The sequence below is a fragment of the Lentzea sp. NPDC059081 genome, from assembly GCF_042738015.1.
In the GTDB taxonomy this organism is placed as follows: domain Bacteria; phylum Actinomycetota; class Actinomycetes; order Mycobacteriales; family Pseudonocardiaceae; genus Lentzea.
In genome coordinates this window covers 113,716-157,333 of the sequence record NZ_JBHYGW010000019.1, presented here as the reverse complement: position 1 = coordinate 157,333, position 43,618 = coordinate 113,716, and the positions used below count along the sequence as shown (strand labels likewise).

Here is a 43,618-nt window from a genome sequence, read left to right as displayed (position 1 = left end):
GTCAAGCGGGCACGCTTTTCGCCCGCTTGACACCCCTCTTCGCGTGTGGCCAGCTCTTGGTGCGGCTCGTGACGGGACCCCACCGCAACGCAACCACGAACGAAACAGGCAGCCGCCCAACACAAACAGGCGTGCCATCAACCTGCCGGTGGCGCTGGGCCCCCGATCAGATTGCCGGGGGTTCGGGGGCAGAGCCCCTGAGGGGAAGCACGCAACAGAACCCGCCGCCCGCAACAGGGGAACGCAACAGGGGAACGCGACAAAGGCCCGCCGAACAGCGAAAACCCGCCAACAAAACAGGGGGACGCATGCTGACGCAGGCGTCCCCCCGAAACGAGACCCCCTGATCAACCCGACATTACCCAGGGGGTCTGACAAGATCGAAAACTCAGAGGTTCGGGAACCAGATCTTGATCTCGCGCTCAGCCGACTCGGCCGAGTCCGACCCGTGCACCAGGTTGAACTGGACCTCGGTCCCGAAGTCCCCGCGAATCGTGCCCGGCGTCGCCTTCTCGACGGGGTCGGTCCCACCGGCGAGCTGACGGAAAGCCGGGATGGCGCGCACACCCTCCACCACGATGGCGACCAACGGCCCACCGGTGATGAAGTCGACCAGGTCGGCGTAGAACGACTTGCCGTCGTGCTCCGCGTAGTGCTGCTCGGCGGTGGCGCGGTCCGCCGTCCGCAGCTCCAGGGCGGCGAGCTTCAGGCCCTTGCGCTCGATGCGGGCGATCACCTCGCCAACGAGACCACGCTCAACGCCATCGGGCTTAACGAGAACCAGGGTGCGCTCGGACACGACGGTACGACTCCTCGAAGAACAGGTACGGGATGTGCGGACAGGGTAGCGAACACCACAGCTGACATAGTGCGCAGCGTGAGCGCAAAGCACACCGGATCCGCACTGACCGGCGCAGCAGTCCTCTTCGTCCTGCTCAGACTCCTCGCGGTGTCCCACTACGACTGGCACACGGCGTTCGCGCTGCTACACACCCTCGAACTGGACGACGCACCTGGCCTGTTCCTCGGCACCTTCATGGCCGACGACCGCATCAGCACGGTCCTGCTGATGATCGTCACCCCGGTGACGTTCTTCTACTTCATCCGCACCCGGAAAGAACCGGACAACGCCCACGCGACGCCGCTGCTGGCGTTGATCGTGCTCGCGGCGCTGATGGTGTCCCACACGCTGACCTACCACCGCTGGTGGCTCGCGCCGGGGGCAGTGGCGATCGGCACGGTGATGGTGCTGGCCATCCACAACGCGCGGTGGCTGCTCAGGTGGTTCGCCTGGATCCTCGCGGGGACGGCGCTCACCGTCGCCGCCGTCGTCAGCACGCCGTGGGTTCCCAAGGAACGCATCAACGACAAGGACGAGGTCTACGTCTTCGAGACCAGTCCCGGCTTCCTGAAGGTCCTCAAAGCGCAGGACCGCGAGTTCGCGATCCTGCGCACCGAGGAGGTCCTGAAGCGCGAGGAGCTCAAGGACCACTAGTGCACGAGCACCGGCTGGGCCTCGCGGTCGACGGCGACCTGCCGCAGCACGAACACCGCCAGCCCCAGTGCCACCGCCACCAGCACCGCGGAGATCCAGAACGCCAGGTGGAACCCGGAGGTCAACGCCTCCAGCCGGCCCACCCCCGAGGCCAGCAACGACGACGTGTACGTGGTCGAGGTGGTGGCCAGGACGGCGAGGCCGAGAGCGCCACCCACCTGCGCGGTCGTGTTGACCAGCCCGGAGGCGAGCCCGGCCTCGTCGTGCGAGGCGCCTGACATGGCCAGCGACATCAGGGCCGGGAACGACAACCCGAGGCCGATCCCGAGCGGTGCCACCGCGGGCAGGATGTGGGCGACGTACGAGCCGTCGACCGGGACCTGGGCGAACACGACCATGCCGGTCAGCATGAACAGCAGGCCGACGATCAGCATGGTGCGCTCGCCGAACCGCGAGTTCAGGCGCGCGGACAGCGACACCGAGAACACCGCGATCGCGCCGGCCACCGGCATGAACGCCAGGCCGATCTGCAGCGGCGTGTACTGCAGCACGAGCTGCATGTAGAGCGTGCCGAGGAAGAACAGGCCGAACATGCCGGCCACCATCGAGATCTGCACGAGGTTCGCGCCGGTCACGTTGCGGGAGCGGAACACCCGCAGCGGCAGCAACGGCTTGGCGGCGGTCCGTTGGCGAAGCACGAACCCGGCCAGCAGTGCGAGTGCCGCGAAGCCCAGGCCCAGCGTGTGCAGGGAGCCGAAGCCGTAGTGCTCGGCCTTCACGATCGTGTACACCCCGAGCATCACCGCGGCCACGATCAGGACCGCGCCGAGCACGTCAGCACCCTCGCGCAGGCCCAGGCCCTCCGAGTCCGGCACCAGGCGCACGGCGGCGACCGCGGCGACCAGGCCGATCGGGATGTTCACGAAGAAGATCCAGTGCCACGACATGGCGTCGGTGAGCACGCCGCCCAGCAACAACCCCAACGAGGCACCGGCGGCGGCCACGAAGCTGAACACGCCGATAGCGCGCCTCTGCTCGTTCGGCTCCGGGAACATCGTCACGACCATGCCCAGCGTCACGGACGTGGCCAGCGCACCGCCCGCACCCTGCACGAACCGGGACACGATCAGCATCTCGGCGCTGAACGACAGCCCGCACAGCAGCGACGCCACCGTGAAGACGCCGAGGCCGATCAGGAACACCCTCTTGTGCCCGATCAGGTCACCGAGGCGACCCGCGAGCAGCAGCAGACCGCCGTAGGCGATCAGGTACGCGTTCACGACCCAGGCCAGCCCGGCCTGGCCGAACTTGAGGTCCTCCTCGATCGCGGGCAGCGCGACGTTCACGATCGTCTGGTCCAGCACGATCATCAACATCCCCGCGCACAGCACGATCAGCGCGAGCCAGCGCGCGTCGGTCTTCGATCCCCCTGATGTCATGAGAGGAACCGTAACAGATAGTTTTGTACGGGACTATCTTCTACCCAATCGCATGACGCAGAGCACGCTTGCGCGGGGGCTTCTCGCACGGCATCGGGGTGCTCAGCCGGCCTTCCACCAGCCTCGTCAGGCCGTTGACCATGCCGGTGCGCTCGTCGTCCGGCAGCGAGCCCAGCACGCTCCCGACGACGTCGGAGTACAGGTCGTCGGCCTTCGCCACGATCTCGCGCCCCAGATCGGTCACCACGACGACGCGCGCACGGCGGTCCGTCGGCGACGGCTTGCGCTCGGCGTACCCGGCGGACTCGAGCACGTCCATCGTCACGACCATGGTCGTCTTGTCGATGCTGACCCTGTCGGCGATCTCGGTCTGCGTCAGGTCCGCGTCCAAGGCGCTGGAGAGAACGCAGCGGGCTCGCGGAGTCAGTCCGATCTCCGCGAGCCTCGCCGTCAGCTCGGTCTCCAGCGCGTGCCCCGTCCGATGCAGCAGCATCATCAGGTCAGTACACCCCGTCGTGCCCATGACCTCACGGTAGCAAACTAATCCAGAACCAAACTATTTCTCAGCGGAACTATCGCTCCAGCACGACCACCGACCGTGCCGCACCGGGCTTCTTCTCCCTGGTCAGCGGCTTCCAGTCGCCTGCGGGCAGCGTGACGGCCTGGTCCGTCGGGTACGGGTTGATCACCACGACCACTCCGCGCCGCTTGCTGTCGACGTCGGGCCCAACCGTGTCGTCGACGTGCATGACGATCACGCCGGACTCGGCGGCCGGGAATGACACCTTCTGCTGGACCAGGTCCGCCGACCCGAGCGAGAACAGCGGCGACGACTGCCTGATCCGCAGCAGTTCCAGGGTCGCGTCCAACGACGCCTTCATGTCGGCGGAGGACGGCTTCGGCCCCGCCAGCAACGGCTTCGCGTACGGCCACTTCGACTCGTTGTCGGCCTTGGGCGGCAGACCGCGGCCGAAACCGTTGTCGCGCAACGACGGGTCGTAGGAGTTGAACCAGTCACCCGAGTCGTAGCTGTTGCGGTCCAACGACTTCGAGCGCAGGAACTCGGTGCCCGCGTGCACGAACGGCCGCCCCTGCCCCAGCAGCACCGGTGCCAGCGCCACCGTCTGCATCTTCACGCGGTCGGCGGCGGAAGTCTCGGGCTTCAGCTTGTACGTCAACGCGTCGAACAACGTCTCGTTGTCGTGCGCGTCGACGTACGTGACCGCCTCCAACGGCTGCCCGGTGTACCCGGCCGCCGACCCGTTGTACTTCACGTCCCGGCCGGACACCACCGGTCCCGCGGTCGAACGGAACTGGTACGACGCCATGTTGCCGGCCATGCCGAGCTTCACGAGGTCGCTGTAGTTCTCCAGCCGTGCGGCCACGTCACCGTTCGCGGGCGAGGAGTTCACGTCCCCGGCCAGACCGGAACCGAGACCCTGCACGCGCGGGTCGTCGTCGAACGGGCCGCCACCGCGCACGGCATCGCGGAGCCGGTCGCTGAACGTGCCGATGCCCGTGCCCGCCAGGTTCGCCTGGGTGGCCTGCTCGAACCGGGCGTTGCCGGCGACCTCGCCGAAGTCCCAGCCCTCGCCGTAGACGCCGATCTTGCGCCCGTCGACACCGTCACGTTCGACGGTCAACGCGTCCAGCGCCGCCCGCACCGCGAGGATGTTCGCCTTCGGGTGGTGGCCCATCAGGTCGAACCGGAACCCGTCGACCTTGTAGTTGCGGGCCCAGCGGACGACCGAGTCGACGACGAGCTTGCCCATCATGGCGTTCTCGGTCGCGGTGTTCGCGCAGCACGTGGAGTTCGCGACCGAACCGTCGAGGTTGAGCCGCTGGTAGTAGCCGGGCACGACCTTGTCGAGCACGGACGTCGGTGCGTCGCCGGAGGCCGCCGTGTGGTTGTAGACGACGTCCACCACCACGCGGTTGCCGTTGTCATGCAACGACTTCACCATCTCGCGGTGCTGCTTCGAGCGCGCCCAGCCGTTCTGCGCGTCCGCCGTGGCGTAAGAGCCCTCGGGAACGTCGTAGTGGAACGGGTCGTAACCCCAGTTGAAGCCGTCCTTCCCCGCGGCCGCGCCCACACAGGCCTGCTGCTGGTCGGAGTCGGCGGGCAGCGACTTCAGGTCGCACGCGGACGTGGCCTGGTCGGAGCGCTTCTCGGGGATCGTGGCGATGTCGAACGTCGGCAGCAGGTGCACGGTGTCCATACCGGCCGCGGCCAGCGTCTTGAGGTGCTGCATGCCGACCGAGTCGCGGTGCGTGAACGCCTTGTACGTGCCGCGATCCGCTGCCGGGACGGACTGGTCGTTGATCGAGAAGTCGCGCACGTGCAGTTCGGTGATCGCGCCGCCCATGCCCTTCGCGACGTCCTTCTGCCACCCGGACGGCATCGACTTGGCGTCCTTGAGGTCCGCGAACTGCGAGTGCGTCGAGTTCACCGACAGCGCCACGGAATACGGGTCGGTGACGACGACCGTGCGCTCCCAGTTGGTGACCTCGAACTGGTAGTACCTGTTCTTCCAGTTGCCCTCGCCGGACCACGAGCCCGAGGCGGCGTCGCGCTGGAGCTGCACGATCTTCTTCGGTTCGCCGGAGGGCTCGTCGAACAGCCGCAGCTTCACGTTCGTCGCGGTCGGTGCCCACAGCCGGATCGACGCGCGGTCGCGGTCGAACGTCGGCCCGAACGTCAGTTTCGTGGCCGCGGTGGCATAGCGGTCGTCGAGCACGCCCGCGATCTGCACGCTCGTGCGGTGCCGGATCGCGCCGCCCGCGTCAACGTGCACGGCGGACAACTTGTCCCGCAAAGCCTCGTCGACGAACCCGCGCACGGCGAACACCGGCAGCCCCTTGAGGTGCGGGAACTGCGCCGGAACGGCCTCGGTCGTCGGTGAGAGCCGCAGCACCTTGGAGCCGTACTCGAGCCGGTAGCCGTCGGACTGCACGGACGGGACGTCCCAGACGACCTTGTCCTTCGAGATCCAGATCGCCTTGGCCTTGGTCAGGTCGTCATCGGCGGCCGGACCGGCGTTCGGCGGCAGCAGGTAGGTCTCGTTCCCCTGCAGCTGCCACACCTCGTTCCCCTTCTGACCCAGGTCGAGGAACTGGTCGGGACCGGGGTCCTTCGTGTCGCCGCGGTGGAGGAGGTAGCTCAGGCCCGCCGCACCGGCCGCGAGCGGCACCGACCAGTAGACGCCGAACTGGTCGCGGCCGTCCGGAACCCGTGACTGGGTCCAGCCCGGCGACGGCTCCGCGGAACCCGTCCAGTGGTACATCGTCCAGTCGGTGTAGTCGCCGTCGGCGCGGTTGTAGTGGATCACCGCACGGTTCTCGGCGGCGGCCTTCGAGGCGTGCACCTTGCCACCGGCGACCCACGCGTGGCCGCTGGTGAACTTGCCGGAAGCCTCGACGGTCGTGCCGCGCACGACCGAGAAGTCGGTGGTGGGAGGCAGTTCCGCGACACCACCCGTGAACGGCACGTCAGTCCGTCCGGCAACGCGCACGACGGCTCCCGTGGCGTCACCGACGTAGTGCACGACCGCCTTGCCCGTGGCCGCCTGCTCCGACGGGTGGACGGTGGCGTCGCCCTGCTTCAGCCAGATCTCCGGCGTCACGCTCGGGTCGACGAACCGGTCGACCGAGGTGTCCTTCTCGTCGCCCTTGTGCGCGATGAGCCCGACGGACTTGGCGCCCGGCTTCAGCTTCGCCCAGGCGAAGCGCCCGTAGGCGTCCTCACCCGCGAACGGCGCCGGCGCGCCCCACTCGGTCGGCGTCTCGACATCGCCCCATGCGTGCAGGCCCCAGCCGTCATAGTTGTCGCGGGCGTAGTGCACGACCAGCCAGTCCGGGTTCTTCGTGCCGGGGTCCTGGACCGGCGGCGCGGCGACGAGCGACACGAACGCGCCGTCCGCACCGATCTCGCCCGACTTCGCGACCACGCGCAGTTCGACGCGCTTGCCGACCGCCGCGCCGGGAAGCGCCGACAGGTCGGCGAAGACGCGGTAGGGAGCGGCGTCGTCGGTGCCGAGCACGGTCCAGTCGCGGGTGCCCTCGACGCGAGCGGCGAACGTGGCGGCCGCGTTGGGCGCGCTGATGCCGTCCGCGCGGAGCTCGACCCGCTTGTCCAGCACCGTTCCGGCGGCCGGAGCGACCAGGGTCGGGGCGGGCTTCGACTTGGCGACGTCGCTGGTTCCCTTGAGCACCACCGACGACAGCGCGGGCACGGTCACCGTGACGCGACCGTTCTGGACCTGCGCGTTCTCGAAGCCCGCGGAGGACACGGGCACCGTGACGGTCGCGGGCGACGTGCCGGCGTTTGCGACGACGAGGTGCTCACGGCCGAGGATGCGGCTGAACGCGAACACGTCGCCGTCGGCGTACCTCAGGACCTGGTTGCCGTCCCGCCACACCGGGTCCTTGTCGACCTGGGCGGCCAGTGCCTTGAGCTGCTGGTACAGCGGGTGGGAGGTGGTGAAGTTGTCCACGGCACCCGTGCGGTCGGAGCCGACCAGTTTCTCCGCCATGTACTCCGGCGTCTTGGACGCGAACATGTCCTGACGTGCGAGCTTGTCGCCGCCAGTGCCCGCGAAGCCCTGCTCGTCGCCGTAGTAGACGACCGGGTTGCCGCGCCACAGGTACATCAGCTGGTTGCCGAGCTTGAGGCGTTCGAGCAGCTCGGCGTCCGACATGCCGGGGCGGTCGTTGCGGATCATCCACGCGATGCGGCCCATGTCGTGGTTGCCGAGGAACGTGGGCAGCGACGAGGCGTTGGAGTCGGCGTCGGTGTAGCGGTCGTCGTCGAGCAGCACCTCGCCCAGGCGCTGGGACCCCTTGCCGGACAGGAAGGCCTGCGCGCTGCTCTGGAACGGGAAGTCCAGGGTGGCCTGCATCTTGCCGGTGGTCGTGTACTTCGAGGTGTTCTCGGCGGAGGAGTCGAAGACCTCGCCGAAGACGAAGAAGTCCTTCTTGCCCTTGCGGTTCGCGTACTGCTTCACGTGCGGCGCGAGGGCCTGCCAGAACTCGATGTTGACGTGCTTGACGGTGTCGACGCGATAGCCGTCGATGTCGAGCGTGTCGATCCAGCTGGTGAAGATGTCTTTCATGCCGTTGACCACGCGCGGGTGTTCGGTCATCAGGTCGTCGAGGCCGGAGAAGTCGCCCTGCTCGCTCGACTCGCCGGAGAACGTCGAGTCGCCGCGGTTGTGGTAGAGCGTGGAGTCGTTGAGCCACAACGGAAACTTCGTCGGGCCGTCCTTGATCGGCGTGTACGGGAAGGACTTCTTCGCGTCGAGCTTCGGGAACGTGGATTTGCCCGCGTAGTCGGCGAGGTTGAACGGCTTGCCGTCCGCGTCCAGGTACGGCTGCGCGCCGGTGCTGACGTAGGAGTTCTTGCCCTCGGCGTACTTGATGACGTCGGCGGTGTGGTTCGCGACGATGTCGAAGAAGACCTTGATACCGCGGCGGTGCGCGTCGCGGATCAGGTCGCGCATCTCCTGCGTGGTGCCGAAGTGCGGGTCGAGCTTGGTGAAGTCGACGGTCCAGTAGCCGTGGTAGCCGGCCGACTGGTCTTTTCCAGGGTCTCCCTGCACCCAGCGGTTCAGGAACATCGGCGTCATCCAGATCGCCGTGATGCCCATGCCGTCGAGGTAGTCGAGCTTCTGGCGCAGGCCCTTGAGGTCGCCGCCGTGGTAGAAGCCCTTGTCGGCGGGGTTGAAGCCGTTCTCGGCGGCGTTGCTGCGACCCCGGTCGTTGGACGTGTCGCCGTTCGCGAACCGGTCGGGCATGACGAAGTAGAAGCGCTCACCTCGCAGGTCGTCGCGCTTGGGCGGCAAGGCGAGCCTCGCGTCCCCGTCGCGCACACCGGGCGCGATGTCCACCACCTCGCCGACGGCCAGGCGTTGCGGTGGAGCGGCAACGGCCTGGACCGGTGTGAGGGGGAGCAGAACCAGTGCAGCGAGCGCGGCGACGACCCGACGCATCGCGACCTCCTTGTCGCAACTTCTTGCAGGGTTGCTGCACGAAACCACGACAAACACCGGGAAACAATACGTCGGGCCTTGCAAATGTTTGCGGTCAGCCTGCCGGACGTCGGTAGGTGATCGCCAGACGGAGCGGGTGGGTGCGCCATTCGTTGACCGCCATGCCCGCCACGACCCCGATGCCCTCGACGGACTCGGTCGTCGCCGGGGCGCTGCGGCTCGGCGAGCCGGCCAGCGGTCCCTCGCTCGGCGGCGGGGAGAACTGGGCGATGACGACGTGCTGGCCCTCGTGCGGCTGGACGGCGAGCAGGACGTGCGGGTCCCGTTGCTCGTCCTGGTGCTCGATCGGCTCCAGGGAGAGGTGCTCGCCGCGTTCCGCCGCCACGCCCGCCATGCGCCCCGCCCACTTGAACGCGGTGACGACGTCGTCGTCGGACAGCTCGGCGTCCGCTTCCTGGAGGCTGACCTGCTCCAGGCGCGTGCCGTGCGCGGTCACGTTGCCATCGGTGGTGAAGCGGTCCGGGATCATCGCTTCGCCGGTCTCGACGTCGATCATGAGCATGTCGCGGAACCGGGTGTCCGCGAGCGGTGACCGGCCCATCAGGCCGCGGCCGAGCATCTCCTTCAGCTTCGGGTCGGTCGTGCGCCAGTACGTCGTCTCGTCGCCGATCAGCAGGCCGACGAAGTCCTTGACGGGCAGGCTGGGCAGGGCCGTGACCAGCGTCTGGCCGGGTTCGACCGGTGCCTTCGACTGGACCTGGAACGGTGGGAGCGCGGCGAACGGCGGGTCGACCCGTGCCGTGCGGACGACGTGGTGCGCCCACGCCCGCACGCGCGACAACGGGTGATCGGGGAACCTCGCGTCGTACTGCGGGTGGTCGCCGGAGTGGAACGGCAGGACGCCCTGCAGTTCGGGCGCGTACGGGTGCGGCTGGACCCAGTTCTCCAACCCGATCTCGGCCGCCAGCACGGCCTCCCGCGCGCCCGTCATGCCGCGTTCGAGCGCGCCGAGCTGCAGCACGGCGCTGCAGCTCGTCTTGGGGATCGTGAAGGAGCAGACGAAGGCCTGCCCGTTCGGCCGGTCCGGCAGCGGCACCTTGATGATCCGCAGCAGCGCCGGGACCCCGTCGAGCTGGACGACGTGCGCCTCGATCAGGCAGCCGGTCTCGCCGTGGAAGAGCGCGAGGTCGTGCCGGAGCTTGGGCAGGTCGACCAGCCCGGCGGGCAGGTCGGGCACCTGGTCGTAGTAGGTCAGGACCGCCTGGTCACCACTCGGGTGCTGCCAGAGGAACCGGTCGAGCTGGCGGAAACCGGTGGCGTCGAACGAGATGGGCACGCACCGACACTACGTCGGCGGTCAGGCCGCCCTGAGCGTTTTGGACCAGAGCGAGGCGCCGGTCGCGTCGCGCAGCCAGACCGTGAGCTCGTGCCGGCTCGCCTCGACCTCGCCGAAGTGCTGGAACCCGTCGAGCGGGCTGGTGTTGGCGGCGGGCGGAGCGTGCACGAACACGGCCTGGGGGCCGAAGGTCGGGTCGAGCGTGTTCGGGCCGAACGCGCCGGAGTGCAGCGGGCCGGACACGAACTCCCAGAACGGGTCGAAGTCGCCGACGGCCGCGCGGTCGGGCGAGTAGTGGTGCGCGGCGGTGTAGTGGACGTCGGCGGTGAGCCACACGGTGTTCTTGACCTTGCGCTTCTTGAGCTCCCTGAGCACCCACGCGATCTCGTGCTCACGGCCGTTGGGAGCGCCGGGCAGGCCGTTCGCCACGCCTTCGATGTCGGTGCCGTCCGGTACGGTCAAGCCGATGGGCAGGTCCGCCGCGATGATCTTCCACGTGGCGGTGCTGCGGCTCAGGCCGTCCACGAGCCACTTCGCTTGCCGGGCACCGAGAATCACGCCCGGCTGGTCCTTCGGGGAGGTGTTCTTGTCCTTGTAGGTGCGCATGTCGAGCACGAAGATCTCGACGTTGCGGCCGTAGGAGAACTTGCGGTGCACGCGACCGTCCACGGCGCGGGTCTGGTCGATCGGCATCCACTCGTGGAACGCCTGGAAAGCACGCTGGGCCAACACGTCGACGCGCTTCTCGGTGTACTGCGGGAGGTCCAGACATCCGGGGCTACTGAAGTTTTAGTAGGCGGCCCCGCCAGGTGCGCGAACACCTTGGCAGGACCTCGACACGGACACTGGAGGTCCGCGCCGTGCGCAACATCCTGCCCTACAACAGTTCCCCGGTGGTGCTCCGGTGAGCGCTACCCCCTCGATGGCCCGCATGTGGCACGTCCGCGGTGAACGCTGGGAGTCGATCCCCCACCGCGTGCTGCGCGACCAGCGCCTGACGTTCCGTGTGGCCTGCTGTGTTACCTGCTCTCCCTGCCCGACGACTGGACCACCAGCGTGCAGCGGCTGCGCGATCTCACCCCGGCGAAGGAACCCGGCAAGCCGTACGAGGGCCGCGAGGCCCTGGAGTCGGCCGTGCACGAGCTGGAGCGCTGCGGCTACCTCTACCGCTGGCCACGCCGTAACGAGCGCGGCCACGCGGCCGGTTTCGTGTGGGCGTACTCCGCCGACGCCGAGGCCCTGCGGGTGACGCTGGAGGAGGTCGCGCCCGAGGTCGTGCAGCGTGCGACCGCTTCCGGCTCAGCCGTAAACGGTTCACCCGGCAACGGCTCCGAGCAGCCGAAACAGGCCGAACCCGCAGGTCGGACCGTTTCCGGGTCAACCGGTTACGGCTCACACGCAAGCATAAGAAGAACTGTTTTCACGAAGAACGAAAAGAAGAACCCGCCGAGCGCGCCCACGGGGCGCCCGGCGCTTCCGCCCGTGTGCGGCTCGTGCGACGCACGCCCCAGCGACCCGGTCTCGGCCCGCGTGATCTGGCTCGACGACGACCGCACCCGGTCCACTCCGTGCCCCAACTGCTCCCCGGCGGTGTCCCGATGATCTCCCAGCGTGCCGCGCACCTGATCCCCGCTGTCCACCCGAAGACGCCGGAGTGGGCAGAGCGCACCATCAACCTCGACCGTGCCGGGGAGCTGCTCGCCCACATCGCCGAGATCGGCCGTGTCCCGCTGCTCGCGGACGGCACTGATCACCTCGTCGTGCGTGTGGTGCAGCGCCTGCACGCGGGCCTGGGCGAGGAGTCGATCGTCTTCGTGCCGTCCGTGGCGGCGGTCGACGTCCGTCGGGTCAACGACGCCAAGAACGCCGAGCCGGGCCTGATGACCGCCAAGCGTGCTGCCGAGTTGGCCGCGCTGCTGGTCACGGCCGCCGAGCTGGCCGCACAGGTCGGGAGTGGCCGATGAACACGACCCCGATGCCCGAGCCCAGCGACGACGAGGTGGAGCACGCCGTGGCGGAGCTGGAGAAGTTCGTGGCCGACCAGGCCCCGGCCACGCCTGTGGCGCCCATCCAGTCCGCGGAGTCGAAGCGCGTCCGCGAGCTGCGTGCCGAGGTCGCCGAGGCGCACGCCCTGCTCGACCTCCAGGCCGACGCCGCGCCCCTACTGGTCGACAGCGACCGCGTCCGCCGCTCCCGCAAGCGCGCCGCCGAGGCCGCCCGTCTGCACGCGCTGGCGCAGGATCCGGCCGCTCGTGCCTGGCAGGCCGCCCGCGTGCGCCTGGTCCTCACCGCCGTGGCGCTGACGGCACTCGTCGGGGCGCTCGCCTGGTCCACGACCGGCGCGCACGGGACGCTGACGCGCGGCATGGTCGAGCGGGACGCCGCGTGGTGGGGCGCGTGGCTCGTGGAGCCGGTCGTGTCCGCCGTGCTGCTCGTCGTGGTCGGCGCGAAGGCCTACCTCGCGGCACGCGGCATGGTGCTGCGGCACCGGCACCTCACGGTCGTGGAGGCCGCCGCGCTCGTCGTGACGCTCACGCTGAACGTGTGGCACCACCTGCCGGGTGTGGCCGAGAAGTTCGAGCCGATGGCCCTACTGGCGCACGCGGTAGGGCCGCTCGTGGCGGTCGGCGCGGTGACCGTACTGCCGGTGATCTGGTCGGCGTTCGCGGACCTCGACCACGGCCTGTCGGTAGGCCCTACTGCTGGCCCTACTGCCGGAAAGTACAGCGGAAACGTCCCCGTCGAGGACACCGCGCAGGACGCCCCTACCGCCCGTCCGACCGCCCTACTGGCGGCCCGTGCCCGGCAGATGATCGCCTCCGGCGCGCTCCCCGCCGACCCGTCCGCGACCCGGCTCCGCGAGGCGCTCGGCTGCGGCACCGACGCCGCCCGTGAGGTCCGCGACGCCCTGCGCGGAGGTGCCGCGTGAGCGCGCCGAGGAAGGACACCGACATGGGCGGCGAGGTCATCCCGTTCCCGAGCGCGACCACCGACGTGCCGGAGCCGGTCCCCCCGACTCCGGCCGCCGAGGTCGAGCCCGCCGGGCCGGTGCTGGACGCGGAGCTGCTCACCGACGAGGAGTACCGCCAGTCCAGGGCCCGGCAGCTCGCGGAGTCGGCTGTCTCGCGGCTCCCCGCCCAGTGGCAGACCCGAGAGTCCGCGCGGCAGGCCGGGGCCGACCTGGCGGGTCGTGCCGTCCTGGCACCCGTGCAGTTCCCGGCCGCTGTCGGCCGAGGCATGGCGGTCTCCGCACGTGCCTGGTGGGCCTGGGTGCGGGTCACCGACTTCTACGACGCGTCCAAGGCGGCGGAGAAGCTCGCCGACCGGTGGCAGGAGATCGCGGTGATCCGGCGCCGACGTGGCGTGATCACCCTCGCGGCCAGCGGCGCGACCGCGCTCGGTGGCCTGATCACCGAGCTGACCGCCGGGTCCCTGCCACTGATCGTCACCGGCGGCGCGGTCTCCACCGCGCTGGCCGTGGCCGGCCGACGCAAGGATGGTGCCGGTGGCCGCTCCACGCAGCTCGGCTCGCGGTCGCTGGCGTGGCTGATGAACGGCGACCACCTCGTGGTCGCGTTCCGCGACGCGAAGCTGATCGGCAAGGACGAGCGCCTGATGCTGGTCAAGGCGCCCCGGCACGACGGCACCGGCTGGGCACTGACGATCGACCTGCCGCCGTCGCGCAAAGCCTCCGACGTGATCAGCAAGCGCGAGTCGCTCGCGTCCGCGCTCGCGGTGGACGAAGTGCGGCTGATCGTCGAGCGCGTGCGCGGCGACGAGGGCCACGCCGGACGGCTCGCGCTCTGGGTCGGCGACGCGGACCCGTACGCGGCGGCCCCGATCGCGAGCCCACTCGGCACGGCCCCGTCCTGGGACCTGTGGCAGCCCGTGCCGTTCGGGACCACGGCCCGGGGCACGGACGTGCGCCTGCCGGTGGTGTGGACGTCGCTGCTGATCGGCGCAATCCCGCGCCAGGGCAAGACGTTCGTCGCGCGCCTGCCGCTCACCGCCGCCGCGCTGGACCCGCACGTGCGAGTCATCATCGCCGACGGCAAGGGCGGCAAGGACTTCCGGCCGTTCGAGCAGGTGGCGCACCGGTTCATCCGGGGCGCGCGGGAGAGCGACGCGCGTCGACTCATCCGCGTGCTGGAGGAGTGCGCGGCCGATGTCGCCGACCGGTTCGACCGGCTCTCGGAGATGGACGACGAGCTGTGCCCCGAGTCGAAGGTGACGCCGGAGATCACGCGCGACCCCGCGCACGGCATGCCGCTCACGGTCATCGGCATCGACGAGGTCCAGAACTTCTTGGGGATGGAGCTGCCGCTCGACGAGGACGAGCCCAAGGGCAAGAAGATCGGCACGCGCATCTGCGAGCTGCTGACCTACATCGCGAAGACCGGCCCCGCCGCCGGGTACTCGCTCGTGCTCGCCACGCAGAAGCCCGACGCCAAGGTGATCCCCGACGGGCTGCGCGGGCAGCTCGGCACCCGCTTCGCGCTGAAGGTCATGACGTACCAAGCGTCGGAGACGATCCTCGGCGCGGGCACCTACAAGGCGGGCATGGACGCCTCGCGGCTGCTCACCAGTCACAAGGGCATGGGACTGCTGCTCGGCGCGGACGGGGAGACGGAGCTGGACGCGGGCACGGCCACGACCGTGCGCACGCACCTGCTCCACATCCGCGAGATCCGGCAGGCCTGCGAGCGCGGCCGGGCGCTGCGCGAGCAGGCCGGGACGCTCACCGGCGACGCGGCCGGGCAGCGCGAGCTGTCCGAGATGGACGTGGAGATGGCCGCGCGCTTGGCGGACGAGGTCACCGTCACGCGCGACGAGAACGAGCCCGTGGACGCGGAGGTCGTCGAGCTGCCGGAGGTGCTCGCGCTGCTCGTCGAGGTGATCAGGGAGCACGAGCACGGGGTGATCGCGACGGCCGAGCTGGCGGACCGCGTCGGGTGGGACGTGAAGCGGCTCGGCGAGGAGCTGCGCCGGGCCAAGGTGCCCGCGCCGACGCCCGCCCGGCAGCGGGTCGGCGGCTCGGTCCACGCGATCAGCGTCACTGACCTGGACGCGATCCGGGAGGCCGTGGTGGAGGTGTACGGCGGCTAGGAGGTCCGCACACGGGGCGAGCGGGGTCCGCACATGGTGTGCGGACCCCGCTTGCGTGTTTGTGCGGACCTGACAGCGGCTCTGAGCTGCGCAGAGAGGGTGCCGCGGCTTCCGTGCTGACCGGCTCGCGACGGTGCCCACAGGCCAGCACTCCAGTGACCGGCCAGCGCGTTACACGAGGATCGGCAACGGCCGAACGGGCTCGTCGGCACGCCACCAGCGGCGGTATCGCCAGATCAGGGAGAGGTGCCCTTCTGCTTCATCTTCTTCTTGGTGACGCCTCGACTCCGCAGCCATGCGTTGGGGTGGAGGTCGAGGGTGCCGGGCGTTCGAAGGACGCGTGCGATGCGGCGGAGCGCCTGGCGGTGGGGACGGTCTCGGTCGAGCATGTCCGCAGCCCGTGAGGCCCACATGCACCCGGCGCACAACGTCCACAACCAGGCGGCCACCGGCAGTGGCTTCTCGGGGTCGATGCGGATGCTGATCGTGTCACCAGGAATCAGGTATGAGTCCACGATGTGGTGTCCGGCGTGGGTGTAGCCGGACAGCGAGCGATAGACCAGGTACAGGCTGGAGCCCAACGGGGCGAAGTCCTCGCAGAGCTGCTCGAAGTTCTTGGCGGGAGCATCACCGGTCGACGGAACCACCACGGACTTCTCGATGATCTCGGTGACCTCGTCCACCTCACCCCAGCCGACCCCCAACATGGCCTCGCCCATGGCTCGACGCCGACGCTGCTGCGCGTTGACGAAACCCGCCAAGGCCTCTGCGTCGTTGTGCAGCATCCACTGGGCAGTCAGCCCGTGCTCCAGTGTTCCTCTGACCAGAGGCATCGCCTCCAAGTCCATGCCCGCCTTGTGCAAGTGAACGGCTGCCCGCGCCAAGCGGTGGGTGTGGGACGCGAGCCCCAACACGACTGCCAGGCGCGGAAGCTCCATCTGCCGTCCGCGACTGACCGCCGTCTTCTCCGGACGGTCGTCCCAGATCATCAGCAGCTCGTCGAGGGTGCTCCACAGCTCCTCGACGCGTTCGGCTTCGACGCGTTCAGGCATCGGCAGACCATACGCCCGAATGGGTGCAGAAGCTGCTGATTAACCCCGCCACCAAGCGCATGAGCTGCGACGATCTTGCTGCGCCATGTCGGCCGGCAACCGCCGCGTTCGCGATGCGCTCGAACTGTCGGTGCACGGCCGTAGCCTGCTCGCCAACGCAGAAGTGCACCGAGTCAGCTCGGTGAGGCAAGGAGCAGGAGTGGAAGTCGGAGACGTTGCAGCCTGGTTCGCGGCCGGGATCGCGATCATCGCGGCGGTCATCGCGATGAGCAACGCGAACTCGGCCAAGACGCAGGCGGGGGCGGCACTCAAGCAGGCGGCCGAGGCACAGAAAGCGCGTGAGGCCGCCGAGGCCCAGGTGAGGGTTGCTGAGGCCAGCGTCGACCAGGCCAAGCGGAGCGCCGAGGCAGCGGAGGCGAGCGCGGACGAGGCACGGAAAGCCAACGACTTCGAACGCGAGAAGTACGAACGTGAACGCGCAGATCAAGACGCGAAGGCCATCACCGAGGCTGGAAGAGTGCGGGCACATGCTGATCTCACAGGCGGGGTTCTCTGGGTGTTTATCGCCAACCACGCCAGCGAGACCATCCTTGACCTCGACGTGGAGTCGGTGATCGCTACCGGCGGCGCATGGCGTTGGCAGATCGACGAAAAGGTGCAGTTGGCACCCGGCTACCTGCAAGCCATCTCACCAGGAGCCAGGGTCCAACTCTGCATGAGGCTGTCCGATGGCTACTCCATGGTGGGAGACAGCTGGAGCTTCGCGAAGTACGACATCGCGTTCAGCTTCACTGACAGCAACGGACAACGATGGAGGCGGGTCAACGACGGCGCTCCAGAGCGGGTGGTCTGACAGCATGTCGATCTGGCCGAACATCATCACCGGCGTCTGCACGCTGCTCGCGGGGCTCGGCGGTGTCTGGATCACGCAGCGCGGCACCGCCTCCCGCACGGCCGAGGAGTGGCGTGACAAGCATCGGATCGACCAGCGCCAAGCCGTCGTGGACGTACTGCACCTAGGACGCCAGTGGTCGTACAGCCTCGGTCTGTTGCGCTCCACTATCGCCCTATCGGGGGATAACCAGGACGTCGAATTTCTCGTTAACCACAAGAAGTTCTCCTACGTCGATGACTACACGGCGTTTCAGCGCGCGCTGACCACTGCACGCATCATCGTCGACGTTGAGGATGTGGCGGTTCACCTCCGTGAGCTGACCAAGCTGGGCAATCCGCTGCTGTTTGAGTCTGAGAAGTTGTACGTCACCAATGAACCGGACAAGGACAAGCGCTTGGAGGCGGCAACCTCACCAACCAGCGCAGCAGACAAGACACTCCGTCGGCTGGAGCACGCGGCGACCCGCCACCTAGGAGCTCCCGTAGTAGCGGTCAAGCGTCCGCCACGGATCCGGCGGTTCGTTGCTCGTCGCCGACGTTCCATGGGCAGTTGAGAGCCGAGCCGAAAGCACAGCGTCGTGCCACCATGCACGCATGTGGAGCAACGTGGTGACAGGCTTGTTCACACTGACCGGCCTCGCGGTCGGCGTCGCGCTGGAGCCGCTGAAGACCCTGTTCGCCGCGAAGGCACGCAACCGTCAGCAGCGAGCCGAGCAAGCCGCCAAGGTCATCCAGGCCGCCTCGGACGCCCAGCACATCGGACTTCAGTTGAATGCCGCATACCGGCACAGGGCAGCGGGATTCAGGGTCTCCGGTGACCAGGAGACCGAATACATCACCACCTACAACGCCGCCCGCGACGACCTGCGCAAGGCCGTGGCGATGCTCCGGCTCCACGGACCCGACGCGCTTGCGGACGAGGCGGACAAGCTCCGGGACGCGGACGACGCGATGTTCGCCTTGCTACAAGAGCCGGACGATGGTGAGCACAACCTCGACACCGCGCCGAAGCGTCTGAAGCAGGCCACTGAGGTCGCAGCCGCCGCGGTTCAACGCTTCGCGAAGCTCGCCCGCAAGCACACAGCGTGACGAAAGCCCGGCCTGTATCGCCGAGTTCGCGGCGCTCTCAAATTGTCGGTGGTCGTCCGTACCCTGTTCGCCAACGCAGGAGATGCGCCGAGCTGGCTCGGCGAGACAAGGACGACCATGCAGGGACCGGAAAACGCCAAGCCTCTGTTCGACGCGGGCGATTGGATCGCGCTCGGGGCTGCGGTCGTCGCACTCGTCGCGATGAGCATCGCCATCTGGCAGGCGTACGAGGCGCGGAAGTCGCGCAAGGCGACACGGGACCAAGCCGGCACCGCAAAGAAAGCCCTGGACGAGACGAAGAAGCAGAGTGCAGCTTCCGAGAAGTCCGCCGCGGCAGCGATGCTGTCGCTCGGGTCCGCAGAGCGAGCAGCGGGCGCGGCCGAGGAACAGGCAGTCCACGCACGTCACGCGGTCCAAGCAGCCATGGATCAAGTCTCTGAGGCCCGTGCCGCCGCACAGGCAGCGGTGGATCAGGTCGAGATCATGCGCCAGGCCCTCAACGCAGAGAACGTCGAACGTCACGAGCGAAGCGGTCCTGAGTTCTCAGTTGTCGAAGGCAAAGGCAAGAGGAACAGCAGGACCGTCACGGTCACAATGTTGTCCGGTCCAGCGGTCGTCCGCGTGACGCCCAGTTGGACTGCTGACTCGTCAGTCCCCCAAACGGACGGCGAGGACGTGGGCGGTATCCAGGCTGGTGAGTACGAGGCCCAGCGGGTCGTTCGGAACACCAGCTTCGACATCGAGGTGGGCAAGGGACCGACGGGCAGAACCCCAATCGTGATCGAGGTCTACTTGCACTGTGTCGACGATCACGACAACACACGGGTCTGGGACCGCGTTCACTCAGTGACTTTGGCTCCACCAGTCCGTGTGTCGACGGTGCGCTACAGCTAGGAGCAAGAGTGGAAGCAGGTGACGCCGCCGCCTGGTTTGCCGTGGCGGTCGCGCTGATCGCGGCGTTCATCGCGCTCGGCAATGCCAACTCGGCAAAGCGGCAAGCCCGTGCGGCGGAAGCGGCTATCGGCCATGCGAAACGCAGTGCCAAGGCCGCTGAGGATCAGGCCGAAGCGGCGCGTGAGCAGGTTGCGCTGATGCGTCAGCAGTTGGATCTTGAAGAGGGAGACCGGCGAGAGCTGGACACTCCCAAGTTCGAGGTTGAGTGGTGTCGGGATGACGGTGACGGTTGGGGAGCCGTTAAGGACTTCACCCTCAAGTACCTCAGGGGTCCTGCGTTTCTTGACCAGGTAGAGCTGACCTTGTTGCCCGATGCCGACATCACAGGATTCGTCGTGCGAGAGGAACTCGAAGATGTTGGCCGGTTTTTCCCGGTTGTGAAGGACCGGGAGTTCGCTCCGGTCCTGCGTTTTGAGAAGGTCAGCAGAGGAACCGTCAGAACCTTCAAAGCAGAGATTGCTCGCGGCTCCACCTCGGTCGTCGTCGGCATCAGCTCGTCCGCAGGCGCGGAGTCCTGGCCCACCGTGCCTGCGAAGATGGTCGACATCAGGCAGCGGGCCAGGCAGGAGGCTCAGCGGAACCTAGACGCGCTTGATCAGCGCTGGTGAGGACCACGACCTCGTGCCCGTCTGGGCGCCAACCGGTCGTCGGGCGTCGGCAACAACAGCAGCTCGTTCACGACTGCCGCCAACGAGTCCGTAACTTCCCAGACGATCATGCCGTCGCGATCGACACGGATGCCGAGCGCGTCGCCCTCATCGTGGAAGCGGATCGAGTCGACCCACCCGCCCGGCCAGCGGTGGAAACCGTCCAAGAACGCCTGCCCCTCCTGATACGGCAAGAACGTCCACCCGCCACCCTTCAAGTCGAGCAACGGCCTCAGCACCGGGAACAGCTCGACGGCGGCGGCCTCCGGCGAGCCCGGCACGAGCGCGGTCACGCCACACGCTCCGAGGTGGAACCGCGCCCAGCGGCCGGGTCGGGGGCGCCAACCGCCGGGCGCGGAGACGGGAACAGCGGCATCAAGTCCGCGCCGCAACGCTCGCGCAGCTCGGCCACCGTGCTTCGGCCGGCCAGCGCCGCGCGGACGCGCTCGACCTGACGGCGGCGCAGCACCTCGCGGCGGACATGGTGTGCAACCCACAGCGCTGTGCCCACCGCCACGCTTGCCAGCAACCCGAGGATGACAACGGCTCCCATGCCTCAAGGTTCGGCAGTCCACCACCCCGTCCGCAGGGCAGAAGCCAGGGCAGGGCGGGGCATCCCGGGACAGAACAGGTCCACGAGTCTCCGGCGCACCACGGCTAGTCTCTTAAGCGTTCCGGCCGAGGGAGGTGGCGCATGACCGAGCCCAACAATCTGCTGCGCGCCGCCCGTGAACGCACCCCGTCCCGCGTGGCTCCCGGCGAGCCGATGTCACGCCGGGAGCTGGCCGAAGCCGTCAACCGGTGGTTGTGGGTCACCACCGCCGAGCGCTACGAACTCGACGCACACAGCATCGGCCGCTGGGAACGCGGCGCGGTCCGCTGGCCGGGTGCCCACTACCGCGCGGCTCTGCGCAGCGTGCTGAGCGCGGAGACAGACGCCGACCTCGGCTTCCGGCCGGCCGGTGCGGTCGCCGCCGGGCAAGCGCTCACTCCGGCTCCGGTCACCAGGACCGAGCCGTGGACGATCGCGGACACCCTGACTCGCGCGAGCATCGACGGCGTCGCCCTCGACCACATGGCGCGGGCCGTCTACGGCCTGGCCGAGCGGTACCCCTCCACACCACCGCAGGAACTGTGGCCCACCGTCTCCGGTCTGCTCACGCGGCTGAACGACGCTCTCGGTCACCCGCAACCCCAGCGGGTCCGCCGTCAGGCCGTCATCCTGCTGGGAGTCCTCTCCGGAATCGCCGGGAGCCTGTGGGTCGACTTCAGCCGGCGTGACCAGGCCGCCGCGTACTTCGACGTCGCCGAGCTCGCCGCACGCGAAGCCGAGTCCCCGGACCTCGCCGCGTGGGCGCTCGCCACCCGCTCCGTGGACGCGTTCGCGGCGGGCGACACCCGGTCCGCGGTGACCCTCCTGGCGCGCGCCGAGCACGAGGCCACCGGCTCCGGTCCTCGGCGGAGGGCGTGGGTGAGCGCGATGCGCGCTCGTGCCGCAGCCGCACACGGAGATCCGGTGACCAGTGCCCGCGCGCTGGAGGCCGCCTACCGCCACGTCGAAGCGATCACCGAGCCGCCGGGCGGGACGGAGTTCTTCGACCTGCCCCGGCTCGACGGAGTCGCCGGGACGACATACCTGCTGCTGCGCGACACCGCGCGGGCACGGCCGCTGCTGACCGGTGCGCTGCAACGACGCGCACCCGAGGACGTCAAGGGGCGCGCCCTGCTGGGGCTGGACCTGGCGGAGTGCGCCCTGGTCGAGGGCGATCCGGTGGAAGCCGGTCAAGTCGCCATCGCCGCGCTCGATCAGGTGGGAAACGCGCTGGTCGAACCGATCGTCGTTCGTGCGCGAGCGCTCAGTGCGAGCGTGAACCACGTTGCCGGAGCCCGTGCCGTACTGAAACTCGATGCCCGACTGCTGGAGGCAACCCGTGCCCGTTGACCCGACGGAATGGACGGTCCACGGGACCCGGCGGGCGTACGAGTCGCCCTGGGTGAACGTCGACCTGGACGACGTCGAGATCCCCGGCGGGCCACGCTTCGAGCACCACGTCCTGCGGTTCCCCCGCGCCTCTACAGGCGCGGTCGTCATCGACGGCGACCGGGTCCTGTTGCTGTGGCGCAACCGCTTCACCACCGGCGTGTGGGGGTGGGAGATCCCGGCGGGCTGGTCCGACGACGGCGAGGATCCCGCTGACGCCGTCGCTCGCGAGATCCGCGAGGAGACCGGCTACCACGCGGCCACGATCACGCCGTTGATCAGCTACAGCCCCATGACAGGCATCAGCGACCAGTGGTATCGCGTCTTCCTCGCCACCGACGTCCGGCACGAGGGCGAACCCGAAGCGGCCGAAGCGAGCCGCGTCGAGTGGCTGCCCGTCGGCGACCTGCCGAAGCTGATCGCCAGCGGCCAGATCACGGACGGGCCGTCGTTAACCGCGCTGGCCGTCTACCTCTCCTCACCGCGCTGACGCTGGCGTAGTGGAGGGCGTCGTCGACTGGCTGAAGTACGCGGTAACGCACGCCCCCTCTGGAGACTGCCGACAATCTGGACAGGCTCGTTGTGGCGGCCTGGATCAACTTGGTGAGTTAGCTACTGGCCCCTGCTGGTTGAGGGTGGCGGGCCAGGTGGTCCTGGAGTTCACGGTGGCGGAACTGGTAGCCGATGCCTGCCTGCCGGATCAGCCCGACGTGGTAGCACCAGTGCAAAAATCGTCCGAGTCGCCAAGGCAGTGTCGGTGCCCCGAACCACCCGCGTGTGCATAGGAGAAGTGCTACGTAACGAATGCCGACCCGCCCGATCGTGATCCCGATCGTGATCCCGATCGCGAACGCCACCACGAGAATGGAAGCGAGCCCCACTGCGAGCTCATCCAGCAATACGAGCACGAAAGAGAACACGAATACCAACACGAGTGCCGCGCTAGCCACGAGGTCGTTCTTGACGATCTCTCGGGGATCCCACCTCATAGACACCCCATTGTGCTCATGCGGGTTCTTGACCACGTCACTGAGCCCAATAAAAATACCGATCGTGATTCCGATCGTGATTCCGATCGTGTTCGTGACCGCAAATAATAGAGCCACCCCAAGTCCAAATATGACCCCAAAGAAAAGGGACAACAAAAACGATCGAATTCCCTTTGAAGTGCGGAGTTGGCGCACATTGACATGAATCGGCTCAGGCCAAATTCTGGCCCAAGCAAGATAAGTCATAAGGGAGATACCAACCGCAGGCACGGCGAATCCGACTACTTGGGTGGGAGTGAATCCGATCCCAAAGTAATTCAGCAACACAAGGGCCGCGATAAGCCAAATCAGGGCAGTTGCCAACACAATAGTGCCACGAACGCGATTGACGCCGCCAAGCGGCCACAATTGGTGAAGTACGAGGTCAGTTCCAGACAAAGGAACGCCATCGAGGATACGTCCGGTGGTGGCGTTGTGGTCCAGATACCTAGCTAAGACCCCGAGCCACTGCAGGGTCTGGTCTGCGGTGTAGGGCGACTGCTTGTCGAACTGTGTGGCGTGCGCGGCAGTGGTAGCTGCGATGAAGTGGGTAAGCAGATGCTCGCGCACAGCGTGATTGCTGGTAGCGGCCACGCGGATCAGGTCAGCGGGGTTGCGGCTATAGCTGTTGTCGGAGTTGCGCTGCTCGTAGACGGTGGCGGCCAGCGACAGCCGCCACGGCGTGGACAGCCCCACCGCGAGCGGACCGCCGGGGTGATCGTCGATGGTGGACAGGACCGTCTGCCACCGAGCAGGGTTGTCCACCCGTGACTGGATGAACTGCCGGGCCTTGGCGGAGTCGACCGCGTCGATGGTGACCAGGGCTGCGTCGTGGGTCCACACCTCGGCCTTGGTGAGCGCTTGGTAGTGGCCGGTGCGACAGGTCAGAACCAGCGGTGCCGCGTGCCGCCCGTGCTGGTATGCGTTCAGAGCCCGCACCACGTCCGCGGCGCGAGAGGTGTGGCCGGGGGTGTCATCAGCATCCACCTCGTCGAGGCCGTCGATGACGGGAAGGATCAAGCCAGCGTCGACGAGGGCTTGTGCGGTGCGCAGGTCCTGTTGGTAGGCAGTCACCAGGTGCTGGACGAGCCAGCCGCTTAGCGGGTGACTGGTGTCCCAGATGGTGGCCGGAATCCGCACCGGCACCGGCTGCCCAGGGTCGGGGTTCTCCAGCAGTCCCAGTAGCAACTCAAGCGCGAGCACTGTCTTGCCCGCTCCTGGAGCCCCGGTGATCACCAGACGTTGCGGCTGCAGATCCCGGTAGTAGTCCACTACTTCCGTGAGCTGGCCTTTCGCCCTGGCGTGCTGTGTGGGGTGGGCGGGAGCCGGGCGGAACGCGAAGTCGACATCGATCGTGCGGTTCTTCTGCCCCAACAGCTGTGTCCGAGCCCGACCTTCCCTTGACCGCACTTCGTCCGCCAACCGGGCAGCCATCTCCGCCACCGGCACTGGTGCCATCCGCGTCACCCGCAACGCCTGGCGTCCGGACCACAAACCCGCCGCCAGCGCCAACAGGGCCACCACCGCCGACACTGGGTCTACCTCGCCAAGTTTCGCCTGCGGCACCAGCCACAGCCCCAGCACGACCGCCACGGACCCGCACGCCACAGCGCCAAGCCCGTATGTCCAGCCTGACCTGTCGCCCTTGGTCATAGTTCTTCCACCCACGCCACCCCTTGAGCCATGAACATCAGTTGATCGGCTCTCGTAGCTGCGACATTGCACCGGCTTCGCACATGCACCCGATCTGCCTAACGGCTACGCGTCCACCCATCGCCGCCCACAAGCCATCAGCTGGACAAGACAGCTCTCTAGTGACCAAGTCGATCTTGCACAGCCGGGCCAGGCGCTACAGCCCGATGCCGGCCACCGCGTTGTCCGCCCACTGGTCCACGGTGCGCATGTAGTCGTAGAGCACCGGGGAGTTGGGGGCGTGGCCGGTGTGCTGGCTGATCGTCTTGGCGTCGTGCCCTGCCCGCCGCGCCTCGGTGGCCAGGCCCGCGCGGGCGGAGTGGCCGGTGAACCGCACGGTGACGCCCGCCCGCTCTCCCGCCGTGGTGATGATGGTCCCGACGGACTGGGCAGCCAGGCCGCCGAGGATGCGCCCGTGCCGGTCGATGCGCCGGAAGGCCGGACCCTCGGTGATGCCGGACGCCGCAAGCCAAGCGCGCCAAGCCCGGACAGGACAGGTGCTCTCGTGCGAGCCGTGTGGGACGGCCACAGTGCGCCCGCCGGTCTTGCCGGACCGGATGGTGACCACTAGCCCCTCCGCGGCTTCCTCCATGTCGGAGACGAGCAGGGCGGCGACCTCGGAGCGGCGGCCCGCGATGGAGAACGCAATCAGCACCACGGCGCGGTCCCGGATGCCGGTGAGGGTCTCGGGGCACGCGGCGGAGATGGCGCGCAGGTGCTTGATCTCCATCGCCGGGGCCTTCCCTCGACCGCGTTTCTCCCCCGCCTCGGCGAGGCGACGCCGGTAGCCGTTCAGGGCTGCCCTGGCGGCCTCTGTGGCGACCTTGGGCGGCTCTGCGCCCCTCTGACGTAGGCCGACGACGGCACCGGCCAGGCGGCGGTCCACGGTCGCAGGAGCGGCCTCCTGGCGCTCCAGCCACACGACGAAGCCGACGAGAGCCCCGGCAGTCGCGGAGTCCTCCGGGATGCTCAGCTCGGTGACGTACCGCGTCCAGACCTTCCAGTCGCCCTCGTAGGCGCGCTGGGTGTTCGCGGGCCGCTGGGTGCGGACGTACTCCTGGGCCGCCGTGTCGAGCGCGGCGAGGCGCTCCTCTGGGGTGGCGGGGAGGGCGGCAACGGGGGCGACCTGAACCAGATCCTGACTCACGATATGGCAACTTATCATGAGTCACACCCGGATGGGCGCATGTCCGCCCGCCCGCGTAGGAGGACGATGAAACGCGAACACTCCGGGTTGCGATCTTTCGTGGGTGTCCGGAGTTCGCCGCAGAAGACCCGTTCGCCCCGCCAGGCGGCTTGCGAGCAGGCCCAGCCGTCCCTCACTCGCTTCCGGCAGAAAGGCCAAGAAGCCACGCAACTGGCAGGCGACGAACGCCTATTGGCAGGCGGCCATCGCAGGGTTCACAGCGCTAGCGGCACTAGGCGCGGTCGTCTTCTCTGCCATGACCGTGAACGCGAGCCAACAAGGGCAGTACACCGACCGTTTCAACAAGGCGATCGAGCAACTTGACAAGTCAGGTGCGGACCACCTGCAAGCCCGCCTCGGCGGGATCTACGCACTGGAGCGGCTAGGCAAGGACTCTGCTCGCGATCAGCCTGTCGTCACCGAAGTCCTATCCGCCTTCATCCGCTCGACCACCTCAACTCGATCAGCGGACTGGCCCTCGACGGCCGCAAAGTGTCCCGATAAGCCGGTGTCTACCGACGTTCAGGCGGCCCTCACCGTCCTAGGCCGGCGGGATGCTCGCAATTACGAGAACGACGTACGCCCCGACCTCAACGGCGCGTGCCTTCGACAGGCGTCCCTCCAAGGTGCGTACCTGACGGGAGCCAATCTCTCCAAGGCCGACCTCGGTGGTTCGGACCTCTCTGGTGCTGTGCTGGCTTTGGCCGACCTCAGACATACGGAGTTCTCCTCCGAGAATTCTCCGCACACGCTCCTTCTCCACACGATCATGTACGGGGCGGACTTGCGGGGCACGAAGTTCACGGGTGCCTACCTGGGAGGTGCTGACTTGACCAAGTCCAAACATGACGCCGAGACCTCCGTAAGGGGCGCCATAACCTCGCAAGACACTAAGGGAGAGTGGTGGTAGCAGTCCTCCCGCATGCCGACCCCCGCCATAGGCACTTTCTCCGGCACACGCTGCACCGCCCCTTGCCTCGCTGCTTGGCCTGCCGGGCGGTCACGCTCTTGACTGGGTTCAGCTCGCGCCCGTACTTGATGAAGCTGCGCACGGCCTGCTGGGAAGCTCGGCACTGCCCCCTGACGCCCCGCCTGCCAGCCCGCTCCCGATCACCGCGTCGGGAACAGCGTCGGCGGTCGCGAGAGGCTCTGCCACCAGTAGCACGGCGCACCCGGCCCGTTGTCGCGCGCACGCGGATTGGTCAGGCATGGGTCCGGTTCTCGCGGTGCGTTGGCCTCGGCCTCGGCGCTCCCGGTCGCGTAGCCCTCGTCGAAGCCCTCGTCGTAGCCGAGCTGGTACGCAGTCCTCACGTCTTGCTCGTTGAACGTGCGGGAGATACTCGTGACGGGCGGAGCAGGTGGCGAGGTGCGCACGAGAGGCTCGGCGTCCCGCATCGCCACGCTAGTGATCCACCCAAGTGCCGTGCCCGCTATCAGCGCGGCGGCAACGGCTGCCAGCACGGGCAGTCGGTCTCGCCGTGCGGTGGGGCGCCGCTGGCCAGCGCCTTCATCAGCAGCCGGCGTCTCGTCCATGACAACTCGTCGCAGGCCGGGTGACCGCCGTTACGGCTCCTCATGGCACATGGTCAGGGAGTCCAGCGAGCCAACCACGCCTCGACTTCCGTGAGTCCGATCGCCACCGGCTGGCCGCGCCAGTGGGCCACGAACGCGTCCCGGATGTCCCGGTCGCTCTCGTCGACCTTTCCCTTGGGGCTCTTCTTGACCTCCGGCAACCGCGACTCGTCTGATATCCAGCGCAGGATCGGGGCGACGAGGCTTCCTCCAAGCGGGACCATCCCCCGCGCGCCGATCGTGCCGACATGATCGACCTGGGCGAGTTCAATGAGCAGGTGCAGGCCCTTGTTCGCCGCCCACCTCGCCGCTTTGATCCCTACGGGCAACTGACCCCTGTCCGGATAGCCGGGGATCGGCGGGATGCCGTCAGAGCCTCGCGCCGCATCGTCGAACGCCCGCGCCCAAAGCAGCACCTCGACCGCGGTGGCATGCGCTTGGTCGAGCACCTCGGCCGCCTGCACCGGGTCGAGCGGAAACATCCGGCCCTGATTCATCACCGGCAACAGTCGCCACCGAAGTAGTGCCCGTTCGAAGGCGGCCTTCGCCCTGGCGTGCTGCTCTGTCACGCTGCCGCTCCGGCGAAGCACTCGCGGCAGATCAGGGACCGGCCGCGCCCCAACTCCTCGGAGTTCGAGCCCGACTCCCGGCCGCAGATCCTGCACAACTTGTCCTCGACGATCTCCGCGAGCGCCTCGTGCCACGCCTCCTCCGGCGAGAGGATCGACTTGCCCTCGCGGATGCGCTGCACACAGTTCGAGCACGCGACTCTGCTCATGTTGACGTTGTAGCCGGCCTCCGGCTGGCCGCACGCAGAACACCTCCACACTCTCCAGCGCGGATCGGCTGCAGTCTCACGGGTCACGCGCGCGGCCACGGCGTCCGACACGTGGACGACCAACGTCTTTAGGTCCTTCGTCTCGATCTTCACTTCGCTTCTCCTGCCCACTCGAACTCGGTCTGAGGCCCCGCCAGCAGGAGCCCGGTGGCGTCCGGCCCGAACAGCTCGGCCGGGGCCGCATCGGTCGGCAGGCCGTCGGCCGGAAGCCAGTTCAGGCCGCCATCCGCGTCTCCAACCTGGAATCCGTTCACAGCCTCGATGATCACCCGCTCCGAGCAGCCCGCCCGTCCGCCACGCCGCATATCGCCGCAGCTCAAGCGGTAACAGACGGTGGCCTTGCTGCGACTTCAGAACATGGCCAGAAACCGCGTGGTCGAACTGGCACAGTCGGCCACCTCGCTCATCGCCACCATGGCGGTGATCGCGGCCGTGATCTGGTTCCTCGGCTGGCGGGATGCGGACGAACCCCGATCCAGGCCGATCGATGCCAATACCTCCGGGTACGAGCAACGCCAGCGCGACAGTTACCAGCAGTACCTGATTGACGAGGGCCACAGGCGCGAGCAGGACCGCCAGCAGGAGCTGGAAGACGCGCGCGACGAGGGCTACTCGGATGGCTACGACGAGGGGTTCGAGGACAGCGACATGGGCGACTACTCGCCGGATGGCCCGTAGGGCACCCCATCATCCAGCTCGCGCAGTGCGTCTCGCAGCAGCGCATCAGCGGCAAGCTGATCGCGAACTCGACGTCGACCGGCGCGAGCCGCAGCACGCACGAGTTGTCGGCCGGCCAACTCCGCCAGCTCGGCGTCGGAAGGCGACAGCTCGGGCCACAGCTCCCGCAGCCTCACGCCGCGTCGCGCGGCCACGTGTCCTCCAGCATCGACAACAGCACCGACGCGAACGGGTCGGCCTCGGTCACCGGCAACTCGCGAGCAGCCCGCAGATCAGCGGCCAGCCGATCACGTCGGCGCATCGGCGTGGTGCTGAACTCGCGCAAGCTCTCCCCGGCCGCCAAGCGGAACCGCATGTCCAACGCGACGATCGTCCGCAGGTCGCAGCCCTCGCGCAGGGCGCGCGCCAGCTTCCACGTCATCGACGTGGACGGGCGCTGACGGCCCTTCTCCAGCCTGTAGACCGAAGCCGCGGTGATCCTCGCCGCTTCCGCAAGCCGGACCTGAGTCCAGCGCTTTGCGGCGCGCTCAACGCACAGGACGGCACCGAAGGTCGCCTCAAGTCGAGCACGCTCGTCACCGTAGGCGCGGCCCCGGTGTCTGGACCCCGGTCCGTCCGCAGTGGACCCAGCGTGCGAGCGCGGTGGGTTGATCTGGCTCATGCCGTCCAGCCTGCGCCCCAACGACTCTGGCTCGGCCGAGGCACGCCGGACGGCGCGAATCAGTCAAGCTCGTCGCGCCACTCATCGCCCGGCTCGGCCGGTGGCCGGCCACAGACCTGACAGTTCTCGTGCCGGATGAGCCACCTGCGCGAGATCTGTCCGAAGTTGGACCCTGGCGGCAACTCCAGCCACTCGACGTCGTCCTTCGTGCGCTCGTGCCCCTTCTTGCACGGGCCGGGCTCGTAGGCGGCTTTCTCTTCGTCGGTGAACTCCTTGTCGATGTTGGTCACTTGAGCACCTCCAGGACCTCAACACACGGTTCACTAGGATGCGCCTGCTGTTTCCGCCCCGCACGCGACGACTCCCGGCGACACCTCATGACATGGACTTCCGCGCCAGTGCAGTGAACTTGCGGATCTCGTTCTCCATCGCGGTGGCGTAATCACGTACCCCTGGTGGCAGGTCACTCCTGTCAAGGACCCCGGAGTCCTCGACGATCCACTGCTTCCGCCGGAACTGCCGATCCGCCTCGCGCACTGCGAACGCCTGATGTGCCAGTTCGTCAGGCCCGTATAGGTCGATCAACCCAGCAACTTGGCGTAGCTCGTTCCGCGCCGTGTAATACGCGGTCTCCAGGGCAAGGATCTCATCGGCCGAGACCTCCTCGCCTCCTACTTTCACTCGGCGATGGGCAACGTTCAGACGGATCACCCCCGACCTGGACGAGGTTGCCGCCTCAACGAAGCGAGCACATCGCTCACCATGTTCTTGTCGTGCACGTGCCCGCCGTGCAGCACTCAGCTTCAGCGGTTCGACAAGCGCACCCACAGTCACGCCGCCAAGGGCGGCGACCGCGGCGATCAGGGCCGGCCACAGGGTGTTCACGACGAAGAAGTCCGCAGGGTCGTCGTCGGCGTTACTCCAGCGCTTTCATGCCATGCCAATAGGAATCTTCGATTGACGCGGTGATCGGATGTAGCACCGCCAGTCGAGCAGAACGCCGTCGCCGAGTAACTCGTCGATGATGGGGCTCATGACCGCAAACGAAGACCAACAGCGGCTGGCTCGCCAACGCGCGGCCCGCGAGATGTTGGCGGCCGACGTCTACGCCGGTGCGCTCACGAACACCTTCCGCGGAACCCGGCACGAAGCAGAGGCAGTCAGGCTCGCACGATTGGTCGCCGACTCTGCCGTGGACGCTGCCATTCTTCGTCGGGGGGCTCATCGAAGCCCAAGTGCGACGAGGGCCGCCGACGAGGCCCGGCAGGTTGCGCGGCTGGAGCGGCAACGCGCCGATGAAGCCGTTGAGCGCTGGTTTGCCGAGACCCATTCAGCTGGCTGACCGGTTGTCATCCGGCCGGTTGCTGGTGACCATTGGCTCCAGCCGGGCGACCACCAAGGTATTGCGTGAAGTCCGATGTCTTCAGCCGACGCGGCGGCATGTTAGGTCGGTGGTTAGGTTGCCGTCCTGGGCTGGTTAGGTTGGATGTTAGGTTGCCGCAGCGCTCTGACCTGCGAAGGTTAGGTTGGTTAGGTTGCCGGGCCGGTTCAGGCCGCCCTATGCCCGTGCTGCGTGCGTCCACACGAATGCGTACGGGATGCGCACGGCATGTGCGCCCCACCCAGCCTCTTCTTTTCCTCACCCGCGTAGGGATCGAAAATCAACCTAACTGACCTAACATCCGCAGGTCAGGGGCGGTTTGGCAACCTAACATCCAACCTAACCTCGCCTGGTCGGCAACCTAACCGGCAACCTAACATCGCCCTTCCGCCAGGCCCCAGACGCGCGACAGCCCCCGGACCATGAGACCGGGGGCTGTCGCGCGCGGGTGAATGGCTCAGGCGGCGGGGGCCTTGATGGTGACCCCGCCCTCCTCGAACTGGCCGCTGCCGTCGTCGTGGATCTGAAAGTGGGCCACGTTGCGGGGCTTGGTGGTGCTGAACGTGTACGGGCCGACCGGCGCCCCGATCACCTTCGCGCGCAGCCACTTGCCGAACCGCGAGCGCCGGTCGGTGCCTTGCGGGCCGATCTGCTCCGGCAACTCGATCCTGTAGGCGTCCACCAACGCCAGCAGCTCGTCCACGCGGACGGGCCGGTTGGCGCAGGACTCCCGGCCCGGCTTGACGATCTCGCCGTCCGCCTTCACCGGTCCCTCGCCTGGGTCGTTGGCCCAGGTCGTGCAGAACGTCGAGATCAGCTCGGTTTCGACGTCGATCGCGGAGGCGGCGGCGCTGCGGTTGGCTAGGAAGCCTTCCAGGCCAACGTGTGCGGCGATGGAGCCGACGACGTTCACCCACTTCTCGAACGAGCCCATGCGGGGGAGGTCTGCGGCGACGGGCTTTCCGGCCGCCACCCATGACTGGATCATGGTCAGCACGGCCCACACGAGCTGGCCTGAGTTCTCCTCGGACCAGCCGATGAGGTCCTCGTGCTTGAACCCGGTGCGCTCCTCCGGGGTTTCCGTCCCGGCATCTATGCGGATGCGCACGATCCTGCGGGCCAGCTCGGAGGACGCCACGACGTTGTTGCCCGTGCCGATCCACAGTCCCGGTGTCGGCAGAGTGATCTCCTCGTGGGTGCCCATCAGCCGGTTGCGCACCATCGGCCACTCGGTGATCGCGGCGGCCAGTGCGGCGGAGTTCAGCGCGGCGTCGATGTTGTCGAAGCCGAGCACCGGCCTCCCGGTGCGCATGGAAGCGACGAGGCTCTTGGGCCACTCGGTTTCGTCGCGGGGCGCGAGTACGAAAGCGAAGTCCGGTGCGAACGGGCGGACCAGGACGGTCGTCAGCTTGCCTTTGCCGGTGCCGCGCCGTGGGGTGTCGACCAGGAACATCGGAGTTGCCCCGGTGATCATCTCGCGGGCCAGGAGCGTGATGGGCATGGCCATGGCGGCGGTGCGGTCGGCGGTCGTGTCGAACGGGAAGTCGGTCAGCAGGTCATCGGTGAAGATCGCGACGGCCGCGCGGACCTCCTCCACGCTGGGTACGGCGGAGACCTGTGGGATCTGCGGGGTGCCGGGCGTCTGGATGCGGTACACACCCGTTTTGGGGTTGTATCCCAGCGCCGTGATCAGCTCGCCGTCCTGGGTGAAGTACGGCAGCGTGGTGATCCGCTTCAGCTCCGGCAAGCGCAGCAGCGAGGCCCCGGAGTACAAGGCCGCGACCACATCGCCGGGGATCTTCGAGGTGTGCACCATCGTGATCGCGCCGGTCTCGAAGTCCCGGAGCCGGTCGCGGAAGTTCATGCGCTGCGAGAGCAGCACGGCCAGTCGGTCGCGGTCGATGCGCAGCAGCTTGCCGGTGATCGGGTGCAGCTCGACCAGCTCACCATCCCCGTAGATGAAGACGTGCGGATCCTCGGCCTCCGCCGCCGCGAAGAACTTCGCGGCGTCAGTGGAGGTGTCACGCAGCGGGCGGCCGGTCATGACCACGTCGGGCAAGCCCGCATCCTGCTCGTGCGCCTCGTCGGCCTCCTTGTGGCGGCGCGGCTTCTTGGCCTTGGGCACGATGCCGTTCGCCTGCGACGGGATGGTGTTCGCGTCGTGCGAGATGTCGTTCTCGAACAGCGGCGCGGCGTAGGTGTCCCACAGGTCGTCGCCAATGACGTCGCGGAACATCTCTACCGTGCCGAGGTCGAGGTACTCGCCTTGGCCGTACGTCGCGACGATGCTCAGTACCGTTCCCCTGTCGAGCTTCTGCTCGGTCGGAGTGAACGCCTCGCCGTTCGGCTGCCACGGCCGCCCCAGGCCCGAGAGGAACCCGCTGTCCAGGGTGCCCCGGGCCTCCGCCTCACCGTCCTGGGCGACGTACCCGTTGGCCACGGCCGCACCCCAGAGCGCGTCGCGCGCCTCCTGCTCGCTGATGCCGTTGGCGGGGTCGGCGACGAGCCCGGCGACGCTGTGCGCGGCGTTGTAGAGGGCCTTGTTCCGTCCACTGTGGGTGGTACGCAGCTTGTCGATGAGGCGGTCGAACTTGTGGCGGCCGGTCCCATATCCGTTGCTGCGCAAGGCACTGCTGGAGCGCAGCGGGATGACCTGGGCGCGCGGCTGCTTGTCGATGCGGTCGAGCACCCAGCCGGGCGGCTGCGCGAGCGGCGCCATCGTCGCGACCGTGTAGGCGCCCTTGGCGGTCTCGCTCGGTGGCAGCACGACGTATCCGCCCGCCGCGCGGACATCGACGCCGGTGGCGATCTTGTCCTCCGTGGAGGCCGCACCGACCCCGTTGGCCCACGGCTTGCCGTCCGCGCGGGCCCGCGCGGGCCATGCGAACAGGTAGTGCGGGCCGCCTCCACCACTGATGTTCTGCCAGGTGACGGGCCATTCGCTCCCGTGGCCGGCAATTGCTGCGGCGAGGGTCTCCCGGCCGTCGATGACGGTGTCCCCGACCTGCTTGGCCACGTCGGCTTCGATGAGCAGCGTGCCCGTGGCGTTGCCGTCGTATGGGCCGGTGACGCCGCCGATGTTGGCGGCGGGGTACCGCGTCCACCACTCGATGATCAGCTCGACGTCGGTGGTGGCGCCCAGGAGGCCATGACAGAGCCGGTGCCCGCACTGGGCGAAGCAAGCCCGCCCAGTGAGGCTGTCGCGCTGTTTCGCGGCCTTGCAGCGCCCACAGGCGCCACGGGGGCGCTTGGACCAGTCGGCCTGCCCAGCGGCGATCTGGCCCGGCTTACGGCGGTCGTTGAGCGGGAACACGGGGATCCCGAAGTCGACCGCCCAGAACACGGCCCAGTCGATCAGGGGCCCGTCAGCGGCCGGGGGCTCGAACATGCGCTGATCGGCGCCGACAGGCAGGGTCGCGGTCACTTGGTCACCGCCGAGACGAACGCCGCGCGCAGCCGGTGACCGGGCGCGAGCTGCGTGACCCTCACACGGGCGGTGCGGGCCACCTCGGGCGGGATCCCGGACACGATCAGCGCCGAGCGCTCGACCCACGTCGCGGCCCTCCAGAACACGGTGGTGTGCGGGTGGCTGACGAAGAATTCTGCGTCGCTCTGCTGGGTCGCGGTGGCGGCGGCGAACGTCGGACACGTCGGTGCACATGTCAACACGGGACCGTGCTCGGTGAGGTGCGGTTCCGCCCCACAGTCGGGGCAGATGTATTCCTGCTGTTCGGGGCCTTGCGTTACCATGAAAACTCTCAATTCCCGGACACCCCACGCTTTTACTAGCCGAACTACGTCGGCTAGCATCGAAGCGAAGGTGTTCCGTCCATACGCTGGTTGACCTTCAGACCCCGCTCCCCCGGTGCGACCAACACCGGGACCCGGAGCGGGGTTCTTGCGTTAAGCGGCGCTGCCGCCATTCGCAGCCGCCTCGTATTCGGCCAGCAGGCGACGCGCGAGAGCCGCACGCGCCTGGGCAGCGCGGCTTGCCTTGGTTGCCGCTTCTCGCCGCTGCTCGGCGGTAGTACCGACCCAGCGGGCGCGTCCCGCCTTCGCGCGCTTCGCACGCAGCTCGTCGCGATCCATTGGATTCTCCGTTCACGCAGTGGATGACAGAAATCTAGATCGAAATCTGCTGGGAGTCGAGCATATCCAGCAATGTTCGGTGGTCAGGTTTAATCGGTTCGTCAAGTCCACAGAAATCCGCAGATCAAAAGAATCGAACCGAATTAACTCGGCTATTCAAATAGGTGTGCCCCGTCCAGAACCGGCCGGGGCACACCCTCATCAGCTCCGCCGCCAGCGCCTCGGCGGCGGCGCAGGCACCGAACGCTCGATCACGACAGGCACCTCATCACCGTCGAGTGCGGCGAGTTGCCGAAGAAGATCCGCCCGACGCTGCGCGAGATCCGCATCTCGCGCGCGAACTCGACGGTCGTCATCGGCGCGAGCCTCGTCCGCGACGGCCCGGCGCTCGTGCTCGGCGCGACCGCGTCGGTTCAGCTCCGCGGCGGCCTGCTGGAACGCGACCGGCATCGGCCAGCGGCCCCAGAGTTTCGGCCCGTTGGCCTCGCCGAACCAGCGCGCCATGACCTCGCCCGTCAGCTCGTCGGTGACCGGGCCGCTGATTGCGAGATCACCGAGCAGACGGCCGTCAGGGGTTATCCGGAAGCGGACGTTGTCGCGAGCCATGTCAACGAGCAGGGCTTCGTCGGGCACGTGCGTCGCGACACCGACGGCCGCGCGCAGCATGTCGACGTCGGGACGGTCGGGGAAGGAGGCGACGTCGAAGGCGCTCACGCGGCCACCTCCGAGCCATCCGCAGCGATTACGGCCGGCCGCAGGATCTGCGACAGCCGATCGCGCTGCTCAAGGCTGAGCGGCGGAGCCGCAGCGACGGATGCGGCGACGGCGGCGAGGTATCGCTCGCTGCGCCATTCCCCTTGCGCAGTAAGGGTGTCGGGGTGGTCGGGGCCGAGTTCGCGAGTACGAGCGGCGTACCGCGCCTGCGCTTTCCGGGCCTCTGAAGTGAGGAGCTTGCGGGTCATCGGGTCCTCCAGGACAGCCGACTGCGCCGCCCGAAGGAGCGATTCGCTCGTGGGACGGATTCTCGGTGGTCAGCAGCCACCGGCCCGCTTCCAGCGCATGAGCGCTGGTCAACAACTGAAACCTATCAGAACTTAGATCCGTTGTGCGCCAGCACGTTCAGCGTGTTGAGCTCGATCCGGTCCAGGTTGTTCGTCTCCAACGTGTCGAACGTGGACGAGATGAGCGCGGACAAGACGCGCGAGTTGATCCCGCAGGCGGGGCACTCGAACCGGAAGCCGCTCCGCGTCTGCTCCACGCCGCCCCGCTGCCGTGCGTGGCCTAGAACGGCGTTGCCGATGCCGCCGTGGACGTGGGCGTACCAGATCCCGTCCACACGTGAGAACCACTCGATCAGCTTCGAGCTGTGCCGGGTAGTGCCTGTGCCCTCGCAGTGCACAGAAATCCACAGGTCGTCACTCATCGCCGCCATCCGACCGTGGTGCGCTCGATCACCGCGAGCAGCCGCTCTTCCTTGCTCGCCCACCGGCTCAGCCTCCGCGCCGACGGACCGACCTCGATCGTTTCGAACAAGGTCTTGATGACCGATCGGCGTCCCGCCAGCGGCAATGCCTCCCACCGGGGCGCACTCACACCGGACGTGAACGCGCCGCCGTCGAGCAGCGCCAGCCCGGCGGCACAGGTCGCGAGGTCGTCCAGCCGCTTCAACGCGGCGTCGAGCTGCGGCTGGAGCGCTCGTTCGAGTCCCGCGAGCGCGGTGGCGGAAATGCCGTCAGCCTGCGCGAACGACTGCCGTGCCTCCTCCAAGCGGGCCTGTAGCCGCGTGATGTCCGCCTGCGCCGCCGCCGTCTCCTCGTCCGGCGGCATGAACAGTGTCCGGGCGTCCGGGCGTGCCAAACGCTTCTGGGTCATTGTGGTGATCACTTCGTCGAGGTCATCGGCGCGCACCGAGGTGCAGCCGTCGTGGACGCACCGGTATCTGGAAGGCCGATGCTCACTCGCGGGCTCCGCGTTCAGCGGGCCACCGCAGGGCGCCGCGCTGATGTAGCTCAGGAGGTACTTTTTCGCTGCGGGCGGGGCCAGCCTGCGGTCCGGGGCGGTCAGCACAGCCACCGCGCGGCGGTACAGGTCCTGATCGACGAGCGGCTCCCACGTGGCTGGGTGAAGCTCACCCTTGTGCGAGCGCAGGGCGATGTAGCGAGGGTGCGTCGCGAGCGTCTTGACGACCCGTGCGGTCCACTTGCCGCCCTTGGGGCTGGGAACGCCACGTGCGTTCAGGTCGTCGACGATGTGCTTGAGGGGCTCCTCCCTTGCGGCGCGGCCGATGATCTCTTGCACGATCACAGCGCGCTCGTCCGGCACGTCGCGGAAGATCTTCCGGTTGTGCGCGTCGTACATACGGGTGTAGCCGTAGGCCGTCGGGCCGTGAGACTTGCCCGCGAGCGCCGCGCCAGCAGTCCCCCTCCTGACATCCTCGGACTTCCTTTCTGAGTCATGCGCAGCATCCACGCCGTCGTCGAGCAGCGATTTCCAGTCGCGTGCCACGCGCGGATCGTAGGTACGTCGGTGCTGTACGGCGTGAATCAGCACTCCCTGATCACGACACAGGTCCACAAAAGCGGCCCAAGTTTTGACGGTGCGGTCACCTCGGGACGAGTCCCACATGATCACGACATCGAGGTGTCCAGCCCGCACGTCCGTGACCAGCTGCGCCCAGTTGTCGCGGGACTTTTTGCCAAACCGGCTGGCCGACACGAGGTCGGAGTACCGCGAGACTTCCTGCCAGCCATGTCCGGTGCACACAGCCTCGCTGGCTCGCTGCTGGTCGGCTACGGAGGCCGCGTTCCCTACTGATTGCCGCGCGTATGAGCCAGCGCGAAGCGGTGCAGAGACTGACATGGGTGCTACTGTAACCGCAGAAAACAGTAGTCCAGGATCTCGCCGGGGTACCAGTTGTTCGTGACCTCGTGGTCGTCCCACTGCGCGATGATCGGCACCTTCGCGGCGAAGCGCTTCACGTTCTCGTCGAGGAAGTTGTAGACGAACTGGCCGCGGTACTCGTCGAGCGTCTCGGCGACCTTCGACTTCTCCGGGGTGACGAGGTTGCGCCAGATCCGGCCGTCCGGGAGCGTCACGGTGGGCTGCATGGGGTTGTCGGAGTAGACGCTGTCGCCGCTGTGCAGGAAGAAGTCAGGCCTGCGGTCGGCCATGGCCTTGAAGATCGGCATGCCGCCGAGGTCGGGGTTGATGCCCCAGCCCTGGCCCGCGACGTCACCGGACCACACGAACCGCACGTCCTCGCGGCCGATCGGAGCGGTGGTGAAGCTGCCCGTGACGGCCTCGCTGCGGGTGCGGCCGTCGAGGTCCTCGGCCGTGACGCGGTAGTAGGCGGTGCGGCCGGGCAGCAGGTGGCTGACGCGAACCTGGCCCGTGCCCCCGGTCTCCGGCGTGAGCAACGGGCCGCAGACGCGCCGGGAGAGGCGGAACTGCGGGTCGTTGGACACCTCGACGAGCATCCGGGACGGGCGGTCGGCGCGCGTCCACACGATGCCGCCGTCCCAGGTGACGTCGCCGGACTGCACGCCGTGCGTGAGAGTCGGGCGACCGGTTCTCGCGAGGCTGACGCCACTCGGGAGGAGCGCGGCGGCCGTGCCGAGTGCGCCTGCCTTGAACAACGTGCGACGGTCGAAGGTCATGCGCGGTTTCTAGTCGCCGGGTCTGGCCGGCGGTGAAACCGCGGATGAACTTCGACCGTCGTCGCTCAGGTCAGGCGCTTGAGCCAGTCGGTGATGATCTGGCGCGACGCGGGAGTGGCGTGCACCCACGTCTGGTGGTTCTGGTCGGTGTACTTGACCACGAGCCAGCGGCCGTCCTCGAAGTCGATCGTGGTGAGGAAGGTCTTGGCCCGCTGCCTGCCGTCCGCGCCGCGCTTGGCCGCGTAGAGCTTCGCCGTCCCCCTGCGGGGCTGGGCGAGCAGCTTGCGCAGCGCGATCGACGGCGTCGCCCGGCCGGGCTGGTGGGTGTTGAGCTCCGACTCGTGCACGTTGATCGACTGGCCCTTGCCGGCCTGGACGTCCGGCAGCTGCATCGCGAGGACCTCCGGTGCGTTCTCCGGCCGGATCGGGTGCAGCTGCACGAACCCGTTGTCGTGCACGGCGAGGACACCGTGCTGCGAGTTCGCCGCCACCACCACGGGCCTGGTCTCGCTCGGCGTGACGGCGATCCACGCCGAGTAGTCCGCGTCGGCCTTGGCGATCAGGTGCAGGGTGCCCCGCACGTCCGGGTGGTCGAGCCCGACCTTGCGCAGCTCACCGATGACGTCGCGCTCGATGACGGCGCGTTCGTCCTCGGTCTCGCCGGGCGAGTCGACGGAGAGCGCGGGGTGGTACTCCCCGAGCTTCTCCTGCTTCCACAGGACGTCGAACGCGAGGTCGGACAGCTGGATGGACGACCGCAGCACGTCACCCCCCGATCGTCGGCGGCGCGACCATCGGCATGTCACCGATGATCTCGTTGGTGTTCTCCTCGTTGACGAGGTAGTCGGCCGACTTGTGCTCCAGGTCGTCCTCCCCCTCGCCCTTCTGGCCGTGGCCGCCCATGCCACCGGCACCGGCCGCACCGGCCCTGCCCGCCGCACCGGCGGCGCCACCGCGCCCACCGGCGTTCGGGCCGTGCTCACCCATGGAGCCGAACACGCCGGACTTGCCACCGGGCTGCTGCCCCGCCGCCGTGCCGCTCGCGTTGCCGCTGCCGGTCCCGAGGCCACCGCCGCCGAACCGGCCGGAGCCGGATCCCGTGCCGCCACCGCCACCGAGCTTGCCGCCACCGGACCCACCGGGCCCGCCGCCGAACTTGCCACCGCCGGAGCCGCCACCGCGACCGGGCCCCGTTCCGCCGGGACCACCGATGCCGGGCCCGACGGGCATGCCGATGGGCGGAATGCCCGTGTTCGGCGGCCGCTCGATCACACCGCCGACGATCGGCCTGCCGCCACCGGTCAGGTCACCGGGCCTGGTGATGGTGCCGGTGTCGCCACCGCCGCCGACGCCGCTGGTCGTGGTCTGGTCGCCGCCGTTGAGGTGGCTCACCCCCGTCCAGCTGCCACCGCTCGTGCCGTCCGGCGACCCCGTGGAGCTCGGAAACGTCCCGGTGTTGCCGGTGGGCCGCCCCGCGTTGCCGACGTTGGTGGTCTTGTCCTGCCCGTTGTCGCCACCGGTGTCGGTGATCTCGACGTTCAGGTTGTCGGCCGTGACGCCGGGGAACTCCTTGGGGAGATCACCGCGGTTGGTGTTGCTGGCGCTCTGGAACTCGCTGTAGACCTTGCGGTTGTGCGCCTCGTCGCTGTTGTAGCCGTTGACGGCGTCCTCGGCGTCGGTGTCCCACGGCGTCACGTCGTCCCAGAAACCCGTGTCGGGCTTGCTGGCCGGCATGTCCTTGAGCTGCGCCTTGTTGTAGTTGAACTGGTAGACCTGGTTGGACAGCGAGGAGTCGGCCTGACGCAGCGAGTCCTGCATCTGGATCATGGCCTGGTTGATGGGGTTGCCGGCGGCCTGGGCGGCGTCCGCGCTGGCCCCGGTCCACGCCTCGCCGAGGGTCTCGCCGACCCGCTTGAGCCGCGACTCGACGGTCGCGTAGCTGGTCTCGAGCGAGGAGGCGGTGTTCGCCGCCTGCTGCGCTGAACCAGTGCCGGGACCGCCGGTCATCTGGGCATAGATCTCATGCCCGGAGAAGCCGTCGGCTCTGGAGTTGTCCTGTGTGAAGCAGCTGGGCGCGGGCCGGGTCATTTCGCACCTGCCTTGATCGTGGTGATGGCGAGAGTGGCGAACTCGGTGGCGGCGCCACACGGGTCGGCGAACTTCGGACTGCCCTCATCGCTCTGGAAGGTGAAGAGGATCGCCTTCGCGTCCGAGACCCCGGTGAGGACCGAGCAGTTGCCTTCCTTGCGCTGGTCGACGGAGAGCGCGACGTACGACGGGTATCCCTGGATGTCGGGCAACGACTCGAACACCTGGTACGTGGTGTCCTTCTTGGGAAGGATGGTGGACAGGTTCGTGCCTTCGGGGAGGATTCCCACACTGGGCGCCATCTTCGCCGGAGTGCTCGAACCCAGCCAGTTGCAGGCGGGCCCGGGAGCCGTCGTGTTGACCTTTCCAGTGACACCGGGCAGCCCGAAGGACTGAACCTGCGCCGGGGTTACCGTGCTGCACGGATCGGCTTCGAACGCCGCGAGGTTCAGCGGGTTCTGGATCTTGGGCGCGCCCCCGCTGTCAGTGCCGCTGGTCGGCTGCGAGGCGCTCGTCGGGGTACCTGTGGTGCCACCACCACTGGTGTCGCAACCTGCGAGCAGTGCGAGCGCGGCGGTACCGGCGACGATGGTTCGGATGCGCAACAGCTCAGTCCTTCGGCTTGAGGTTTGCCTGGTTGCCCTGCTCGGTCTGTTCGTACTGGGCGAGCGTGGCCTTGAGGTTGTCGATCCGAGTCGTGAGCGCCTTCTGCAGCTGCTTGTTGGACGCCTGGTGCGCCTGCCCCGCGGTACGCGCCCAGTTCGCGTACACCTGGCTCGGCATGTCCTTGCCAGCCCCCTCGACGCTGGTCAACATGTCCCCCGAGGTGTACGCCTGCACCAGCTCGTCGCGGATCGACTCGTACTCCTTGATCGCGGCGCGAAGTGTCTCAAGATCGACCTTGGTCCCGCTCATCCCCAGTGCCCTCCTTGCAGATTCGTGCGTCCAGCAGCATAGCGCCAGGCCACAGGCCTCGTCCCGGTTTCAAAGCACGATCGGGTGAACACGGCGAAGTGGCACCTTCGCATTGCGACGGCCGAGGGTACGAAGTGCGACATGATTCGTTCTTCGGTGCTTTTCGTCAGCGCCGCATTGCTGCTCGTCGCCTGCTCCACGCCCACTCCCGTCGCCGTTCCCAAGATCAAGCCACCGACACCGGCGGCCGGTCCGCAGGCGGACTGCGCCGAGGTCATCGGCATGACCGACGATCGCTGCGTGGCTTGGACGGCGCCCGAGCCGCACTCGTTCCTCGACGTCCGGCGGATCAACAGCGAGGACGCGGGCACGGGCAAGGCCCTCGAGTGGGGTCCCTTTTACTGGTGCGCGGCATTTGAGGACGACGTCCTCGAGAAGGTATTGGGATCGACGGATGTCGTGCGCGTGGTGACCGACAGGTTCTACTGCCAAATAGCGGTGCGCGGGCACAAGGCGAGCGGAATGTACAACAGTCTTTACGTTTACCTCTCCCCTTACGAACCGGGCAACCCCAGCTTCGACTGGTTCGCCGAACCGAACCCGCTGGGCGAGGTCACCGAGTACCGCGGCCGGAAGGTCACCCGCAGCACCAAGCTGAGCACCTCGACCGACGAGCGCGTCCAGTACTCCGTCGAGGTCCCCGGACTCGGCTCCGCGTGGAACTTCGAGCTCAGCCGCCGCCAGTACCACCCGCGGGTGCCGTTCAAGGCCGACGTCGCGGACGCGGAGCGGCGCACGCGGCTGGCGGTTGACGCCTTGATGGCCTGCGACCAGGCCTGAGCTGTCTAGGGTGGCGGCGTGCGCGCACTCGCTTTCGGACTCGCCGCCGTCCTCGCCCTCCTGGCCATGGCCACGACGATCCGCACCACGGACGTCCTGCTCGGCGACGTCGACGCCGTGCGGGTCGGCGTCGCCACGCCCACCGCCTGTTCTGAGCGCGGGCCGGTGGGCAGGTGGGGGGTCGGCACGAGTTACGGGTGCACGGCGGACGTGCGGTGGGACGACAAGACGACCCAGCACGTGCGGTTCCAGCCGGGGCAACTCACGCCAGGGCAGAAGGATGTCCCGGTGTTCGTGTCCACCAGGGCTGCCGGGGTCAACGACAGTGCGCGGTGGTTCCTGGCCGGGCCGCTGGCCGTGGTGGCGCTCGGGTTGCTGGCGTTGTGGATGGCCGGGGCGGCTGTGTTGTCGGTGGTGCCGGGCAAGAAGAGTGCAAAGCCGGAAGAGAAGTGGGCGGTGAGCAAGGAAGACGTCAAAGCCACGCCGGTCACGCGGCGGGTTCGGCGGCTGCGGTTGTACGCGTGGCTCGGGCTTGCGGCCGCTGCGGCGGAAGGGGTGGCGTCGATGCCGTTCTTCGACGCGCCGCGCAGGGTCGGAGGGTTCGTGTCGCCCTGGCCCGAGCTGGAGGACGCCTGGCTGGTCGACCTGCCGTCGGGGGTGCTCGCGGGGTTTGCCGTGCTGGTGGCGGCGATGGTCGGGTTGGTCGCGGAGAGCGTACACAAGGACGCCGCACGGGTGGTCCGTTATGGACAGTCCTATCTGGACACCAAGAAGTCATTGCCAGAAAAAACAACCTGGGTTCCGACGGCGGTTATCGCGGCGCTCGTCGTCGTATCCATCGTCAAAGCAAGCATCGCGCTTCCCTCGCACGCACCGGTGGTGGTGTGGCTGGCCGGCGGGAGAGATGCGGCGATTCTCGCGGCGTTGCTGGTGATCACCGTCAGCACACGGCAGTCCGTGAGGGACATGCTCGGCCGGCTCGTGCGGAACTGACGGGAACCGGAAAGCCGGTCA

General features: G+C 68.1%; 46 protein-coding genes and 2 pseudogenes. 17 read left to right on the top strand and 31 right to left on the bottom strand.

Annotated elements, in window-relative coordinates; genetic code table 11:
• Nucleotides 1–388 precede the first annotated feature (388 nt).
• Nucleotides 389–799 carry a nucleoside-diphosphate kinase gene (ndk, locus tag ACFWV3_RS32815; protein WP_382417012.1) on the bottom strand — a complete coding sequence of 137 codons (411 nt, stop codon included), beginning with the start codon at nucleotides 797–799 and terminating at the stop codon, nucleotides 389–391.
• A 78-nt stretch (nucleotides 800–877) separates the two neighbouring features.
• Between ndk and ACFWV3_RS32810 the strand changes: the two genes are divergently transcribed.
• Entirely contained in the window at nucleotides 878–1,495 is a 618-nt protein-coding gene (locus ACFWV3_RS32810) for a hypothetical protein (RefSeq protein ID WP_382417010.1), read from the top strand.
• Here the strand turns inward: ACFWV3_RS32810 and ACFWV3_RS32805 are convergent.
• The 5 genes and pseudogenes from ACFWV3_RS32805 to ACFWV3_RS32785 all read right to left on the bottom strand — a co-directional run.
• A complete protein-coding gene (locus ACFWV3_RS32805; protein ID WP_382417009.1) occupies nucleotides 1,492–2,934 on the bottom strand; it encodes an MFS transporter in 1,443 nt (480 codons plus the stop codon). The two genes, ACFWV3_RS32810 and ACFWV3_RS32805, sit on opposite strands and share 4 nt — an antisense overlap.
• Before the next feature lie 40 nt (nucleotides 2,935–2,974).
• On the bottom strand, nucleotides 2,975–3,457 hold the full coding sequence (locus ACFWV3_RS32800) for a MarR family winged helix-turn-helix transcriptional regulator (protein ID WP_382417007.1): 483 nt from the start codon (nucleotides 3,455–3,457) through the stop codon (nucleotides 2,975–2,977).
• Nucleotides 3,458–3,506: 49 nt separating this feature from the next.
• Complete coding sequence (pulA, locus tag ACFWV3_RS32795; protein WP_382417005.1) at nucleotides 3,507–8,921, bottom strand: pullulanase-type alpha-1,6-glucosidase; 5,415 nt, start codon at nucleotides 8,919–8,921, stop codon at nucleotides 3,507–3,509.
• Between the two features lie 94 nt (nucleotides 8,922–9,015).
• The gene (locus ACFWV3_RS32790) at nucleotides 9,016–10,257 is read right to left on the bottom strand and encodes a hypothetical protein (RefSeq protein WP_382417003.1); all 1,242 of its coding nucleotides are present in this window, start codon (nucleotides 10,255–10,257) and stop codon (nucleotides 9,016–9,018) included.
• A gap of 21 nt (nucleotides 10,258–10,278) precedes the next feature.
• Nucleotides 10,279–11,025, bottom strand: a pseudogene (locus ACFWV3_RS32785) (alkaline phosphatase D family protein); the annotation flags it as partial.
• 288 nt (nucleotides 11,026–11,313) lie between these two features.
• Here ACFWV3_RS32785 and ACFWV3_RS32780 point away from each other — a divergent pair.
• From ACFWV3_RS32780 to ACFWV3_RS32765, 4 genes are read left to right on the top strand one after another with little or no spacing between them, the layout of a single operon-like run.
• Nucleotides 11,314–11,859, top strand: a complete 546-nt coding sequence (locus tag ACFWV3_RS32780) for a hypothetical protein (protein WP_382417001.1) — start codon at nucleotides 11,314–11,316, stop codon at nucleotides 11,857–11,859.
• Nucleotides 11,856–12,221 carry a hypothetical protein gene (locus tag ACFWV3_RS32775; RefSeq protein WP_382416999.1) on the top strand — a complete coding sequence of 122 codons (366 nt, stop codon included), beginning with the start codon at nucleotides 11,856–11,858 and terminating at the stop codon, nucleotides 12,219–12,221. Before ACFWV3_RS32780 ends, ACFWV3_RS32775 begins: the two co-directional genes overlap by 4 nt.
• Nucleotides 12,218–13,186, top strand: coding sequence for a hypothetical protein (locus ACFWV3_RS32770; protein ID WP_382416997.1), 969 nt, complete (start codon nucleotides 12,218–12,220; stop codon nucleotides 13,184–13,186). Before ACFWV3_RS32775 ends, ACFWV3_RS32770 begins: the two co-directional genes overlap by 4 nt.
• The gene (locus ACFWV3_RS32765; protein ID WP_382416995.1) at nucleotides 13,183–15,363 is read left to right on the top strand and encodes a cell division protein FtsK; all 2,181 of its coding nucleotides are present in this window, start codon (nucleotides 13,183–13,185) and stop codon (nucleotides 15,361–15,363) included. The genes ACFWV3_RS32770 and ACFWV3_RS32765 overlap by 4 nt, the downstream gene beginning before the upstream one ends.
• Before the next feature lie 236 nt (nucleotides 15,364–15,599).
• Here ACFWV3_RS32765 and ACFWV3_RS32760 read toward each other — a convergent pair whose 3' ends face one another.
• Entirely contained in the window at nucleotides 15,600–16,415 is an 816-nt protein-coding gene (locus ACFWV3_RS32760) for a DUF5677 domain-containing protein (protein ID WP_382416993.1), read from the bottom strand.
• A gap of 199 nt (nucleotides 16,416–16,614) precedes the next feature.
• On the opposite strand from ACFWV3_RS32760, the gene ACFWV3_RS32755 reads away from it, so the two are divergent.
• The 5 genes from ACFWV3_RS32755 to ACFWV3_RS32735 are packed head-to-tail and all read left to right on the top strand — an operon-like array spanning nucleotide 16,615 to nucleotide 19,960.
• On the top strand, nucleotides 16,615–17,268 hold the full coding sequence (locus tag ACFWV3_RS32755) for a hypothetical protein (protein ID WP_382416991.1): 654 nt from the start codon (nucleotides 16,615–16,617) through the stop codon (nucleotides 17,266–17,268).
• Between the two features lie 4 nt (nucleotides 17,269–17,272).
• Nucleotides 17,273–17,863: a hypothetical protein gene (locus tag ACFWV3_RS32750; RefSeq protein WP_382416990.1), complete on the top strand. Its 591-nt coding sequence runs from the start codon at nucleotides 17,273–17,275 to the stop codon at nucleotides 17,861–17,863.
• Between the two features lie 40 nt (nucleotides 17,864–17,903).
• Nucleotides 17,904–18,398 (top strand): hypothetical protein, encoded by a 495-nt coding sequence (locus tag ACFWV3_RS32745; protein ID WP_382416988.1) that lies wholly within the window; start codon nucleotides 17,904–17,906, stop codon nucleotides 18,396–18,398.
• A 48-nt stretch (nucleotides 18,399–18,446) separates the two neighbouring features.
• The gene (locus ACFWV3_RS32740; protein WP_382416987.1) at nucleotides 18,447–19,292 is read left to right on the top strand and encodes a hypothetical protein; all 846 of its coding nucleotides are present in this window, start codon (nucleotides 18,447–18,449) and stop codon (nucleotides 19,290–19,292) included.
• Between the two features lie 8 nt (nucleotides 19,293–19,300).
• Complete coding sequence (locus ACFWV3_RS32735; RefSeq protein WP_382416985.1) at nucleotides 19,301–19,960, top strand: hypothetical protein; 660 nt, start codon at nucleotides 19,301–19,303, stop codon at nucleotides 19,958–19,960.
• Here ACFWV3_RS32735 and ACFWV3_RS32730 read toward each other — a convergent pair.
• Together ACFWV3_RS32730 and ACFWV3_RS32725 are read right to left on the bottom strand one after the other, a co-directional pair.
• Nucleotides 19,948–20,292 (bottom strand): hypothetical protein, encoded by a 345-nt coding sequence (locus ACFWV3_RS32730; RefSeq protein WP_382416983.1) that lies wholly within the window; start codon nucleotides 20,290–20,292, stop codon nucleotides 19,948–19,950. The two genes, ACFWV3_RS32735 and ACFWV3_RS32730, sit on opposite strands and share 13 nt — an antisense overlap.
• Nucleotides 20,289–20,552, bottom strand: coding sequence for a hypothetical protein (locus tag ACFWV3_RS32725; RefSeq protein ID WP_382416981.1), 264 nt, complete (start codon nucleotides 20,550–20,552; stop codon nucleotides 20,289–20,291). The genes ACFWV3_RS32730 and ACFWV3_RS32725 overlap by 4 nt, the downstream gene beginning before the upstream one ends.
• A gap of 141 nt (nucleotides 20,553–20,693) precedes the next feature.
• On the opposite strand from ACFWV3_RS32725, the gene ACFWV3_RS32720 reads away from it, so the two are divergent.
• Together ACFWV3_RS32720 and ACFWV3_RS32715 are read left to right on the top strand one after the other, a co-directional pair.
• Complete coding sequence (locus tag ACFWV3_RS32720) at nucleotides 20,694–21,941, top strand: hypothetical protein (RefSeq protein ID WP_382416979.1); 1,248 nt, start codon at nucleotides 20,694–20,696, stop codon at nucleotides 21,939–21,941.
• Entirely contained in the window at nucleotides 21,931–22,470 is a 540-nt protein-coding gene (locus tag ACFWV3_RS32715) for an NUDIX domain-containing protein (protein ID WP_382416977.1), read from the top strand. The genes ACFWV3_RS32720 and ACFWV3_RS32715 overlap by 11 nt, the downstream gene beginning before the upstream one ends.
• 118 nt (nucleotides 22,471–22,588) lie before the next feature.
• Here the strand turns inward: ACFWV3_RS32715 and ACFWV3_RS32710 are convergent, their stop codons facing one another.
• Together ACFWV3_RS32710 and ACFWV3_RS32705 are read right to left on the bottom strand one after the other, a co-directional pair.
• Entirely contained in the window at nucleotides 22,589–24,601 is a 2,013-nt protein-coding gene (locus tag ACFWV3_RS32710; RefSeq protein WP_382416975.1) for an NACHT domain-containing protein, read from the bottom strand.
• A gap of 256 nt (nucleotides 24,602–24,857) precedes the next feature.
• Nucleotides 24,858–25,847: a site-specific integrase gene (locus ACFWV3_RS32705; protein ID WP_382416973.1), complete on the bottom strand. Its 990-nt coding sequence runs from the start codon at nucleotides 25,845–25,847 to the stop codon at nucleotides 24,858–24,860.
• Nucleotides 25,848–26,142: 295 nt separating this feature from the next.
• Between ACFWV3_RS32705 and ACFWV3_RS32700 the strand changes: the two genes are divergently transcribed.
• Nucleotides 26,143–26,796 carry a pentapeptide repeat-containing protein gene (locus tag ACFWV3_RS32700; RefSeq protein ID WP_382416971.1) on the top strand — a complete coding sequence of 218 codons (654 nt, stop codon included), beginning with the start codon at nucleotides 26,143–26,145 and terminating at the stop codon, nucleotides 26,794–26,796.
• Between the two features lie 200 nt (nucleotides 26,797–26,996).
• Here ACFWV3_RS32700 and ACFWV3_RS32695 read toward each other — a convergent pair whose 3' ends face one another.
• The 5 genes from ACFWV3_RS32695 to ACFWV3_RS32675 all read right to left on the bottom strand — a co-directional run bounded on the left by ACFWV3_RS32695 (nucleotide 26,997) and on the right by ACFWV3_RS32675 (nucleotide 28,550).
• Nucleotides 26,997–27,197: a hypothetical protein gene (locus ACFWV3_RS32695; protein ID WP_382416969.1), complete on the bottom strand. Its 201-nt coding sequence runs from the start codon at nucleotides 27,195–27,197 to the stop codon at nucleotides 26,997–26,999.
• Between the two features lie 122 nt (nucleotides 27,198–27,319).
• A complete protein-coding gene (locus tag ACFWV3_RS32690; RefSeq protein WP_382416967.1) occupies nucleotides 27,320–27,463 on the bottom strand; it encodes a hypothetical protein in 144 nt (47 codons plus the stop codon).
• 9 nt (nucleotides 27,464–27,472) lie between these two features.
• Nucleotides 27,473–28,027 carry a hypothetical protein gene (locus tag ACFWV3_RS32685; protein ID WP_382416965.1) on the bottom strand — a complete coding sequence of 185 codons (555 nt, stop codon included), beginning with the start codon at nucleotides 28,025–28,027 and terminating at the stop codon, nucleotides 27,473–27,475.
• Nucleotides 28,024–28,236 carry a hypothetical protein gene (locus ACFWV3_RS32680; protein ID WP_382416963.1) on the bottom strand — a complete coding sequence of 71 codons (213 nt, stop codon included), beginning with the start codon at nucleotides 28,234–28,236 and terminating at the stop codon, nucleotides 28,024–28,026. The genes ACFWV3_RS32685 and ACFWV3_RS32680 overlap by 4 nt, the downstream gene beginning before the upstream one ends.
• A gap of 149 nt (nucleotides 28,237–28,385) precedes the next feature.
• Nucleotides 28,386–28,550: a hypothetical protein gene (locus ACFWV3_RS32675; protein WP_382416961.1), complete on the bottom strand. Its 165-nt coding sequence runs from the start codon at nucleotides 28,548–28,550 to the stop codon at nucleotides 28,386–28,388.
• A gap of 79 nt (nucleotides 28,551–28,629) precedes the next feature.
• Here ACFWV3_RS32675 and ACFWV3_RS32670 point away from each other — a divergent pair, with 79 nt between their 5' ends.
• The gene (locus ACFWV3_RS32670) at nucleotides 28,630–28,974 is read left to right on the top strand and encodes a hypothetical protein (protein ID WP_382416959.1); all 345 of its coding nucleotides are present in this window, start codon (nucleotides 28,630–28,632) and stop codon (nucleotides 28,972–28,974) included.
• A gap of 172 nt (nucleotides 28,975–29,146) precedes the next feature.
• On the opposite strand, the gene ACFWV3_RS32665 is transcribed toward ACFWV3_RS32670, so the two are convergent.
• From ACFWV3_RS32665 to ACFWV3_RS32655, 3 genes are all read right to left on the bottom strand, one after another.
• Entirely contained in the window at nucleotides 29,147–29,635 is a 489-nt protein-coding gene (locus tag ACFWV3_RS32665; RefSeq protein WP_382416957.1) for a helix-turn-helix transcriptional regulator, read from the bottom strand.
• Between the two features lie 59 nt (nucleotides 29,636–29,694).
• Entirely contained in the window at nucleotides 29,695–29,925 is a 231-nt protein-coding gene (locus ACFWV3_RS32660) for a hypothetical protein (RefSeq protein ID WP_382416955.1), read from the bottom strand.
• An 85-nt stretch (nucleotides 29,926–30,010) separates the two neighbouring features.
• Nucleotides 30,011–30,520: a hypothetical protein gene (locus tag ACFWV3_RS32655; protein ID WP_382416953.1), complete on the bottom strand. Its 510-nt coding sequence runs from the start codon at nucleotides 30,518–30,520 to the stop codon at nucleotides 30,011–30,013.
• Between the two features lie 148 nt (nucleotides 30,521–30,668).
• Here ACFWV3_RS32655 and ACFWV3_RS32650 point away from each other — a divergent pair, with 148 nt between their 5' ends.
• Nucleotides 30,669–30,977 (top strand): hypothetical protein, encoded by a 309-nt coding sequence (locus tag ACFWV3_RS32650; RefSeq protein WP_382416952.1) that lies wholly within the window; start codon nucleotides 30,669–30,671, stop codon nucleotides 30,975–30,977.
• Between the two features lie 496 nt (nucleotides 30,978–31,473).
• Here ACFWV3_RS32650 and ACFWV3_RS32645 read toward each other — a convergent pair whose 3' ends face one another.
• From ACFWV3_RS32645 to ACFWV3_RS32590, 12 genes and pseudogenes are all read right to left on the bottom strand, one after another.
• Nucleotides 31,474–34,440, bottom strand: a complete 2,967-nt coding sequence (locus ACFWV3_RS32645) for a bifunctional DNA primase/polymerase (protein WP_382416951.1) — start codon at nucleotides 34,438–34,440, stop codon at nucleotides 31,474–31,476.
• Nucleotides 34,437–34,682 carry a hypothetical protein gene (locus tag ACFWV3_RS32640; RefSeq protein WP_382416949.1) on the bottom strand — a complete coding sequence of 82 codons (246 nt, stop codon included), beginning with the start codon at nucleotides 34,680–34,682 and terminating at the stop codon, nucleotides 34,437–34,439. The genes ACFWV3_RS32645 and ACFWV3_RS32640 overlap by 4 nt, the downstream gene beginning before the upstream one ends.
• A 237-nt stretch (nucleotides 34,683–34,919) precedes the next feature.
• Nucleotides 34,920–35,105 (bottom strand): hypothetical protein, encoded by a 186-nt coding sequence (locus tag ACFWV3_RS32635; RefSeq protein WP_382416947.1) that lies wholly within the window; start codon nucleotides 35,103–35,105, stop codon nucleotides 34,920–34,922.
• 201 nt (nucleotides 35,106–35,306) lie between these two features.
• Nucleotides 35,307–35,819 carry a hypothetical protein gene (locus ACFWV3_RS32630; RefSeq protein WP_382416945.1) on the bottom strand — a complete coding sequence of 171 codons (513 nt, stop codon included), beginning with the start codon at nucleotides 35,817–35,819 and terminating at the stop codon, nucleotides 35,307–35,309.
• Nucleotides 35,816–36,067 carry a hypothetical protein gene (locus ACFWV3_RS32625; RefSeq protein ID WP_382416943.1) on the bottom strand — a complete coding sequence of 84 codons (252 nt, stop codon included), beginning with the start codon at nucleotides 36,065–36,067 and terminating at the stop codon, nucleotides 35,816–35,818. Before ACFWV3_RS32625 ends, ACFWV3_RS32630 begins: the two co-directional genes overlap by 4 nt.
• 125 nt (nucleotides 36,068–36,192) lie before the next feature.
• Nucleotides 36,193–36,528, bottom strand: coding sequence for a hypothetical protein (locus ACFWV3_RS32620; protein ID WP_382416942.1), 336 nt, complete (start codon nucleotides 36,526–36,528; stop codon nucleotides 36,193–36,195).
• Nucleotides 36,525–37,964: a recombinase family protein gene (locus tag ACFWV3_RS32615; RefSeq protein ID WP_382416941.1), complete on the bottom strand. Its 1,440-nt coding sequence runs from the start codon at nucleotides 37,962–37,964 to the stop codon at nucleotides 36,525–36,527. Before ACFWV3_RS32615 ends, ACFWV3_RS32620 begins: the two co-directional genes overlap by 4 nt.
• 29 nt (nucleotides 37,965–37,993) lie before the next feature.
• A pseudogene (locus tag ACFWV3_RS32610) lies at nucleotides 37,994–38,761 on the bottom strand (alkaline phosphatase D family protein); the annotation flags it as partial.
• A 65-nt stretch (nucleotides 38,762–38,826) separates the two neighbouring features.
• Entirely contained in the window at nucleotides 38,827–39,525 is a 699-nt protein-coding gene (locus tag ACFWV3_RS32605) for an ESX secretion-associated protein EspG (protein WP_382416939.1), read from the bottom strand.
• 1 nt (nucleotide 39,526) lies between these two features.
• Nucleotides 39,527–40,849, bottom strand: a complete 1,323-nt coding sequence (locus tag ACFWV3_RS32600) for a hypothetical protein (RefSeq protein ID WP_382416937.1) — start codon at nucleotides 40,847–40,849, stop codon at nucleotides 39,527–39,529.
• Nucleotides 40,846–41,454: a DUF3558 domain-containing protein gene (locus ACFWV3_RS32595; RefSeq protein WP_382416935.1), complete on the bottom strand. Its 609-nt coding sequence runs from the start codon at nucleotides 41,452–41,454 to the stop codon at nucleotides 40,846–40,848. Before ACFWV3_RS32595 ends, ACFWV3_RS32600 begins: the two co-directional genes overlap by 4 nt.
• A 4-nt stretch (nucleotides 41,455–41,458) precedes the next feature.
• Nucleotides 41,459–41,764, bottom strand: a complete 306-nt coding sequence (locus ACFWV3_RS32590) for a PE domain-containing protein (RefSeq protein WP_382416934.1) — start codon at nucleotides 41,762–41,764, stop codon at nucleotides 41,459–41,461.
• A 141-nt stretch (nucleotides 41,765–41,905) separates the two neighbouring features.
• On the opposite strand from ACFWV3_RS32590, the gene ACFWV3_RS32585 reads away from it, so the two are divergent.
• Nucleotides 41,906–42,604 (top strand): hypothetical protein, encoded by a 699-nt coding sequence (locus ACFWV3_RS32585; RefSeq protein ID WP_382416932.1) that lies wholly within the window; start codon nucleotides 41,906–41,908, stop codon nucleotides 42,602–42,604.
• 18 nt (nucleotides 42,605–42,622) lie between these two features.
• Nucleotides 42,623–43,597 carry a DUF6346 domain-containing protein gene (locus ACFWV3_RS32580; protein WP_382416930.1) on the top strand — a complete coding sequence of 325 codons (975 nt, stop codon included), beginning with the start codon at nucleotides 42,623–42,625 and terminating at the stop codon, nucleotides 43,595–43,597.
• Nucleotides 43,598–43,618 lie beyond the last annotated feature (21 nt).

What these genes read in the sequence shown, in the direction of transcription:
- ACFWV3_RS32720 (WP_382416979.1), top strand. Translation starts at nt 20,694, where the DNA reads ATGACCGAGCCCAACAATCTGCTGCGCGCCGCCCGTGAACGCACCCCG.
- ACFWV3_RS32585 (WP_382416932.1), top strand. Translation starts at nt 41,906, where the DNA reads ATGATTCGTTCTTCGGTGCTTTTCGTCAGCGCCGCATTGCTGCTCGTC.
- ACFWV3_RS32725 (WP_382416981.1), bottom strand. Translation starts at nt 20,552, where the DNA reads ATGGGAGCCGTTGTCATCCTCGGGTTGCTGGCAAGCGTGGCGGTGGGC.
- ACFWV3_RS32775 (WP_382416999.1), top strand. Translation starts at nt 11,856, where the DNA reads ATGATCTCCCAGCGTGCCGCGCACCTGATCCCCGCTGTCCACCCGAAG.
- ACFWV3_RS32620 (WP_382416942.1), bottom strand. Translation starts at nt 36,528, where the DNA reads ATGAGTGACGACCTGTGGATTTCTGTGCACTGCGAGGGCACAGGCACT.
- ACFWV3_RS32635 (WP_382416947.1), bottom strand. Translation starts at nt 35,105, where the DNA reads ATGGATCGCGACGAGCTGCGTGCGAAGCGCGCGAAGGCGGGACGCGCC.
- ACFWV3_RS32750 (WP_382416990.1), top strand. Translation starts at nt 17,273, where the DNA reads ATGTCGATCTGGCCGAACATCATCACCGGCGTCTGCACGCTGCTCGCG.
- ACFWV3_RS32650 (WP_382416952.1), top strand. Translation starts at nt 30,669, where the DNA reads ATGACCGCAAACGAAGACCAACAGCGGCTGGCTCGCCAACGCGCGGCC.
- ACFWV3_RS32745 (WP_382416988.1), top strand. Translation starts at nt 17,904, where the DNA reads ATGTGGAGCAACGTGGTGACAGGCTTGTTCACACTGACCGGCCTCGCG.
- ACFWV3_RS32680 (WP_382416963.1), bottom strand. Translation starts at nt 28,236, where the DNA reads ATGAGCAGAGTCGCGTGCTCGAACTGTGTGCAGCGCATCCGCGAGGGC.
- ACFWV3_RS32690 (WP_382416967.1), bottom strand. Translation starts at nt 27,463, where the DNA reads ATGAGGAGCCGTAACGGCGGTCACCCGGCCTGCGACGAGTTGTCATGG.
- ACFWV3_RS32590 (WP_382416934.1), bottom strand. Translation starts at nt 41,764, where the DNA reads ATGAGCGGGACCAAGGTCGATCTTGAGACACTTCGCGCCGCGATCAAG.
- ACFWV3_RS32600 (WP_382416937.1), bottom strand. Translation starts at nt 40,849, where the DNA reads ATGACCCGGCCCGCGCCCAGCTGCTTCACACAGGACAACTCCAGAGCC.
- ACFWV3_RS32805 (WP_382417009.1), bottom strand. Translation starts at nt 2,934, where the DNA reads ATGACATCAGGGGGATCGAAGACCGACGCGCGCTGGCTCGCGCTGATC.
- ACFWV3_RS32625 (WP_382416943.1), bottom strand. Translation starts at nt 36,067, where the DNA reads ATGACCCGCAAGCTCCTCACTTCAGAGGCCCGGAAAGCGCAGGCGCGG.
- ACFWV3_RS32800 (WP_382417007.1), bottom strand. Translation starts at nt 3,457, where the DNA reads ATGGGCACGACGGGGTGTACTGACCTGATGATGCTGCTGCATCGGACG.
- ACFWV3_RS32700 (WP_382416971.1), top strand. Translation starts at nt 26,143, where the DNA reads ATGACCGTGAACGCGAGCCAACAAGGGCAGTACACCGACCGTTTCAAC.
- ACFWV3_RS32665 (WP_382416957.1), bottom strand. Translation starts at nt 29,635, where the DNA reads ATGAGCCAGATCAACCCACCGCGCTCGCACGCTGGGTCCACTGCGGAC.
- ACFWV3_RS32615 (WP_382416941.1), bottom strand. Translation starts at nt 37,964, where the DNA reads ATGTCAGTCTCTGCACCGCTTCGCGCTGGCTCATACGCGCGGCAATCA.
- pulA (WP_382417005.1), bottom strand. Translation starts at nt 8,921, where the DNA reads ATGCGTCGGGTCGTCGCCGCGCTCGCTGCACTGGTTCTGCTCCCCCTC.
- ACFWV3_RS32760 (WP_382416993.1), bottom strand. Translation starts at nt 16,415, where the DNA reads ATGCCTGAACGCGTCGAAGCCGAACGCGTCGAGGAGCTGTGGAGCACC.
- ACFWV3_RS32770 (WP_382416997.1), top strand. Translation starts at nt 12,218, where the DNA reads ATGAACACGACCCCGATGCCCGAGCCCAGCGACGACGAGGTGGAGCAC.